Annotated in this window: 53 protein-coding genes and 1 pseudogene (2 of these 54 only partly in view); 24 read left to right on the forward strand and 30 right to left on the reverse strand. The window is 67.7% G+C overall.

Going from position 1 to position 57,330, the window contains the following annotated elements; translation table 11 throughout:
- Positions 1-288: the end of an NTP transferase domain-containing protein gene (locus ACYR7D_RS00545; protein ID WP_459547675.1), read on the forward strand. It extends 1,512 nt beyond the left edge of the window; 288 of the gene's 1,800 nt are visible here — the last part of the coding sequence; the start codon falls outside the window, past its left edge; it ends in the stop codon at positions 286-288.
- Positions 289-443: 155 nt separating this feature from the next.
- Entirely contained in the window at positions 444-716 is a 273-nt protein-coding gene (locus tag ACYR7D_RS00550; protein ID WP_459547676.1) for a DUF2283 domain-containing protein, read from the forward strand.
- 113 nt (positions 717-829) lie between these two features.
- On the opposite strand, the gene ACYR7D_RS00555 is transcribed toward ACYR7D_RS00550, so the two are convergent.
- Positions 830-1,483: a TetR/AcrR family transcriptional regulator gene (locus ACYR7D_RS00555; protein WP_459547677.1), complete on the reverse strand. Its 654-nt coding sequence runs from the start codon at positions 1,481-1,483 to the stop codon at positions 830-832.
- A gap of 126 nt (positions 1,484-1,609) precedes the next feature.
- Between ACYR7D_RS00555 and ACYR7D_RS00560 the strand changes: the two genes are divergently transcribed.
- From ACYR7D_RS00560 to ACYR7D_RS00570, 3 genes are all read left to right on the forward strand, one after another.
- Positions 1,610-2,632 (forward strand): Rieske 2Fe-2S domain-containing protein, encoded by a 1,023-nt coding sequence (locus ACYR7D_RS00560; RefSeq protein ID WP_459547678.1) that lies wholly within the window; start codon positions 1,610-1,612, stop codon positions 2,630-2,632.
- Positions 2,629-3,714, forward strand: a complete 1,086-nt coding sequence (locus ACYR7D_RS00565) for an NAD(P)H-dependent amine dehydrogenase family protein (RefSeq protein WP_459547679.1) — start codon at positions 2,629-2,631, stop codon at positions 3,712-3,714. The genes ACYR7D_RS00560 and ACYR7D_RS00565 overlap by 4 nt, the downstream gene beginning before the upstream one ends.
- Before the next feature lie 335 nt (positions 3,715-4,049).
- Positions 4,050-4,598, forward strand: coding sequence for an STAS domain-containing protein (locus ACYR7D_RS00570; protein WP_459547680.1), 549 nt, complete (start codon positions 4,050-4,052; stop codon positions 4,596-4,598).
- Between the two features lie 10 nt (positions 4,599-4,608).
- On the opposite strand, the gene narI is transcribed toward ACYR7D_RS00570, so the two are convergent.
- The 4 genes from narI to ACYR7D_RS00590 form a co-directional block, all read right to left on the reverse strand.
- On the reverse strand, positions 4,609-5,349 hold the full coding sequence (gene narI, locus ACYR7D_RS00575; protein ID WP_459547681.1) for a respiratory nitrate reductase subunit gamma: 741 nt from the start codon (positions 5,347-5,349) through the stop codon (positions 4,609-4,611).
- A gap of 195 nt (positions 5,350-5,544) precedes the next feature.
- Entirely contained in the window at positions 5,545-6,225 is a 681-nt protein-coding gene (narJ, locus tag ACYR7D_RS00580) for a nitrate reductase molybdenum cofactor assembly chaperone (protein ID WP_459547682.1), read from the reverse strand.
- A 28-nt stretch (positions 6,226-6,253) separates the two neighbouring features.
- Complete coding sequence (narH, locus tag ACYR7D_RS00585) at positions 6,254-8,044, reverse strand: nitrate reductase subunit beta (protein WP_459547683.1); 1,791 nt, start codon at positions 8,042-8,044, stop codon at positions 6,254-6,256.
- 44 nt (positions 8,045-8,088) lie between these two features.
- On the reverse strand, positions 8,089-11,823 hold the full coding sequence (locus ACYR7D_RS00590) for a nitrate reductase subunit alpha (protein ID WP_459549943.1): 3,735 nt from the start codon (positions 11,821-11,823) through the stop codon (positions 8,089-8,091).
- Positions 11,824-12,263: 440 nt separating this feature from the next.
- Between ACYR7D_RS00590 and ACYR7D_RS00595 the strand changes: the two genes are divergently transcribed.
- Positions 12,264-12,980: a chymotrypsin family serine protease gene (locus ACYR7D_RS00595; RefSeq protein WP_459547684.1), complete on the forward strand. Its 717-nt coding sequence runs from the start codon at positions 12,264-12,266 to the stop codon at positions 12,978-12,980.
- Positions 12,981-13,207: 227 nt separating this feature from the next.
- Here ACYR7D_RS00595 and ACYR7D_RS00600 read toward each other — a convergent pair whose 3' ends face one another.
- The 6 genes from ACYR7D_RS00600 to ACYR7D_RS00625 form a co-directional block, all read right to left on the reverse strand.
- On the reverse strand, positions 13,208-14,098 hold the full coding sequence (locus ACYR7D_RS00600; RefSeq protein ID WP_459547685.1) for a sirohydrochlorin chelatase: 891 nt from the start codon (positions 14,096-14,098) through the stop codon (positions 13,208-13,210).
- Positions 14,095-15,318, reverse strand: a complete 1,224-nt coding sequence (locus ACYR7D_RS00605; RefSeq protein ID WP_459547686.1) for a uroporphyrinogen-III synthase — start codon at positions 15,316-15,318, stop codon at positions 14,095-14,097. Before ACYR7D_RS00605 ends, ACYR7D_RS00600 begins: the two co-directional genes overlap by 4 nt.
- Positions 15,315-15,755: a nitrite reductase small subunit NirD gene (gene nirD, locus ACYR7D_RS00610; RefSeq protein WP_459547687.1), complete on the reverse strand. Its 441-nt coding sequence runs from the start codon at positions 15,753-15,755 to the stop codon at positions 15,315-15,317. Before nirD ends, ACYR7D_RS00605 begins: the two co-directional genes overlap by 4 nt.
- A 196-nt stretch (positions 15,756-15,951) precedes the next feature.
- Positions 15,952-18,480, reverse strand: coding sequence for a nitrite reductase large subunit NirB (gene nirB / locus ACYR7D_RS00615; protein ID WP_459547688.1), 2,529 nt, complete (start codon positions 18,478-18,480; stop codon positions 15,952-15,954).
- A 26-nt stretch (positions 18,481-18,506) separates the two neighbouring features.
- On the reverse strand, positions 18,507-19,976 hold the full coding sequence (locus tag ACYR7D_RS00620; protein WP_459549944.1) for a nitrate/nitrite transporter: 1,470 nt from the start codon (positions 19,974-19,976) through the stop codon (positions 18,507-18,509).
- A gap of 293 nt (positions 19,977-20,269) precedes the next feature.
- Positions 20,270-21,532, reverse strand: a complete 1,263-nt coding sequence (locus ACYR7D_RS00625) for an MFS transporter (RefSeq protein WP_459547689.1) — start codon at positions 21,530-21,532, stop codon at positions 20,270-20,272.
- 65 nt (positions 21,533-21,597) lie between these two features.
- Between ACYR7D_RS00625 and ACYR7D_RS00630 the strand changes: the two genes are divergently transcribed.
- Positions 21,598-22,260, forward strand: coding sequence for a FadR/GntR family transcriptional regulator (locus ACYR7D_RS00630; RefSeq protein ID WP_459547690.1), 663 nt, complete (start codon positions 21,598-21,600; stop codon positions 22,258-22,260).
- A gap of 70 nt (positions 22,261-22,330) precedes the next feature.
- Here the strand turns inward: ACYR7D_RS00630 and ACYR7D_RS00635 are convergent, their stop codons facing one another.
- The 3 genes from ACYR7D_RS00635 to ACYR7D_RS00645 form a co-directional block, all read right to left on the reverse strand.
- Positions 22,331-23,185 carry a TIGR02569 family protein gene (locus tag ACYR7D_RS00635; RefSeq protein WP_459547691.1) on the reverse strand — a complete coding sequence of 285 codons (855 nt, stop codon included), beginning with the start codon at positions 23,183-23,185 and terminating at the stop codon, positions 22,331-22,333.
- A 156-nt stretch (positions 23,186-23,341) separates the two neighbouring features.
- Positions 23,342-24,523, reverse strand: coding sequence for an adenylyltransferase/sulfurtransferase MoeZ (gene moeZ, locus ACYR7D_RS00640; protein WP_459547692.1), 1,182 nt, complete (start codon positions 24,521-24,523; stop codon positions 23,342-23,344).
- A gap of 151 nt (positions 24,524-24,674) precedes the next feature.
- On the reverse strand, positions 24,675-25,739 hold the full coding sequence (locus tag ACYR7D_RS00645; protein WP_459547693.1) for a DUF3152 domain-containing protein: 1,065 nt from the start codon (positions 25,737-25,739) through the stop codon (positions 24,675-24,677).
- 229 nt (positions 25,740-25,968) lie between these two features.
- On the opposite strand from ACYR7D_RS00645, the gene ACYR7D_RS00650 reads away from it, so the two are divergent.
- Complete coding sequence (locus tag ACYR7D_RS00650) at positions 25,969-26,625, forward strand: TetR/AcrR family transcriptional regulator (protein ID WP_459547694.1); 657 nt, start codon at positions 25,969-25,971, stop codon at positions 26,623-26,625.
- Between the two features lie 73 nt (positions 26,626-26,698).
- On the opposite strand, the gene ACYR7D_RS00655 is transcribed toward ACYR7D_RS00650, so the two are convergent.
- The 3 genes from ACYR7D_RS00655 to ACYR7D_RS00665 all read right to left on the reverse strand — a co-directional run bounded on the left by ACYR7D_RS00655 (position 26,699) and on the right by ACYR7D_RS00665 (position 28,928).
- Positions 26,699-26,926: a DUF3107 domain-containing protein gene (locus ACYR7D_RS00655; RefSeq protein WP_459547695.1), complete on the reverse strand. Its 228-nt coding sequence runs from the start codon at positions 26,924-26,926 to the stop codon at positions 26,699-26,701.
- 119 nt (positions 26,927-27,045) lie between these two features.
- Entirely contained in the window at positions 27,046-27,747 is a 702-nt protein-coding gene (locus ACYR7D_RS00660; protein WP_459547696.1) for a ferritin-like fold-containing protein, read from the reverse strand.
- Positions 27,748-27,788: 41 nt separating this feature from the next.
- Positions 27,789-28,928: an alpha/beta hydrolase gene (locus tag ACYR7D_RS00665; RefSeq protein ID WP_459547697.1), complete on the reverse strand. Its 1,140-nt coding sequence runs from the start codon at positions 28,926-28,928 to the stop codon at positions 27,789-27,791.
- 525 nt (positions 28,929-29,453) lie between these two features.
- Here ACYR7D_RS00665 and ACYR7D_RS00670 point away from each other — a divergent pair.
- The 5 genes from ACYR7D_RS00670 (at position 29,454) to ACYR7D_RS00690 (ending at position 34,488) form a co-directional block, all read left to right on the forward strand.
- Entirely contained in the window at positions 29,454-31,247 is a 1,794-nt protein-coding gene (locus ACYR7D_RS00670) for a DEAD/DEAH box helicase (protein ID WP_459549945.1), read from the forward strand.
- Positions 31,248-31,365: 118 nt separating this feature from the next.
- A complete protein-coding gene (locus ACYR7D_RS00675) occupies positions 31,366-32,643 on the forward strand; it encodes an Rv3212 family protein (protein ID WP_459547698.1) in 1,278 nt (425 codons plus the stop codon).
- A gap of 64 nt (positions 32,644-32,707) precedes the next feature.
- Positions 32,708-33,217, forward strand: coding sequence for a nitroreductase/quinone reductase family protein (locus tag ACYR7D_RS00680; protein ID WP_459547699.1), 510 nt, complete (start codon positions 32,708-32,710; stop codon positions 33,215-33,217).
- 112 nt (positions 33,218-33,329) lie between these two features.
- Positions 33,330-33,932: an acid phosphatase gene (locus ACYR7D_RS00685; RefSeq protein WP_459547700.1), complete on the forward strand. Its 603-nt coding sequence runs from the start codon at positions 33,330-33,332 to the stop codon at positions 33,930-33,932.
- Between the two features lie 58 nt (positions 33,933-33,990).
- The gene (locus ACYR7D_RS00690) at positions 33,991-34,488 is read left to right on the forward strand and encodes an N-acetyltransferase family protein (RefSeq protein WP_459547701.1); all 498 of its coding nucleotides are present in this window, start codon (positions 33,991-33,993) and stop codon (positions 34,486-34,488) included.
- Positions 34,489-34,515: 27 nt separating this feature from the next.
- Here the strand turns inward: ACYR7D_RS00690 and ACYR7D_RS00695 are convergent, their stop codons facing one another.
- A complete protein-coding gene (locus ACYR7D_RS00695) occupies positions 34,516-34,935 on the reverse strand; it encodes a hypothetical protein (protein ID WP_459547702.1) in 420 nt (139 codons plus the stop codon).
- 268 nt (positions 34,936-35,203) lie between these two features.
- Here ACYR7D_RS00695 and ACYR7D_RS00700 point away from each other — a divergent pair, with 268 nt between their 5' ends.
- The gene (locus ACYR7D_RS00700) at positions 35,204-36,151 is read left to right on the forward strand and encodes a diacylglycerol/lipid kinase family protein (protein ID WP_459547703.1); all 948 of its coding nucleotides are present in this window, start codon (positions 35,204-35,206) and stop codon (positions 36,149-36,151) included.
- Positions 36,152-36,404: 253 nt separating this feature from the next.
- A complete protein-coding gene (locus ACYR7D_RS00705) occupies positions 36,405-36,659 on the forward strand; it encodes a WhiB family transcriptional regulator (protein WP_459549946.1) in 255 nt (84 codons plus the stop codon).
- 214 nt (positions 36,660-36,873) lie between these two features.
- Here the strand turns inward: ACYR7D_RS00705 and ACYR7D_RS00710 are convergent, their stop codons facing one another.
- Positions 36,874-38,388: a sensor histidine kinase gene (locus ACYR7D_RS00710; protein WP_459547704.1), complete on the reverse strand. Its 1,515-nt coding sequence runs from the start codon at positions 38,386-38,388 to the stop codon at positions 36,874-36,876.
- A gap of 452 nt (positions 38,389-38,840) precedes the next feature.
- Positions 38,841-39,056, reverse strand: a complete 216-nt coding sequence (locus ACYR7D_RS00715; protein ID WP_459547705.1) for a biotin/lipoyl-binding carrier protein — start codon at positions 39,054-39,056, stop codon at positions 38,841-38,843.
- Between the two features lie 147 nt (positions 39,057-39,203).
- Between ACYR7D_RS00715 and ACYR7D_RS00720 the strand changes: the two genes are divergently transcribed.
- Positions 39,204-39,278 (forward strand): 50S ribosomal protein bL37, encoded by a 75-nt coding sequence (locus tag ACYR7D_RS00720; protein ID WP_022597109.1) that lies wholly within the window; start codon positions 39,204-39,206, stop codon positions 39,276-39,278.
- Between the two features lie 115 nt (positions 39,279-39,393).
- Here the strand turns inward: ACYR7D_RS00720 and rsrA are convergent, their stop codons facing one another.
- Together rsrA and ACYR7D_RS00730 are read right to left on the reverse strand one after the other, a co-directional pair.
- Positions 39,394-39,669 carry a mycothiol system anti-sigma-R factor gene (gene rsrA / locus ACYR7D_RS00725; protein ID WP_459549947.1) on the reverse strand — a complete coding sequence of 92 codons (276 nt, stop codon included), beginning with the start codon at positions 39,667-39,669 and terminating at the stop codon, positions 39,394-39,396.
- 20 nt (positions 39,670-39,689) lie between these two features.
- Positions 39,690-40,352, reverse strand: coding sequence for a sigma-70 family RNA polymerase sigma factor (locus tag ACYR7D_RS00730; protein ID WP_459549948.1), 663 nt, complete (start codon positions 40,350-40,352; stop codon positions 39,690-39,692).
- Positions 40,353-40,646: 294 nt separating this feature from the next.
- On the opposite strand from ACYR7D_RS00730, the gene ybaK reads away from it, so the two are divergent.
- Both ybaK and ACYR7D_RS00740 read left to right on the forward strand, forming a co-directional pair.
- Positions 40,647-41,138, forward strand: a complete 492-nt coding sequence (gene ybaK, locus ACYR7D_RS00735) for a Cys-tRNA(Pro) deacylase (protein WP_459547706.1) — start codon at positions 40,647-40,649, stop codon at positions 41,136-41,138.
- 133 nt (positions 41,139-41,271) lie between these two features.
- Positions 41,272-41,613: a hypothetical protein gene (locus ACYR7D_RS00740; protein WP_459547707.1), complete on the forward strand. Its 342-nt coding sequence runs from the start codon at positions 41,272-41,274 to the stop codon at positions 41,611-41,613.
- Positions 41,614-41,652: 39 nt separating this feature from the next.
- Here the strand turns inward: ACYR7D_RS00740 and ACYR7D_RS00745 are convergent, their stop codons facing one another.
- Complete coding sequence (locus ACYR7D_RS00745; RefSeq protein ID WP_459547708.1) at positions 41,653-42,492, reverse strand: SOS response-associated peptidase; 840 nt, start codon at positions 42,490-42,492, stop codon at positions 41,653-41,655.
- Between the two features lie 182 nt (positions 42,493-42,674).
- Here ACYR7D_RS00745 and ACYR7D_RS00750 point away from each other — a divergent pair, with 182 nt between their 5' ends.
- The 3 genes from ACYR7D_RS00750 to rsgA all read left to right on the forward strand — a co-directional run bounded on the left by ACYR7D_RS00750 (position 42,675) and on the right by rsgA (position 46,571).
- On the forward strand, positions 42,675-44,180 hold the full coding sequence (locus ACYR7D_RS00750; RefSeq protein WP_459547709.1) for an aldehyde dehydrogenase family protein: 1,506 nt from the start codon (positions 42,675-42,677) through the stop codon (positions 44,178-44,180).
- 82 nt (positions 44,181-44,262) lie between these two features.
- A complete protein-coding gene (aroA, locus tag ACYR7D_RS00755; RefSeq protein ID WP_459549949.1) occupies positions 44,263-45,573 on the forward strand; it encodes a 3-phosphoshikimate 1-carboxyvinyltransferase in 1,311 nt (436 codons plus the stop codon).
- Entirely contained in the window at positions 45,570-46,571 is a 1,002-nt protein-coding gene (gene rsgA / locus ACYR7D_RS00760; RefSeq protein WP_459549950.1) for a ribosome small subunit-dependent GTPase A, read from the forward strand. The genes aroA and rsgA overlap by 4 nt, the downstream gene beginning before the upstream one ends.
- Before the next feature lie 32 nt (positions 46,572-46,603).
- Here the strand turns inward: rsgA and ACYR7D_RS00765 are convergent.
- A pseudogene (locus tag ACYR7D_RS00765) lies at positions 46,604-46,946 on the reverse strand (TfoX/Sxy family protein).
- Positions 46,947-47,054: 108 nt separating this feature from the next.
- On the opposite strand from ACYR7D_RS00765, the gene ACYR7D_RS00770 reads away from it, so the two are divergent.
- Together ACYR7D_RS00770 and ACYR7D_RS00775 are read left to right on the forward strand one after the other, a co-directional pair.
- Positions 47,055-48,029, forward strand: a complete 975-nt coding sequence (locus tag ACYR7D_RS00770) for an SdpI family protein (protein ID WP_459547710.1) — start codon at positions 47,055-47,057, stop codon at positions 48,027-48,029.
- A gap of 4 nt (positions 48,030-48,033) precedes the next feature.
- Entirely contained in the window at positions 48,034-48,426 is a 393-nt protein-coding gene (locus ACYR7D_RS00775) for a GntR family transcriptional regulator (protein WP_459547711.1), read from the forward strand.
- 63 nt (positions 48,427-48,489) lie between these two features.
- Here ACYR7D_RS00775 and ACYR7D_RS00780 read toward each other — a convergent pair whose 3' ends face one another.
- From ACYR7D_RS00780 to ACYR7D_RS00800, 5 genes are all read right to left on the reverse strand, one after another.
- On the reverse strand, positions 48,490-49,827 hold the full coding sequence (locus tag ACYR7D_RS00780) for an LLM class flavin-dependent oxidoreductase (RefSeq protein WP_459547712.1): 1,338 nt from the start codon (positions 49,825-49,827) through the stop codon (positions 48,490-48,492).
- Between the two features lie 9 nt (positions 49,828-49,836).
- A complete protein-coding gene (locus tag ACYR7D_RS00785) occupies positions 49,837-50,721 on the reverse strand; it encodes an ABC transporter permease (RefSeq protein WP_459547713.1) in 885 nt (294 codons plus the stop codon).
- On the reverse strand, positions 50,714-51,544 hold the full coding sequence (locus ACYR7D_RS00790) for an ABC transporter ATP-binding protein (RefSeq protein WP_459547714.1): 831 nt from the start codon (positions 51,542-51,544) through the stop codon (positions 50,714-50,716). The genes ACYR7D_RS00785 and ACYR7D_RS00790 overlap by 8 nt, the downstream gene beginning before the upstream one ends.
- A complete protein-coding gene (locus tag ACYR7D_RS00795; protein WP_459547715.1) occupies positions 51,541-52,638 on the reverse strand; it encodes an ABC transporter substrate-binding protein in 1,098 nt (365 codons plus the stop codon). Before ACYR7D_RS00795 ends, ACYR7D_RS00790 begins: the two co-directional genes overlap by 4 nt.
- Positions 52,639-53,047: 409 nt before the next feature.
- Positions 53,048-53,491, reverse strand: coding sequence for a DUF302 domain-containing protein (locus ACYR7D_RS00800; protein WP_459547716.1), 444 nt, complete (start codon positions 53,489-53,491; stop codon positions 53,048-53,050).
- 512 nt (positions 53,492-54,003) lie between these two features.
- Between ACYR7D_RS00800 and ACYR7D_RS00805 the strand changes: the two genes are divergently transcribed.
- Positions 54,004-54,393 carry a DUF732 domain-containing protein gene (locus ACYR7D_RS00805; protein WP_459547717.1) on the forward strand — a complete coding sequence of 130 codons (390 nt, stop codon included), beginning with the start codon at positions 54,004-54,006 and terminating at the stop codon, positions 54,391-54,393.
- A gap of 84 nt (positions 54,394-54,477) precedes the next feature.
- On the opposite strand, the gene secA is transcribed toward ACYR7D_RS00805, so the two are convergent.
- Positions 54,478-57,330, reverse strand: partial view of a preprotein translocase subunit SecA gene (secA, locus tag ACYR7D_RS00810; RefSeq protein ID WP_459547718.1) — the 3' portion only. The gene runs 3 nt beyond the window's last position; only the last 2,853 of its 2,856 coding nucleotides appear in the window; its start codon lies off the right edge, out of view; it ends in the stop codon at positions 54,478-54,480.

A 57,330-nucleotide genomic window follows, 5' to 3' on the forward strand; every position in this document is an offset into this window, starting at 1 on the left:
GCCGTGGCCACCCTGCTGGCTCTGACGCCCGCGATCGTCGCGGGCCGTACCGGCGCGGCCCCGCCCCGGCCGATCCTCGGCCCGCTGCACAACGCGGGCGGGATCGCGGGCCAGGTGTCCCGTATCGTCCCGGCCCGCGCCGCCGGACCCCCGGCCGGTGGCTGGATCGGTGATAGCGCCGTCCGCACCGCCCATCTGGGCGGTCTCGTCGATCGGGACGGTGTGGTCGTCGTCCCGATCGACGCGCGCGACGGTGCGACAGTCGAGTTCATCCCGGTGCCACACTGACGTATGTCTTCACGGCCGCGCCTGCTACCGGATCCCGAGAGCGATCACCGTCCGGTTCGGTTGTCCCGCACAGGTTCCGACCGGGTATTCTCCTCACCGGGCCTGCGGTCTCCCGCCGAGGCTTTCATCTGCCACGTGACGACCCGGGGGGATCGATGACCGAGAAACCACACCATTCCTATGTCGAGAAGTTGACCTGGGACCGGCAGGCCAACGCCGCCTACCTCGCCCTCGTGGGCCAGGAGCCCGGACCTCGCCGCGTCGCGCGCACGCTGACCGTCGAGGACGAGAGCGGAGCCGTGGTGGCCGCGCTGGATTTCGCGGCCGACGGCACACTGCTCGGGGTGGAACTACTCGACGCCGCCACCCAGCTGCCCGATGCGATGAAAGCGGCGGCCACCGATATCACCGGCGCCGCCGGTTCCTGACCGGATTCCCGCTCCGCCATCTCCACAATGGCCGCGGCGCGGATCGGTCGACGGTACGAACGGTGCGCGGCCCGTGTCTCGGCGGCGGGACAGGTGGCGCGGGGACGGCGTTTCTAGTCTTCGAGGTAGGCCACGAGGGCATCGATGAGACCGGCCAGCGCGTCGTCGAGGTCGCCGTAGGTACCCAGGGTTCGTTCGGAGGTGATCCCGCGCATGGCCGCGGGGATGAGCGCGGCCGCCCGGCGGATCTTCACCGGATCGACGGCAAGGTCGGCGAAGGCCCGTTCGCAGGCTTTGTCCCAGTGGGGTTTCCACGAGGCGAGCTCGGCCGCGGTGAGTGGATAGTCGCGTTCGAGTTCGGCGTGCTCCCGGGGTAGTGCCGCACGCAGGGTTTCGATCGCCAGGGATTCCGGCCGGCGCAGCCCCGCGGCCATCGCGTGGATCATCGCGGACACCCGCTCGCGCAGAGTGCCGTCCGGTTTGATTCCGGCGGGCAGATCACCGCGTTTGTCGGCGGTATGGCGCAGGACGGCCGCCCACAGACCGTCGATATCGCCGAACTGGTATTTGATCACGCCCCAGGTCGCCCCGATAGCGCGGGCGATCCGGTTTCCGGAGACGGCCGCGGGGTCTCCGGTGGCCAGCGAGGCGATCGCCGCCTCGAGCATGCTCTCCCGGGAGGCGATACCGCGCTTGTTCGCGCGCCGCCCGCCTATCGCCACGTCCGCCACGAATGCCGATTGTAATGCCTTCGACCTGCGCCGCATACATTTCACAGACCCCTCTTGTATTCTTTCGCAGAGCCTTCTATGCTCAGGATGTCTCGTGGCGCGGATCACAATCACCGCACCACCACGCTGCCGCGCGCAGCCCTCGGACGCCGGAGGATCGAGATGGCAAAACCACCGCTGTCGATGGAACCGACAGGCTGGTTCCAGGTCGCCTGGTGCTCCGAAATCCGGATCGGCGCGGTACATCGGATGAAGTACTTCGGACGCGAAATGGTCGCGTGGCGATCGGCGACGGGCCGGATCGCGGTCTTCGACGCCTACTGCGAGCACCTCGGCGCCCATCTCGGGTACGGGGGCCGGGTCGAGGGCGAAACCATCGTGTGCCCGTTCCACGGCTGGGAATGGGACCGCGAGGGCCGCAACGTGTGCATCCCCTACGAAACCCACCCGAACAAAGGCCGGCGGATCCGCAGCTACCCCGTGGTCGAACGCAACGAAGCGGTCTGGATCTGGTTCGATCTCGACGGGCGGGCACCCTACTTCGACGTCCCGGATATCTTCCGCGATTTCGGCGACGGCAAGAGCGCCGCCGACTACTACCCACCCGTCCCCGCCGCGACGCTGTACCGGCCGGGGCTGGAACTGCACCCCCAGTACGTCATGGAGAACGGGGTCGATTTCGCGCATTTCGAGTTCGTCCACAAGACCCCGTTCGTCCCGGAATTCACCCGTCACGATTTCTCCGGTCCGGTGTCGCGCGTCGATTTCACCATCGCGTTCGACGCGGGGGCGACCGCAGACGATGCCGACAGCGGGGTCGAGTCGATCAACGCCGGGCTGGGCTGCTCGGTCACCAAGAGCTGGGGCATGGTCGACAACCGCACCATGCCGGCGGTGACTCCGGTGGACGAACGCACCTCCGATGTCCGCTTCACCGTATGGATCGGGCGTAAACCGGGTGAGCGCAGCGCGGAGATCACCGAATACGGAAGGGCAATGGCCGGTTACGTCATCGAACAGTTCGAAGCGGATATCCATATCTGGGCACACCAGCGGTACTCCGATCCGCCCGCCCTCTCCCGCAAGGAGTACCAGGGTTTCCGGGCGCTACGCGAATGGGCCGCCCAGTTCTACCCGGACGGCGGTGCATCCGCTGCCCGACCACAACCGAAAGGCCCGCAATGAGCTCCACGGACAAGATCCGGGTATTCCAGGTCGCCACCGGGAACCTCGGCACCGAGATGATCGGCCGGATCCGGGCCCACCCCGACCTCGAACTCGTCGGGCTGCACTGCTACACCCCCGACAAGATCGGACGTGACGCCGGCGAGATCGTCGGCATCGGGCCGATCGGGGTCACCGCCACCGGTTCGGTCGAACAGATCATCGCCGCCCGGCCCGATGTGCTGACATTCCACGGTGTCTTCCCCGACGAAGAGCTCTACGTGCAGGTTCTGGAGGCGGGAATCAACGTGGTCACCACAGCGGACTGGATCACCGGTTTCCACCGTGACACCCATCACCCGCATCCGTCCGGCCGGAAGGTCAGCGAGGTCATCCGGGCCGCGTGTGAGCGAGGCCACTCGACGTTCTACGGCACCGGTATGAACCCCGGCCTGTGCCAGATCCTCGGGATCGTGCACACCGCCGATGTGGCCGATATAGAGAACGTCACCGTCACCGAATCGGTCGACGTATCCTGCCACCACTCGGTGGATACCTGGCGGGCCGTCGGCTACGGCAGACCGGTGGACGATCCATCGATCCCGGATTCGCTCCACAAATACACCGCGGTCTTCGCCGACTCGGTGTATTTGATGGCCGACGCGTTCGATCTCGAACTGGACGAGGTACGGTTCGGCTACGAACTCGGCGCGTGTACCGAGGACATCGACCTCGGCTGGTATTTCCTGCCCAAGGGGTCGCTGGGCGCGAACTACATCAAGTACCAGGGCATGGTCGGCGGCGTAGCGCGCGTGGAAACGCACCTCGAATGGCAGATGACCCCCCACACCGATCCCGCGTGGGATATCGAGGGCTGCTACATCACCCGGATAACCGGTGATCCGAATGTCTACAGCAAGCATATGATCTTCCCGCGCAAGGGGGTGGATCTGTCCGACCCCGCGAGCTTCGCCTCCATCGGTATGACGGTGACCGGCCTGCCCGCGCTGAACTCGCTCGGGTCCGTCGTCGCGGCCCGACCGGGCATCATCACCAGCGCCGATCTCCCACTACGCGGTTTCGCCGGACGGTTCAAGAGCTGATGGGTACACTCGGGGACCAGGCCATCCGTCCCGGCCGTCCCGAGCGGACGCGCCGATCGCGACGGCCTCCTCGTCCCGCCGAGGAGCCGGAGAGCCGGATCTCGACACCACGTGGATCCGCGCCCGGCTCGTTCACGGGGTGTCGATCCGGCAGGGCGACGGGGTTCCGAAGCGAAGCGGAAGGCATCCGGAAAGCGAAATCTTTCCGGATGGCCGCAGTACGAGCCGCACCGGGTGGTTATCCTGGTACGGCACGAACTCAGGGCATTCCTTGACAACGCAGGGCCCCCTGAACACGATGCCACGGAGCATCTCGACCCAATTGCGGGTGCACTATGAATCCCAGTTCGAGCTCTTCTCGCCGATTCGCGAATACGCGCTACCGGTCCCCCGACGGCCAGCTGACCTTCCAGTCGCGGAAGCACGGGGACATCGTCGTCCTGGCGATGCGCGGTGAGGCGGACGCGTTCACGCTGCCACTGTGGCGCCGGCAGATACGGGAAGCCGCCGGCGAGGCGGCGGCGACGGGTGGTGCGCTGCTCATCGACACCACCCGGCTCGATTTCCTGTCCCTCGGTACGCTGGCCGCCCTGGCCGAGGACGCGGACGCCTGGCTTCGCGACGGTGTCGTGATCTGCCTGGTGACCTGGGACTCCCGCGTCCCACGCTTCGCGGGCGCCGATACGCGGACCGAACGTCTGCTCGTCCACTCGACGGTGTCGGCCGGGCTGACCGCGCTCCAACGGTCCGCACGGCCCCCGTCTCCCGCCACCCGGCCGGGCCCGTACGAGATGGCGGGAGTACTGGAGGCCCGCCGGCCCGATCTCCGGCGCCGCCGGGCCGGTGACACCCACGACGACACTGTCGGCGCATCGGTTCGCTGATCGCGAACCGTCAACCCCAGCGATCCGGGGTCACCGGGGCATCCCACGCGCGGGCATAGCGGCGTTTGTCCGGGCCGGCGAATTCCTTGCTGCGGTACACCACGTACGGTCGCACCACATACCCGATCGGCGCCGAGAACATGTGCACCAGACGGGTATACGGCCACACCGCGACCAGCGCCAGGACGAACAACCCGTGGGCCTGGAAGGTCCACGGGGTGCTGACCATGAGTTCCGGTTGCGGGCTCGATGTGAACAGGCTGCGGAACCACGGGGATACGGTTTCCCGATAGTTGTAGGTACCCCAGAGCAGGTTGCTGCCCACCGTGTTCAGCATGCCGGTGAGCAATGCGCCGCCGAGCAGGAAGTACATGAATCTGTCGTTGGCGGTGGTCGCCTTGCGGACCGCCGGTACGGTGAACCGGCGATAGAGCAGGATGCCGATACCGGTGAGGACCATGAGCCCGGCCACGGTACCCGCACTCACCGCGACCAGGTGATACATATGCTCGTCGACACCCACCGCGGCGGTCCACGATTCGGGGATGAGTACGCCCAGTACATGACCGAAGAACACTCCGAGCATGCCGAAGTGGAACAGCGGACTGCCCATCCGCAGCAGACGTGATTCATAGATCTGCGAGGACCGGGTGGTCCAGCCGAACTGGTCGGTGCGGTAGCGCCAGATATGGCCGAGCACAAAGGAGGTGAAGGCCACATAGGGCAGGGTGAGCCACAGCGCAGTAGTCATAGAGTTTTCCTCGAAGCAGATGCATGCGATCCACGAGGACCGCGACGTCGACGCGGGTGGCGCCTCATGAAGTCCTCCACCGAGCAGATCCACCCGATCCGCGAAGGCGAAGGACCGCGGTATCGCCTCATCGAGCCCCCTCCGCGAACAGATCCATACCGTCCGCGGACGCCGCGGCGAAGGCGAAGGACCGCATCATCGGCGGGTCTCCGCCCGGCCCGGCATCGTCGGGTCCATGGCGAACGGCTCCAGCCCGACCTCCTCCTCGGGCGGTCCCTGGGCGGCGAGTTCGGCGATCCGCCGCCGGTCCGCGGTGGTCGGCGGAGCGAGGGTGGCCACCACGGCGGCCAGTACCCCGGCGTACGGGGAACCACTGTCCGTCAGTGACAACCGCAGCAGTTCCAGTACCGGCACGTGTTCACCCAGGAGCCGCTCCCCGCCGACGGGGTCGACCGTGGCCGCGAACTCCAGCAGTACCGGGAGGTGATCGGGGAGTTCGCTCTCGCCGAGTTCCACGCCGGCGTGCCGGTAGGCGTGTTTGAACCGCAGCAGCGCCATCCCTCGTTTACGGGTGTCACCGTAGGCGTAGAAGGTCAGGTGCAGGCTGGCGCGACGCCGCATATCGAAGGTTTCCACATAGCGGGCGGCCAGTTCCAGGGGCGGGGTGGCCCGCAGATGGTCGCAGAACTCCGCCAGGGGGACGCGTACCGGCTCCGGCAGTTCGCGTACGGCCGCCGTCAACTGGTCCAGCACGGCCAGAGTGGCGGGGCCGGGGTAGTCGAGCAGCAGGGCGGCGGTCCGCCAGACGAGCCGGCGCTGCCGTTCGCTCATCGCGAGCGCGGGTTCCGGGCGGCGACGCAGTTTCAGTAGGGCCATCGGCTGCTCCGTTCCCGATTCCCGCGGATCATCGCCGGACCTCCGACGGCTCCGGGGTCGTGCGACCGGCGGGGCGCGCGGCGGACCCGCCGGCTCCGTTACCGTTGTTCCCGTCCCCGGGACGGTCGCCGGCCGTTTCCCTGTCCGACGTGTATCCGTTCGCCGCGCGGCCGTTGGTGCCGTGACCGTTGCTCTGTCGAGGGGCGGGCTCGCCCGGATCGCGACCGCCGGCCGGGACGAGCCCCTCGGTGCTCTTCCCATCCCAGTTGAGCAGATTGATCCGCCCCGCCTTCTCCTCCGGAGCGGCGCTGTTGGAATCGGTGAGGTGGAACTTTTCCACCATCTGGTCGAAGGCCGTCATCCCCGGACCGCCGTCGTTGTCCAGGCTGCACCCGGTCGCCAGCGAATCCAGTTCGTGTGCCCGCGCGCCCGCGCCGGTCGGAATCACGTAGCGGTGCTCGTATTTCGCGATGGCCAGCAGCCGGTACATGGCCTCGATCTCCTCCGGCTCCAGCCGCACCGAGGGTGCGATCGCCGGATCGGGTTCCTGGCCGAGGTTGATCGACCGCATGAACGCGCGCATACCGGCCAGCCGCTGCAGCGCCGCCCGCACCGGCCCCACGTCACCGGCGGTGAACAGTTCGGCGAGGTACTCCACCGGGATCCGCAGCGCGTCGATCGCGCCGAAGAGATTGGCGTGATCCTCACCGTCGTGCCCGGTCTCGGTGAGCACGTCCACCACCGGCGACAGTGGCGGTACGTACCAGACCATCGGCATGGTCCGGTACTCCGGATGCAACGGCAGCGCGATCTGATAGTCGACGATGAGCTTGTAGACCGGCGAATCCTGCGCGGCTTGAATCCATTCCGGTGAAATCCCCGCACGTTCGGCTTCGGCCACCACCCGCGGATCGTGCGGGTTCAGGAAGACACCGAGCTGGGCGGGATAGAGATCCTTGTCGTCGGTGACCGACGCCGCCGCGAGCACCGCGTCGGCGTCGTAGAGCATGACGCCGATATAGCGCAGCCGCCCCACGCAGGTCTCCGAGCACACCGTGGGGATGCCGACTTCCACCCGCGGATAGCAGAAGGTGCATTTCTCCGCTTTACCGGTTTTGTGATTGAAATAGATCTTCTTATAGGGACAGCCGGTCACGCACTGCCGCCAGCCTCGGCATTTGTCCTGGTCCACCAGGACGATTCCGTCCTCGGACCGTTTGTAGATCGCTCCGGACGGGCAGGACGCCGCACACGACGGATTCAGGCAGTGCTCGCAGATCCGCGGCAGGTAGAACATGAAGGTCTCTTCGAATTCGAGCTTCACCTGCTCGGAAACGCGAGCCAGCAGCGGGTCCTTCGCCACCTGGTCCGGACCGGAACCCAGATCGTCGTCCCAGTTCGCGCCCCAGGTGACCGCGGTGTCGGCACCGGTGATCAGCGATTTCGGGCGAGCCACCGGGGTGGTGTCGATGGCCGGCGAGGACAACAGATTGTCGTATTCGTAGCTCCAGGGCTCGTAATAGTCCTCGATGGTCGGCAGATCGGGGTTGGCGAAAATATTCAGCAGCCGCTTCCAGCGCGAGCCGGATTTCAGGGTGAGACGGCCCCGTTTGTCGAGCGTCCAGCCGCCCTTCCACTTCTCCTGGTCCTGGTACTGCCGCGGGTAGCCCTGGCCGGGCCGGGTCTCCACATTGTTGAACCAGACGTATTCGGTACCGCCGCGGTTGGTCCAGGCCTGTTTGCAGGTGACCGAGCAGGTGTGGCAGCCGATGCACTTGTCCAGATTCATCACCATGGCCAGTTGCGCCATCACTCGCATATCAGTCCTCCGGTTTCACGGGTAGCTCGTGGCAGCAGCGCATATCAGTACTCCACCTGCTGGCTGCGGCGGCGGATCGTGGTGACCTCGTCGCGCTGGTTACCGGTCGGGCCGTGGTAGTTCAGCGCGAACGACTGCTGGGCGTATCCACCGATGAGATGCGAGGGTTTGATCATGATGCGGGTCAGCGCATTGTGGATACCGCCGCGTTTACCCCGGCCGGCGAAGGCCCCGTCCGCGGCCGGAGTCCCCTCGATACGCGGTACGTCCACGGCGCGGTCCTGCGCGTGGTACATGAACACGGTGCCCTCCGGCATCCGGTGCGAAACGATCGCGCGGGCCACCACCACACCGTTGCGGTTGATCGCCTCGATCCATTCGTTGTCGGCCACCCCGATCTTCGCGGCGTCCTTCTCCGACATCCAGATGGTCTGCCCGCCGCGCGAAAGCGTCAGCATATGCAGGTTGTCCTGGTAGGCGGAGTGGATGGACCACTTGGAGTGCGGGGTCAGATAGCGGACGGTCACCCCCCGGTCGCTCACCTCGCCGACCGCGGGCTCGGCGAACAGCGCCGTCATATCCAGCGGGGGCCGGAAGGTCGGCAACTGTTCCCCGAGTTCGATCATCCAGTCGTGGTCGAGATAGAAATGCTGCCTGCCGGTGAGGGTGTGCCAGGGTTTGAGGCGTTCGGTGTTGATGGTGAACGGCGAATAGCGGCGTCCGCCGGTTTCGCTACCCGACCATTCCGGTGAGGTGATCACCGGCACCGGTCGCGCCTGGGTATCGGCGAAGGTGATCCGTTTGCCCTCGTGTTCGGCGGCCAGATCGGCCAGTTCGGTACCCGTGCGCCGCTCCAGGGCGTGGAAACCCTCCACCGCGAGACGGCCGTTGGTGGTACCGGACAGCGCCAGAACGGCTTCGGCCGCATAACTGTCCTTCGCCAGCGACGGCCGGCCGCGCGCCACCCCGGAGACGACGGTTCCGTTCACTCCCGCGAGATACTCCACCTCCTCGCCGGGATGGGTGGTGACGCCCTTGACGGTGAGCCCGAGGGTATCGACCAGAGGGCCCAGCGCGGCCATCTTCTCCGCCACCTTCGGATAATCCCGTTCGACCACCACCAGCCTCGGCATGGTCTTACCCGGGATCGGCTCGCATTCCCCCGCCTTCCAGTCCAGCACCCGGCCGCCCGCCTGGGCCATGGCATCCGGCGAATCGTGCTGCAGCGGCACCGCCACGATGTCCTTGCGCACCCCCAGATGCTTTTCGGCGAGCCAGGAGAAACCGCGCGCGATCCGGTGGAACGCCTCGAAATCGGTTTTCGCCTCCCACGGTGGCGAGATCGCCGGGGTGAAGGCATGCACGAACGGGTGCATATCCGTCGAGGAGAGATCGTATTTCTCGTACCAGGTAGCGGCCGGCAGCACGATATCGGAGAACAGGGTGGTACTGGTCATCCGGAAATCCAGGGACAACAGCAGATCCAGTTTTCCGGTGGCGGCCTCGTCGCGCCAGACCAGTTCTTCGGGGCGCACTCCGGTGGTATCGGCGGTCTGCAGATTGGAATCCGCGCCGAGCAGATGCCGATGGAAGTACTCGTTGCCCTTACCCGAGGACCCCAGCAGATTGGCCCGCCACACCGTGAGGACCCGGGGGAAGTTCTCCGGGGCGTCCGGGTCTTCGCAGGCGAAACGCAGCGCACCGGATTTCAGCCCGTCCACCACATGGTCGGCGGCCGGGCGTCCGGCGGCTTCGGCCTCGTCGGCCAGGTCCAGAGGATTGCGGTCGAAGGTGGGATACGACGGCATCCAGCCCAGCCGGGTGGCCAGCGCGATATTGTCGGCGGCCGTACGGCCCGCGAACTTTCCGGTACCCAGCGGAGAGGCGAAGGCATCGGCGGTGAACGGATCGTAGCGCCACTGGTCGTTGGTCAGATACCAGAAGACGGTGCCCTGCATCTGCCGGGGCGGACGCTGCCAGTCCAGACCGAAGGCGAGGGTGGACCACCCGGTCACCGGACGGCATTTCTCCTGGCCCACATAGTGGGCCCAGCCGCCACCGTTGACGCCCTGGCAGCCGGTGAGCAGGGTCAGGGTGAAGAAGGACCGGTAGATCTGGTCGGAGTGGAACCAGTGGTTGGTACCGGCGCCCATCAGGATCATGGAGCGGCCGCCGGAACGTTCGGCGTTATCGGCGAATTCGCGGGCGATACGCCGGGCCTGAGCGGCCGGCACACCGGTGACGGCCTCCTGCCAGGCGGGAGTGTAAGGCGCGGTGGCATCGTCGTAGCCGCTGGGCCAGGTGCCCGGCAGGCCGGGACGGCCCACACCGTACTGCGCGAGCAGCAGATCGAATACCGTGGTGACCCGCTCACCCGCGACCACCGTGGTCGGCACACCGCGTGTCAGCGTTTCGGGAACGTCGGTATCGAACCGGGGGAACTGTACGGCCGCAGCATCGTCGGTGCGGCCGTACAGCGTCAGGAGCGGCTCCACGCCGCCGAGGTCCAGGTTCCACCGCCCCGTACCGTTCTCGCCGAAGCGGTCTCCCAGCGATCCGTTCGGTACCACCGGTGTGCCCGCGGAATCCAGGATCACGGTCCGGAACTCGGCTCCCTCTTCGGTAGCGCCCAGATCCGTTGCGGTGAGGAATTTCCCCGGTACCACCACCCCGTCCGCACGTTCCTCCAGGGTGATGAGGAACGGCAGATCGGTGTATTTGCGTACATAGTCGAGGAAGCGCGGGGTGGTGCGGTCGACGAAGAACTCCCGCAGCACCACATGTCCCATGGCCATGGCCAGCGCGGCATCGGTGCCCGGACGCGCCGCGACCCATTCGTCGGCGAATTTGGTGTTGTCCGCGTAGTCCGGGGACACCACCACGACCTTCTGGCCGCGGTATCGGGCCTCGGTCATGTAGTGGGCGTCCGGGGTGCGGGTCACCGGGACATTGGAACCCCACATGATCAGGTATCCGGCGTCGAACCAGTCCGCCGATTCCGGGACATCGGTCTGATCACCGAACACCTGCGGTGAAGCCACCGGCAGGTCGGCGTACCAGTCGTAGAATGACAGCATCGAACCGCCCAGCAACGAGATGAACCGGGCCCCGATCGCATGGCTGACCATGGACATCGCCGGGATCGGGGAGAATCCCGCGATACGGTCGGGGCCGTAGTGCTTGATGGTGTGGACATGCGCCGCCGCGGCGATTTCGGCCGCCTCCCACCATTCGGCACGGACGAATCCGCCCTTACCACGGGCCGCCTTGTACGTACGGGAACGCTCGGGATCGGACACGATATCGCCCCAGGCCAGCACGGGGTCCTTCAGCCGCTGCTTGGCCTCCCGGTACATCTCCAGCAGAGCGGAGCGCACATACGGATACCGCACCCGGGCCGGCGAATAGGTGTACCAGGAGAAGGAGGCACCCCGCGGGCAGCCGCGCGGTTCGTACTCGGGTTTGTCCGAGCCGACCGAGGGATAGTCGGTCTGCTGCGATTCCCAGGTGATGACACCGTCTTTGACGTAGATCTTCCAGGAACACGACCCCGTGCAGTTCACTCCGTGGGTGGACCGCACCACCTTGTCGTGCGACCAGCGGTCCCGGTAGAAATCGTCGGCTCCACGCCCGCCCACCTTGTGCACGGTGCGGTTGTCCGCGGACACCTCGCCGCGCTGAAAGTACTTGCCCAGCCGGAGCAGCGTGTCACCGGCGGACGGATCCGTGGACTGCCGACCCGAATCGACCGGGCCCGAATTACGTGGAACAACCACGATGCCCCCTTTTCTGCAAGCGGTGAGATCGGGCTGATGTTCCGACTGTAAGGACGCGGCCGGACCTGGCCAAACGGCATTCTCACATCGAAAACGGCAGGTCGGTGAGCTGTGAGGTGAGCGCAATCTGGCGGTCACGACGACGGCGCGGCCACCGCCGCCACCGGGAAGTCCCACCTGGGAAAACAGGGGCAACCCGCTGCCCCCGCGCCCGTGGCCGGGGCCCATCGGGGGAATCGGTGAATTTTCGGAAATAGCCGCTTCTCCGGCGGTTTACATTTGTTTACAAACCTCCACAAGCCGGTTCACGGCGGAATTCGGCCCGGCCACCCACCACACTTCCACTGATTGGGAATACCTCGTCGGCATCGCCATGAGCCATCGTCTACGCTGCTGCCCGATCCGACCGCGTCGGCGGTCGCTCGAGCAGGTTCGAGGTACGCATGTTCAGCGTTTTCCGGCGGGGGCGTCTTCTGGTATCCACCGCTCTGGTCGTGGTGGCGGCGGCCGCCGGTGCGGCGCTGCTCCCCGCCCCGGTCGCCGAGGCGGCCCCCACGGTCACGGTGTATCCGGGTATGGAAATCCGGCACTCCACCATCACCGACGGAAAAGCGGTGACCAACCGCTGCACGGTCGGGCTCACCGGATCCATCGGGCAGGCACAGTACGCGGTGACCGCCGGCCACTGCTACCAACCCGGTATCGTCACCGACGTCCAGGGAAACCCGGTCGGCTGGTTCGAATTCCACCGCCCGGACGAGGGCCTGAAATTCGGTTTCGCACTCGTCCGGTTGTACGACGGAATCGGCGTCGCCGCCTCCATGGGCCGTTTCGGCCTGTCCACGGTCGATATGAAACCTCAGATCGGTCAGGAGATCTGCAAGCTGGGCGCGACCACCGGCTGGAGCTGCGGCACGATCACCGAGATCACCGACGAATGGCTCTACGCCACCAACGCGCTGGGCGCGGAAGCCGGTGATTCCGGAGCGGTGGTGTACCGCCAGACATCCGACGGCCACGCCGCTTTCGTCGGCATCCTGGTGGCCTACGACAACGCACAGGGCCGCAGCGCGGTCGTGGAGCCGGCCGCCTGGCTGTTCGATCAGATCGACCGCTACGGACCCACCCGGGAGGAACCGTTCGTCTGGTACCGGGTCTGAGCCGCTCGAACCCCCGGCGCCCCTGCGAGCAGCCGGACAGACGCAGATCATCCTGCCGGTGGACCCGGGCGTGAGTGCTGTGCCGGGAACGGACTACGGCCGGTAGCTACGGGGCGCACGGCGCGTATCCCGGAGCGCGCAGCGCCGGAGGCGCTGGTCACCGACGTTCCGTACTCCGATGGGACCCGAGCACCGCAAGGTGGCGGGTATCCGCGCCTCCGGTCCCGTCAGCGCACCCGGGATGCGGCCCCGGCCGCGGACAGGTAACGGTCGGCGATCAACCGGACCACCGCCGGGTGGACACCGATCGGATCGGCGACCCCGGTGGCACCCGCCTGGTGCAGGCGTTCGTGGAACAGGCCGTGCGCCAGCAGATACGAGGCGACGAACACCCGCTCCCGGCCCTCGGCCCGCAGCCGCGCCACCACCTCGGGGACGCGCGGAGCGCCGGTCGCGACGTAGGCGGTACGCACCGGGGTCGCGAGCTGCGCGGTGAGCATACCGGCGGCCCGGCGTACATCGGCGCGGGCCCGCGGATCCGAGGAGCCCGCGGCGGCGAAGACGATCGCGTCCCCGGGCCGCCACCCGGCCGCGCGCAGGCGGACGGCCATGATGCGCGCCAGCGCGGGATCCGGGCCCATCGCCGGAGTCACGGTCACCGCCGGATGCCCGCTGTCGGCAACTTCCCGCGGCACATCCTGGTAGACGTGGTAACCGGAAGCCAGGAACGCCGGAACCACCACGGCCGGCGCCGTTTCCGAGGCGCCCGCCGGAGCGGCGGCGACGAGATCGCGCAGGACTTCGGCGGGGGCGGGACCCAGTACATCGACGAACGCGGTGCGCACCACCGGAGCACCCGCCGCGCCACCGGCCGGGACGAAAGAATCCGGCGCACAACCGCACAGCGCGTACCCGGAGGTACCGAGCGAGAACGCCGCCCGGCGATCCCGCCCGCCGGGCCTCGCCGCGGCGGTATGCGCGCACCGGAACCCCGGTGCGGGTGGCCGGTTCGTTCGCCGTTCCAGCTCACGCCCCACCGCCTCGGCGAGCGCGGCGATCATCTCGACGCCCCGGCCGCTGCGGGTGCCGTGCGCCACCAATACCAGCGGAGGCGTCATCCGGACACCACCGTGCGTACGTAACGGAGGTTACGCGCCGGGACCGCCGACAGCGGCGCGGTGGGCTCACCAGCCGTGTCGTTGCAGTCGGCGGGGTCCATGGCCAGCCGGTACCCGCGTTTCACCACGGTCTGAATCGCTTTGGGGGTGCCCAACCCGGCTCGCAGCCGCGCGATGGCGGTTTCCACCGCGTGGGTGTCGTCTCCCCCACCCGGCAGGGTCGCCAGCAGATCCTCCCGCGAAACCACCCGTCCGGGGTGCCGGGCCAGCGACCGCATCAGCGCCATCGGGGCGGGAGCCAGCTGTTTCACCGTACCGTCGACCACGACACACGCCCCGCGAACACTGATGGTGTGGCCGGCGGCATTGATACGGCCGGCCCGCCGCGGCAGCTCCTCGGCGACATGCCGCGCCAGTGCGCCCAGCCGCGCCCGGCCGGGCATCGTGGTCGGCACACCGAGTTCCTCCAGTGGCGCCGCGGTGATCGGCCCGACACAGGCCGCCGGTACCCGGCCGCGCAGCGCGTGCAGCACACTCTCGAGTACGCCGGTCTCCTTGGCGCGCATGAGCATCGAGGCCACCGCCGGAGCGCTGGTGAAGGTGACGCAGTCGAGGGCGGAGCCGACGATGGATTCGATCAGATGGTCCATCGGCCCGCGATCGGCGGGCGGTTCCCACCGGTACACCGGAACCGGCACCACATCGGCGCCGGCGCAGCGCAGTACCTCGCAGAAGTCGGGGATCGGTTCCCATTCGGTGGTGGCGCCGTGCAACTGCACCGCGATCCGCACTCCTTCGACACCCTCGGCCAGCAGATGGTCCAGCACTTCGGCCGACGATTCGGAAGCCGGAGACCATTCCTCGCGCAGTTCGGCCGCCCGGATGGCGCCCTTGGCCTTGGGACCGCGAGCCAGCATCCGAGTACCGGCCAGCGTGGTGCGCAGCTGTTCGGCCAGGCCCCAGCCCTCCGCGGCCTCCACCCAGCCGCGGAACCCGATCCCGGTGGTGGCCACGGTGATGCGCGGGGGGTCGGCGACCAGCTCGCGGGTCACCCGTTCGAGTTCGGTGTCGTCGGACAGCGGGATGATCCGGATCGCCGGCGCGGATACGACCGTCGCGCCGCGCCGGGTGAGCAGGGTGGCGAATTCCTCGGCCCGGCGAGCGGCGGTGATCCCGACCGTGAAACCGGCCAGCGAGGTGTTCGTCTCCGGAAGCGTCATGCGATACGGCCGTTCGTGGTCACGCCGGCGGCTGCGGGGACCGCCGGCGCCCCAGAGGCCACGGGGGTCACGGGGTTGTCGGAGATCGAGACCAGACCGTCGTCCACGCGCACGGCGTACACCGGCAGCGTCATCGAATCGTCGTCCAGGCACCGGCCGTCTATCAGTGAGAACGCCTGCTTCAGCAACGGTGAGGCGACCACGGGCTCGCCGCCGCGGTCGCCGACGATACCGCGTGACATCACCGCCGCCCGGCCGAAGGGGTCGATATTGCCGACCGCGTACAGCGTGCCCTCGGGCAGGAGGAACAGCGCCGCCTGGTGTCCGCGGGGCAGCAGTACCGCTACACCACGGCCGGGGATCAGATAATCGAGCCGGCACGCCGGGGTCCACCCGGTGGTGGCCGTGGCCACGTTCAGGGTATCGATCACAGTCATAGAGCCTCCTTCGAAGCTGGTACCCACGGCCCGGGGAGACCGCAGCCGAGGCGGAGGTACCGCATCACTCATTGGTACCGGCGTCCTGTTTCCTGATGGTTAAGCCGTCATTTCCCACTCGTAGCGGGCGCCGGCACCACTTCGGGCATGCCGGGCGGGCTGCACCCACACGGCCTGCCCGGCACGCCCTCCGTGGTCACGCCGCACTCCCGCCTCCGGGCATGCCGGGCAGGCCGAGCAGCACAGGGACCTTGCGTTCGCCACTGTCGTCGAAGGCGATGGTGGGGTCGGCCTCGGCAGGGGCGTTGACGAAGGAGACGAAACGGGAGAGCTTGTCCTCGTCGTCGAGAACCGCGGCCCATTCGTCGCGGTAGCCGGCCACATGGGCGGCCATGGCCGCTTCCAGGTCGGCGGCGATACCGAGGCTGTCCTCGCAGACCACCTCGCGGATGTGGTCGATACCGAGGTCCTCCTGCCACGGCGCGGTGCGCTGCAGCCGGTCCGCGGTGCGGATGTAGAACATCAGGTAACGGTCGATGTAGGAGATCAGGGTTTCGTCGTCGAGATCACCCGCGAGCAGGACCGCGTGTTTGGGGGTGAGGCCGCCGTTGCCGCCGACATAGAGGTTCCAGCCGTTCTCGGTGGCGATGACGCCCACATCCTTACCCCGGGCCTCCGCGCATTCGCGGGCGCAACCGGATACCGCCAGCTTCAGCTTGTGCGGGGAGCGCAGGCCGCGGTAGCGCTTCTCCAGCAGGACCGCCATCCCGACCGAATCCTGCTGCCCGTAGCGGCACCAGGTGGAACCGACGCAGCTCTTGACCGTGCGCAGCGCCTTACCATAAGCGTGCCCGGATTCCATCCCGGCGTCCACCAGGCGTTTCCAGATGAGCGGCAACTGTTCGACGCGGGCGCCGAACAGATCGATCCGCTGCCCGCCGGTGATCTTGGTGTAGAGACCGAACTCCTTGGCGACCTCACCGATGACGATCAGCTGCTCGGGTGTGACCTCGCCCCCGGGCATCCGCGGCACCACCGAGTAGGTGCCGTTCTTCTGCATATTGGCCAGGAAGTGGTCGTTGGTGTCCTGTAGCGCGGCCTGCTCACCCTCCAGGATGTGTTCGCTGGAGGTGGAGGCGAGGATCGAGGCGACCGTCGGTTTGCAGATATCGCAGCCGGCGCCCTTACCGTGCCGGGCGATGAGCTCGGAGAAGGTGCGGATACCGGTGGCCTGCACCACTTGGAAGAGCTCGGCGCGCGATTGCTCGAAATGCTCGCACAGCGCCTTGGACATCGCCACACCGGACTGTTCGAGCACCTTCTTGATCATCGGTACACAGCCGCCGCAGGAAGTGCCCGCCTTGGTGCAGGCCTTGATGGCCGGGATATCGCAGGCGCCGTCGGCGATGGCGCCGCAGATCGCGCCCTTGCTCACATCGTTGCAGGAGCAGATCTGGGCCTCGTCCGGTAGCGCGTCGGCGCCCAGCTCCGCCCCGGCCGGGGAGATCAGCGCGGCGGGCTCGGCGGGCAGCGGCCGGCCCACCAGCGGGCGCAACGCGGCGTACTGGGTGGCGTCGCCGACCAGGATGCCGCCGAGCAGGGTCTGCGCGTCGTCGGAGATGACGAGTTTCGCGTAGGTACCGCGGGCTGCGTCGTGCAGCACCACCGACAGCGCGCCCTCGGTGGTTCCGTGGGCGTCGCCGAAACTCGCCACATCCACACCGAGCAGCTTCAGCTTGGTCGACATATCCGCGCCCGGGAACTCACCGGCGCCGCCGAGCAGCCGGTCGGCCACGATCTCGGCCGTCGTGTACCCCGGCGCGACCAGCCCATAGCAGACCCCCTCGATGGCCGCGCATTCGCCGATCGCGTAGATGCGCGGATCCGAAGTGGCCAGTCCGAGGTCGGTGATCACCCCGCCGCGCGGCCCCACCTCGAGACCGGCCGCCCGCGCGATTTCGTCGCGCGGGCGGACTCCCGCGGAGAACACCACCAGCGCGGCGTCGATCACGGTGCCGTCGGAGAGACTGATCTTCAGCCTGTCCGCCGGATCCGCCACCGCGGACCGCTCGATCCCCTCCGTGCCGACACCCGTGTGCACCTGCAGACCCAGCTCGGTGACCAGCTTCGCCAGAATGGCGCCGCCGCCCTCGTCGACCTGGGCCGGCATCAGGCGATCGTTGTACTCCACCACATGCGGGGTGAGCCCGAGCAGGCGCAGCGCGTTGGCCGCCTCCAGGCCGAGCAGTCCCCCGCCCACCACCACACCGTGCGCACCCGGCCCGGCGGCCGCGGCCGCGGCCCTGATGCCGTCCAGATCGTCGATGGTGCGGTAGACGAAGCATTCCGGATGTTCGTGCCCCGGCACGGGAGGTACGAACGGATAGGAACCGGTCGCCAGCACGAGGGCGTCGTAGTCGAGCACCTCACCGGCGGTCGTGGTCACCTTCCGGGCGTCTTTGTCGACGGATTCGGCGCGCTGGCCCAGACGCAGGTCCACCAGCTCGTCGCCGGCGTACTCGTTACCGGGCAGCGCCAGCGCGGCCGGGTCCCAGGCGCCTACATAAGAGGACAGGCCCACTCGGTCGTAGGCGGGCAATTTCTCCTCGCCGAGCACGACGACCTGCCACTGCCCCGCCTCGTCCCGAGAGCGGAGGGCCTCGACGAACCGGTGACCGACCATGCCGTGACCGGCGACGACGACTGTTCTGCGCTGTGCGTTCATGGTGTTCTCCGTGGGGGGATCCGGGGTCAGGCCGACGACCGGGCGGACCGGGCTGCGGTGGGCTGGGCTGAAGTACTGGGGTCTGCTTCGGCGCGGCGGACCAGCGCCTCGGCCGCGGTCACGACCTCACGGTCGGGTATCGGGCCGCTGGGACGGCGCAGGAATACCGACCAGGTGACGAGGGCGCAGGCGATGTAGAAGACCATGAACACCCAGAAGGCGGTGGTCGCGGATTGGGTCGAGGCGTAGGAGGAACGCAGGACCAGGTTGATGCCCACGCCACCCAGTGCGCCGATGGCACCGACGAAACCGATCAGGGCGCCCGAGGTGTTCTGTGCCCAGGCGGCGCGCTCGGCCGGAGCCGCGTCCAGGCTGCGGGCCCGGGCCTCGAATATCGACGGGATGATCTTGGTGACCGACCCGTTGCCGAGACCGGACAGCACGAACAGCGCCACGAAGCCGGCCACCAGCACCCCCAGCACCGGGCCGGAGAAACCCGTACTCGAGCCGTCGGCGATCGTCGAGGCGACGGCGACCACCACGGCGGCGACCATCATGGCCGCGAAAGTGAACAGGGTGACCCGGCTACCACCGATCCGATCGGCGAGTTTGCCGCCGTAGGGGCGGGCCAGCGAGCCGAGCAGCGGCCCGAGGAAAGCGATCTGCGCGGCGTGCAGCGTGGCCTCGGTCACGGTGTCCCCGCCGGCCACGAAGCTGATCTGCAGGATCTGGCCGAAGGCGAAGCTGTACCCGATGAAGGAACCGAAGGTGCCGATGTAGAGGAACGAAACCGCCCAGGACTGCGGCACTTTCAGCGCGGTGAGCATGAAGGACAGATCGGCCTTCTGGTTCGGCAGGTTGTCCATGAACAGGGCGGCGCCGAGCCCGGCGAGCACGATCAGCACCAGGTAGGCCGCGCAGATGACCGAGGCGTATTCGTTACCCAGAGTGGCGATGATCAGCAGACCGAACAACTGGATGACGGGGACGCCGATATTGCCGCCGCCCGCGTTCATCCCCAGCGCCCAGCCCTTGAGCCGCTGCGGGTAGAAGGCGTTGATATTGGTCATGGAGGAGGCGAAATTGCCGCCGCCCAGGCCCGCGAACGCCGCGACCACCAGGAATGTGGTGTACGAGGTGCCCGGCTGGTTGACGAAGTACAGCGTGAGCAGTGTCGGCACCAGCAGGGCCACGGCGCTGAACACGGTCCAGTTGCGGCCGCCGAACCGGGCCGTCGCGACCGTGTACGGAATGCGCAGAATCGCCCCGACGAGGGTCGGTACCGCGACGAGAAAGAATTTGCCCGCCGCGTCTATCCCATAGGTCTCGGCCGGCATGAACAGCACCATCACCGACCAGATGGACCAGATGGAGAATCCGATGTGCTCGGCGACGACCGACCAGATCAGGTTTCGTGTGGCGATCTTCTTACCGCCGGCCGCCCAGGCGGCGGTGTCCTCGGCGTCCCAGTGCTCCAGCTTCGGCCGCCGGCGCAAGGCCGTGACCGTGTTCCGCCGGCTTTCGGTCTGCGTGCTCAAAAGGGCCTCCCAACGTGGTTCGACCCCACGGTAGGAAACGGGTATTGCCGCAATGCTGCCCAAAATGACCGTCGAATCAACGGTTTCTCACGCGGTTCGGCTCGCCCAGGTGAGAAGGCCGCAGTTGTTAACTGGATATGACGTCACTATTTCCGCGCGTCACGAAATGCCCATTTTCCGAGGTATACGCGGTGAGGACGCGCGAAGCGGACGACCGCGTCCTTCCCGGCGTCACCGCGGCACCGGGAAGGTCAGCGGCGGACGACCGTATCCTCGAGCATGCGCGGTTTACAGGCCTGCCAGGCTCCCGTGAGCAGCACCAGTACGGCGACGCACAGCATGGCGAACGGAGCCGTCCAACCGCCGGTCGCGGTGTGCAGCATGCCGAACAGCACCGGTCCGGCACAGGCCAGCGCATAACCGACCCCCTGGGTGAAGCCGGAAAGGGCCGCCGAGCCGGCGGGGGTCCGGGTCCGCAGGTTGATGAGGGTGAGGGTCAGCGGGAAAGTGCTGGGACCCAGGCCGAGCACGATCACCCACAGCACGGGCGCGCTCATCGGTGCGTAGAGCAGGCCCGCGAAGGATACGAAGAAGCACACCGCGCAACCCACGACCACGGGATAGGGGTTCGTGAGCCGCGCCGCCACTGTCGGCGCGGTCAGCGCCGCCACCAAGCCGACGAGCGCGAACAGCGCGACCATCGAGCCACCGAAGGCGGCATCGGCCCCGGCGTCGGCGAAGATCGTCGGCAGCCAGGTGAACACCGAGTATGTCGTCAGGGAGGTCATACCGAACGTGGCTCCCATGCCCCAGGCCAGCGGTGAGCGCCACACCTGCACCGCCGGGCCGGGTGCCCCGCCGGGCAGCCCCTCGGCGCGGGCGAGGTCGTGCCCGCGCCGGGAACGCAGCACACCGATCCAGGGTATGGCGGCGGCGAAGCCGAGGAGCGCCCATACACCCAGGGAGACCCGCCAGCCGTACGCCTCGGCGAGCGGCACCGCGATCAGCGCGGGCACCACCGTACCGATCTGCACCATGGTGATGTAGAGCGCGCTCACCGTGGCCAGCCGGTCCGGGAAGTACCGTTTCACCAGCGGGGGGACCACGATATTGCCGATGCCCATACCGCCGAGGGCCAGTGCGGAGAAGAGCAGGAGTTCGATGGTCCCCGAGACCAGTACCCGGATCGACATACCGGCGCCCGCGGCCGCCATCGCGACCAGCACCGTGCGCTCCAATCCGAGGGCACGGACCAGCAGCGGGGCCAGCAGACCCGTCACCGAGAACATCAGTGTCGGAATCATCCCGAATACGCCGACGACGGCGGTGGAGTAGCCGATCTGTGCGCCGATGTCCTCGGCGAGCGGTGTGAAGGCGGTGACCGCGACCCGGAGCGTGAGCGCGGACACGATGATCGCCGCGAGTACCAGCAGCCGGCCCTCGATCAGTCGGCGGTGTTGCTGCTCGGCGGAAATTTCGGCCGTTTCCGGGATCTCGGGTAACGCAGCAGTCACTGAGAAATCATAGGATGACCCAATGATTTGGACAAGGGATATGTGACGGGCGGTACGCTGTTGCGGTGCAAAGCGTTAGACGCACCAGTCTCATCGCCCAGGTCACCGAGCAACTCAGAGAAGATATCCGTTCCGGCCGATGGCCGATCGGAACTCGGATCCCGACCGAACCCGAATTGGCCGAGCTCACCGGCACCGGCCGGAACACGCTACGGGAAGCGGTGCAGGCACTGGTACACGCCGGCATGCTGGAGCGACGGCAGGGCTCCGGCACCTATGTCATCGCCACCTCCGAGGTCGGCGGAACCCTGAGCAAATATCTCGCCGAAGCCGAGGAACGCGATGTCCTCGAGTTACGCCACGGATTGGAGTCCACCGCCGCCGCGCTCGCCGCCCGCCGCCGCGACGAAACCGATATCGCCACCCTGCACCGGCTGCTCGACGAGCGCAATCGCCTCTGGCGCACGAACCGGGCCGCGGCCATCGACGCCGATGTCCAGTTCCACCGCGCCATCGTGGCGGCCAGCCGCAACGCGATCTACCTGGAATTCTACGATTCCGTGCTCGGCGTCATCGAATCCGCGACCCGTTCGCGCACCGACCGGATCGACAGCTGGTACGCCGCCGAACACCGCGATCTGGTGCAGGCGATCACCGACGGGGACGCCGAACGCGCGGCCAAGACCACCCGGTGTTTCCTCGACACCTTACTGGCCGACTACCACTGATCCTCCGGCCGTGTCGCGCCGGCCCTCCCGGTAGCGCCCGGGATCACCCTCACCCGACGGCTGCGCACCGTCACAGCAGAAAACGCACCATATCCGCGGTACGCACGAGGCCGGGCAGCGCTTCGGGCGTCGATCGCGGATGCAGCACATGTACGGCCAGCCGGAACATCACCGCGCGCAACAGCATCTGCGGCCATTCCGCAAGATCGGCCCAGCGCTCCAGCAGCCCGTCGTCGGCGCCACCCCAGGAGAGCGCGTCCACCACGACCACCCCCGCCGCCCAGGCCGGTGGGCGCCAGTACGGGGTGATATCGGTGAGCGACGGGGTCTGCGTACCCGCGAACAGCACCGTACCGAACAGGTCACCGTGCACCAGCTGCGGCGGGGTGCGCACCGGTTTACGCAGCGTGGCCAGCTGCCCGAGCAGATCGATACTGTGCCGGCCGTCCGGAGAATTCTCCACCACCGCTCCCGCGGCCCGCAGCGTACGCAAGGGCACGGTCTCCCAGGCCGCCCGATCCGCGGCCGCGAAAACATCCACGTCCAGCCACGACGTCATCGGCGGCTGGGCGAGGAAACGGGGCCGCTCCAGGGTGGCGGTGGCCTTGTGCAGCCGTAACGACACCGAGACCACTTCGTCGTGCCGGGGTTCGGGAGCGCCGGGCATATACGTGTCACACCGCCAGCCGGACACCACGTAACGTCCGTCGGTGGCCCGCACCGGACGGGCCAGACGCAGGCCGTCCACCCGCAGATTCTCACGAACCTTCGCCGACCATGCCGCCCGGGCATGATCGGCGACAGGGCTGAGCACCACATCACCGAGGCGCCAGCCGCCCTCCCAGTCACCGAGCGTGACCGGGCTCATCTCGCGCAGGCCGAAAGTGGCCCGCACATGCTCCGGGGGTTCGACAGTGGTGGTCACGGCCGTACCGTACTCCCGGAGCCGGGCCCGGACCGGGTGCCACACCGTGGTGTGGCCGGGCCGCGACACGCCGTTACGGCGGCGCGCCGGAGGCCGTGCCCCGGCGCTCGAGCACAGGCCGACGGGCCGCGGCGGCCCCGATCACGGCTACGGATATCAGTACACCGGCAGCGAAGGATCCACCTGTTTCGCCCACGCGATGACCCCGCCCTGCAGATGGGTGGCATCGGCGAAACCAGCCCGTTTCAGCGCGGCCAGCGCCTCCGCCGACCGCACCCCCGTCTTGCAGTGCAGCACGATCTTGCGGTTCTGTGGCAGTTCGGCCAGCGCCTCACCGGACAGGATGCGCTCCTTCGGAACCAGGGTCGCGCCCTCGATGTGCACGATGTCCCATTCCACGGGTTCGCGCACATCGATCAGTTCCACATCACCGGCGTCCAGCAGCTCCTTCAGCTCGCGCGCCGTCACGGTGGAACCGGCCGCGGCGGCCTGCCCCTCCTCCGAGACCACACCGCAGAACTCCTCGTAGTCGATCAACTCGGTGATCGGCTGACGCGCGGGATCACGGCGCAGCTTGATGGTCCGGTAGCTCATATCGAGTGCGTCGTACACCATGAGCCGGCCGAGCAGCGGATCGCCGATACCGGTGATGAGCTTGATGGCCTCGGTGACCATGACCGAACCGATGGAGGCGCACAGTACGCCCAGGACACCGCCCTCCGCGCAGGAGGGAACCATTCCCGGCGGCGGCGCCTCGGGGTAGAGATCGCGGTAGTTGATCCCACGGCCGTTCGGCGCGTCCTCCCAGAACACCGAGATCTGGCCCTCGAAGCGGTAGATCGAGCCCCACACGTACGGCTTCCCGGCGAGGACCGCGGCATCGTTGACCAGGTAGCGGGTGGCGAAATTATCGGTGCCGTCGAGAATCAGATCGTATTCGCGGAAGAGTTCCACCGCGTTCTCCGGCTCCAGGCGAACCTTGTGCAGCCGCACATCGATCCCGGAATTGATCTCCAGAATGGAATCGCGGGCGCTGTCGGCCTTGGCGCGGCCGATATCGGATTCACCGTGGATGACCTGCCGCTGCAGATTCGAGGCATCCACCTCGTCGAACTCCACGATGCCCAGGGTGCCGACCCCGGCCGCGGCCAGGTACAACAGAGCCGGAGAGCCCAGCCCACCGGCGCCGATCACCAGCACCTTCGCGTTCTTCAGCCGTTTCTGCCCGTCCATCCCGAGGTCCGGAATGATCAGGTGACGACTGTAACGGGCGACCTCGTCCCTGGTCAGCTCGGCGGCAGGCTCCACAAGTGGGGGCAGGGACTGCGGTGATGACACGTCCTGTACTCCTCGTATCGAATAAGCCGGTTGTGGTGGCGCGAATGCCGTCGGCGACCGAGCGGTGTTCGAGCGCCCCGGCGTCGGTTCCGGATACAACGCCGGTACGGAGAGCATTCTTCCCCGGCCCCGGGAGCGCATCGCGTCCGGCTCAGCCACGTGGGTAGGGCCAGGGGTTGAAGCGGCAGGTCCTGCCGTCCATCGGCACCACTCCGAACGGATCCAGGGCAGCGATCTCGTTGTTGGCGGTCCCGAATGTCTGCTGCATCATCACCGGCGCCAGCCCCCCTTCGCTCTCACACGGCTGATGCGCGTGGTAACCGATCGCGTGCCCGACCTCATGGTTGACCAGATACTGCCGGTAGGAGCCGATATCGCCCTCGAAGGCAGGCGCCCCGCGCACCCAGCGTGCCTCCGACAGCACCACCCGGGCGTCATCGGAGTCGTAGCAGGACGAATCGATGGGGATCTCGAAACCACACACCCGGCGGGTGGTCCCACGAGCGGTGAGCGAGATCCGGAAATCCGGTTCGCCGCCGTCTACTCGCTGGAAGGCGAACTTGGGGTCGTGCACCCAGCTCTTCGGGTTGCCGAGGGTGGAATCCACCATCCGGGCCACCGCTTCGTCACCGCCGTACTCCCGGGTGTCGATACCGTTCTCGACTTCCACGGTGTAGGTGAAGGTCTGCTGCTCACCCACACCGACCCGAGGGGAGCCACCACGGACTATCCGCCAGGTTCCCTTACCGGTTTCGGTGAATTTCCCGCCCGCGGGCAGCGCCCCCACCGGCAGATCGTCCGGGAAGCGACCGTCCCCCGGCGGGGCGCCGATGATGCCGGCGCTGGCCGGTGGCGGCCCCAGGGCACCCAGTTCCGGATCCGCGGGATCGGCGGGAGATCCGGATCCGGCCCGGACCGCGTCGACGACCACGACGACGGTGAGCACCACCAGTACCGGCAGTGCGTACACCCGCCACCCGTATCGGGCAGCGAAACACCGCAACCGAGCGCGCTTACCGGCCCCGCCGCCGGAATCCGTGGGCGCGACACCGGCCGGGTCCCAGCTCGCGCGCAACGGACGCCGGGTGCGGTCCGGGAATGGAACAGCGGATTCGTCGGCCACCGGCGCCGCCTCCGCGGCGACCACGCGGTCCGGTTCTCGGGGGCGGTGCGCGCTGCGCCCGCCGCCGGAGGGATTGTCCGGTCGGTCGGTCACACCTTTCAGACTCTCATAAGCGCCCGGCACCGGGGACGACGGTGGGGGCCGTCGGCACCGCGAACGCGGCCGTCCGGGCCGCTCCTACGGTTTTTCCCGCCGAACGCTCACATATCGGCCGGATATCGGGTTCACCGACCCGGGTCAACAGAAACACCGGAAGCGAGTATGGTGCTCGAATGACCCGGTACACACCCCTTTGCCGGGGAAACGACTGGGAGATCCGAATATGACCGACCTCGTGGACCGGATGACGTCCCGCCCCTCGTCCGGCACCACCCCCAAACGTGGCACCCGGCTTCCACGTGACGAACGGCGTCAGCAGCTACTGGCCGCGGCCAGTGAGATCTTCGTGCTCCGCGGCTACCACGCCGCCGGAATGGACGAGATCTCCCAATGCGCGGGCGTCAGCAAACCGGTGCTGTACCAGCACTTCACCAGTAAACTCGAGCTGTACCTGGCCGTACTGCAGAACTACGTCGACATGCTGGTCTCCAGTGTGCGCCAGGCCCTGCGCTCCACCACCGACAACAAACAGCGGGTCCGCGCGGCCGTCGCCGCCTACTACGATTTCGTCGACAACGAGATGCAGGGTTTCCGCCTCGTCTTCGAATCCGACCTCACCAACGAGCCCCAGGTGCAGCGCCGGGTCGAACAGGCCACCGAAGCCTGCGTGGACGCCGTATACGATCTGGTCGCCCACGACTCCGGTCTCGACCCGTACCGGGCCCGTATCCTCGCCGTCGGCCTGGTCGGTGCCAGCCAGTTCACCGCGCGGTATTGGCTCGAGGCCGATCGTCCCATCCCGAAGGACGAGGCCGTGGACACCACGGTAGCGCTGGCCTGGGGCGGTCTGAAGCACATCCCCCTGCATCCGATCGCCTGACCCGCGCACCCTACACACAAGGAAGCCCCCGCCCGAATCGGCCAACCCGGGCAGGGGCTTCACTCGTGCGGGCTCAGACCGCCGCGAAACCCACTCGGCCGCCGGTTACCGCACCGATCTCCACGTACGCCACCTTGCCGGCCTGGATCAGGTACTTCCGGCCCTTCTCGTCGGCCAGCGCGAGCACTCCGCTGGTGGCGCTCAGTGCCTCGGACACGAGAGCCTCGACCTCGTCCGGGCTCTGCGAGCTGGAGATGACGAGCTCACGCGGGCTATCCGAAATACCGATCTTGACCTCCACGGCCAACCTCCGAACCTAGAGTCCTGTGCTGTCCTGGCCAGGTTAGTCGAGCGGGAAAGCGCTCGGTACGCGACAGGGTGCGCTCTGAGCGAACTCCGCGGTTGCGGGTGGGAACACACTCAGAGGCCGAGTACCGCCATTCGTTCGGCGTGGGCGGTTTGCATGCGGTCGAACAAAGCGGCGATCCCGTTCAGATCGCCCGTGGCCGCCAGCACCAGTTCGGTCAGTTCATCGCGCTGGGCCATCACGTACTGGGCCTGGGTGATCGCCTCGCCCAGCAACCGCCGGCCCCAGAGGGTGAGGCGGTCACGCTCGGAGCGGCTGGTCCGGACCGCGCGGCGTACTTCGTCGACCACGAATTCCGAATGGCCGGTATCGGCGAGTACATCCCGCACCACGGCCGCGACATCCGGGCTCAGGGCTCCGGCGATCTCGCGGTAGAAATCTGCGGCGATACCGTCGCCCACATGGAATTTCACCATCGATTCGAGCCAGGTGGACGGGTCGGTGGAGCGGTGGTAGTCGTCCAGCGCGCGGGTGAAAGGCGCCATCGCCGCGTAGATATCGGTGCCGCGGCCGGTGAGGGCCTGCTCCAGTCGCTCGAAGTGCGCGAGTTCGGCCGCCGCCATCCGGGCCACCGCGACCTTGCCGTGCAGGCTCGGGGACAGCGCGGCCTCCTCGGTCAGCCGGTAGAACGCGGATATCTCGCCGTAGGCGAGCACCGCGAACAGGTCGGTGACACCGGGGTGGTCGGCGGGAATCGGCGAAGACGGCGTAGCGCTCGGTGTGACCCCCAGCGCGACGGGTGACTGTGCTCCCATGGAACTCCAGCGTAGTACGCCGCCCGTGGAGACCGGCCGGGTCACGGCCGTGTGGTGAGGAATTTGTCGAGATAGGTCCAGGTCGTCTCGCGGGCGGTGGCGCCGGTGAGGATTCCCAGATGCCCACCGGGCGCGGTCTCGTAGTGGATATCCCGGGCGCCGGTGAGCGTGGCCAGCCCGTGTTCGACGGCCCGGGCGGGGGTGATGACATCGGCCGGTCCGCCCACCAGCAGTACCGGGGCGGTGATATCGGCGAGCCGAATGGGTCCGCGGCCGAAATCCACCACTCCGCGGCCGATTTCGTTACGCAGTATCAGCCGGTTCCACAACTGCTGGTACATCCGGCCCGGGTAGCCGGGCATATCGGCCATGAACCGGTCGATGGCCTCCATCCGGGCCAGCGATTCGGTGCGGGCGAGGTTGTTGGCGATGAACCAGGGACGTTTGATTTCACGATCCCATGCGGTGAGGCGGTAGCCGAGGCGGGTGAGCGGTGCGGGCACCCCACCCATCGCTCGCATGGCCGCACCCACGGCGGCGCCGGTACCGGTGACCCGGGCAGCGGCGGCGAGTTGCGGGGTCAGCGGCATCGCGTTGTAGTCCAGCGGCGAGCCGATCGCGGTCACGGACCGGACGGGCAGACCGGCGTCGGCGGCGGTGGTCAGCAGTGCCATCGTGCCGCCCAGCGACCAGCCGACCAGGTCGACCAGCGGTTCCCCGCCGGCAGCGGCCCGGTCGGCGGCGGTGCGGTCGATCGCCTCGGGCAGGATGTCGTACACCCAGTCGTCGAAGCCCATGCGGCGGTCGGCGTAGGTGATTTCGCCGTAGTCGATCACGTAGGGGGCGCGGTCGGTTTCCAGGAGGAATTCCGCCAGGCTCTGTCCGGGCCGCAGGTCGAAGCAGCTGGCCGGGGCCGCGAGTGGCGGCACCATCAGGACCGCCGCCGCGGACGGCGCGGCGCCACCGGCCACGGGGGCCGGTTCGAAACGCCGCAGTTGACGGTGCGGTTCGTCCCACAGCACCGAGGCCGGAGTCGGCCGGCGTCCTTCCACTCCGTCGCCGAAAGTCAGGGCCCAGACATTGCGCGCGGCTCGTTCGACGGTCCGGGACAGCTCGCCGCTGGTGTCCATCGCGCGCACAGCGCGATCGGCCAGGGCGATACCTCGGTCTGCGATACTCACGGCACGAATCTCTCATACTCCGGTACGGGGGTACCAGCTACCGGAAAGGCCGAACGTGCCGGATGTGCGCCGAATCACCTTTCCCACCGACCCGTTTCCGCGGACACGCGGGAAAGTCACCGCCCCGGGCGGAATACCCTGCCGGACAGGTGTGCTCGGCGGCGCCGGGCGGAAACCGGGCCGCGTTCGGCGGACTCGTTCCGGCGCGTTTCGGAGGGCGGAACAATAGCACGCTACAATCGCAACGGACAACGGAAGAATTCGGCCGATCCGTAAGAACCGGCAGCACCGAAAGTCGCGTACCCCGGGTACGCGAGGCGGTGGCCAGAGAATTCTCCGCTGTCCACGGAAAATGTGCGCGCACCAGATCCGCGTCACCGATGCGCTGCGCCGATGTCCGAGCTTCGCTGTCCCGCACCGGGGCACTGCCGACATCCGGCGGCGGCCCGGGTGAATATCGCAGGGCGGATCCGTGGTCGTCGTGGACCGGCCGGTCCGCCCCACGCCTCGTGCGCGTGTAGCGCGATAACGAGGGAAGGCACGAACCTGAGCAAGATCACTGTTGAACCGGAACCAGGTCTGGCGGATACGCTGCTGACAGCCGAGCTGGACTCGGCGCACACCGCGCCGACTTTCGCCGAATTGGGCGTTCGCGAGGAAATCGTGCGCGCGCTCGGCGAGATCGGGATCGAACGTACTTTCGCAATTCAGGAACTGACCCTGCCGTTGGCGTTGGGCGGCGAGGACCTCATCGGTCAGGCCCGCACCGGAATGGGGAAGACCTTCGGGTTCGGGGTTCCGCTGCTCCATCGGATCAGCACCGCCGAATCCGGCACCTCCCCGCTCGACGGCACCCCCCGCGCACTGGTCATCGTGCCGACGCGGGAACTGTGCCTGCAGGTCACCCAGGACCTGGAGAACGCGGCGAAATATCTGTCCGGCCGGCAGGGGCCACTGCGGGTGGCCGCGATCTACGGCGGCCGCCCCTACGAAGCGCAGATCGAGGCGTTGCGCACCGGTGTGGATGTCGTGGTGGGAACCCCCGGCCGGCTGCTGGACCTCGCCGCTCAGCAGCATCTGATCCTCGGCAAGATCGGCGTACTGGTCCTGGACGAGGCCGATGAAATGCTCGATCTGGGCTTTCTGCCCGATATCGAACGCATTCTCGGAATGGTGCCCGACAAACGGCAGACGATGCTGTTCTCCGCGACCATGCCGGGCCCGATCATCACCCTGGCCCGCACATTCCTCACCCGCCCCACCCATATCCGGGCCGAGGAACCGCATGATTCGGCGGTACACGACCGCACCGCGCAATTCGTCTACCGGGCACACGCGCTGGACAAGAGCGAATTGATCGCACGGGTACTGCAGGCCGAGGGCCGCGGCGCCACCATGATCTTCACCCGCACCAAACGTACCGCGCAGAAGGTCGCCGACGATTTGGCCGAACGCGGTTTCGCGGTGGGCGCGGTACACGGTGATCTCGGTCAGATCGCCCGTGAGAAAGCGCTCGCGAAATTCCGGAAGGGCACGATCGATGTCCTGGTCGCCACCGATGTCGCCGCCCGCGGTATCGATATCGATGATGTGACCCACGTCGTCAACTACCAGTGCCCCGAGGACGAGAAGACCTATGTGCACCGTATCGGCCGTACCGGCCGTGCCGGACGCACCGGTGTCGCGGTCACGCTGATCGACTGGGACGAGCTCGCGCGCTGGACGGCCATCGACGCCGCGCTCGGGCTGGGGATTCCCGATCCGGTGGAAACGTATTCGCGGTCGCCACATCTGTTCACCGATCTGGGCATCCCCGAAGGTGTCACCGGCACCGTCGGCGCCCGGAAACCGCAGCGCGACCCGGATGCCGTGGTGGTGGAACGTCCCGAACGGGCGCCGCGCAAACGCAACCGCAAACGCACCCGCGGCGGAAAGCCGATCGAACCGGATACGACCACGACCGAAAACGACACGGACGCCGCCGCCACCGTGGCCGAGGCCGAGGACGAAGCCGCCGGCTCCGGCCACGACACCGGTGAGGAGCCCGGCCGGAGCACGCGCCGGCGCCGGCGGCGTCGCCGCGCGGTCGAGGACGAGACCGCGCGACCGGACGAAGCAGCCACCGAAGGTCCCGCAGCCGAAACCGCCGCACGTTCCGCGGCGGAGTCCACCGAGGCCCCCGGCCCAGACAACACGGACAAACCCGCCCGTCGGCGGCGGCGGCGCAAGCCGGCCGCGAAATCCGGTGAAGAGGCCGGCACGGCCGAAGGTGCCACCCCGGACGCGGGTGCGAATTCGAGCGAGCCGGCTCAGGACTGACCCCGCGCGGTTCCCAGCGCCGGCGATGTCCGCACCGCCGGCGCTGGACCGACCGGGCCGGGGTACAGCGGCCCAGCACCGTCGGGCGGGCCCACCACCATCCGTTACTCTCGCCTACGTGCTCGCACCCGAGCGGCGAACGCGCGCCGATATCGTCACCGCAGCCGCGATCGCCGTCTTCGTAGTGATCGCGGTGATCGTGTCCTGGGCCACCAGCGATGTGGCGGGCACCGAGTCCATCGTCGCCGACCAGCCGGCCCGGGTGCCGCGCAACGCCACGAAACTTCCCACCGAACTGCGCGAAGTGTGGCGCGCCGCCGATACGGCGGCAGCTCGCGCGCTCACCTCCGAGGGCGTGGCGGTCACCGCGGCGGACGGTACGGTCACCGGCCGGGATCCGGGTACCGGCGAGCAGCGGTGGCGCTACACCCGTGATATCCCGCTGTGCGGGGTCGAGGCACAGTTCGGCATGGTGGTCGCGGTCTACCGCACCGAACGCGGCTGCAGTGAGACCACCATGTTGTCGGGCGCCGACGGGCGGCGCCGGACCGCCCGCAGCAGCTATATGGACGATCGTGTCCGTCTGTCGGTGGACGGCACCTATGTGGTGGCACAGGGCCCCGAACGACTGGAGGTGTGGCGTTCGGATCTGGTGCGCACCCTCGAATACGGCTACGTGGACGCCCGGGAGAACTGGAAGACCCAGCCGCGGCGAGGCTGCGCCCTCCAGTCGGCCGCCTCCAGCCCGTCCCGGCTGGTGGTGCTCGAACGGTGCCCGGACGAGCCGGCGAACCGCCTCAGCGTCCTGGCTCCGGCCCCCAAGGACGACAACGTTCCCGAAGAGTACGGTTCCCGGATCCTGGAGGGCCCCGGCGCAGATTCTCCCGAAGCCCGGGTGATCGCGGTATCGGACAACCGCATCGCGGTGTACCAGCCCGGCGCCGAGTCCTCGGCGCCCCGGCTGACGATTTTCGATGCCAAGGGCAAACCACTCGTGGTGCAGGAACTTTCGGCGCCACTGGCGGAGACCACCACGACCACCCGTACCGCCTCGGCTTTCCTGATCTTCACGGGTAACAGTGTCATCGCCTTGCAGGCCAGCACTTTCGAACCGATGTGGACCGCCGCCGACGCACTCGGCGCGCCGGTACCGATGGCCGGGAAGCTCCTGATGCCGGTAGCGGGCGCCCTCGCCGCGCTCGATCCGGCAACCGGCTCCGAGATCACCCGTATCCCGGTGGCCCGGCCCGATTACGGTGGCGGGCCGATCTCACTCGGCGTCCTCGGCAATACGGTCCTCGAACAACGCGACGGCCGGCTGGTCGCTCTCGCCGACCCCGACGCCCCCGACTCCACTCCCGGTGACGCGGCACGGCCGGCCAAACCGCTGCGATGAGTGGTGTCGCGCAATACTCTGCGGCACAGCGTTTTCTGTCGGTACTCCGCGGCACACTGTCGGCATGACCGAAGCCCAGCACACCGCCGCCCCGGTATCCGAGGCCGGATCCACTCGCTACGCCGACCCCGACGCCCCGTGGAATCAGTCCACCGAGCAGGATCCGGCCGTCTGGAACAGTGAGGTGATCCGGGAATTCCGGGCCAACGGCGGCCGGGTGGGCGGCGCCTATGCCGGGGCGACACTGCTCCTGCTCACCACGACGGGGGCGAAAACCGGTAAGCGGCACGTGGTTCCGCTGGGTGCGCTGTACCGCGGCGACACCCTGTACGTCAGTTCGTTCCTCGAAGACAGCTATCCGGCCTGGTACCACAATGTGAAGGCCGATCCGGCGGTGATCGTGGAACTCGGCGATCATATCCACCACGGCACGGCACGGGTGCTCACCGGCGCGGCCTACGACGAGTTCGCGGCCTGGGCGCTGGCGAACAATCCGCTCCTCGCCGATTTCCAGGCGACCACCGAGCGGCCCATCCCCCTGGTGGTTCTCACCCTGGCCGGAAGCCGGGACTGATCGGATTCCCCGGCCGGTCATCGCACGGTCGCGAGCCGGCCACCGGCATATCCGGGACCATCGCCCACCCGGCCGCCCGGTGCGGTACCCGCGACCGGGCATGATGGACCGTATGCCCGGTCCCGACGATGCCCGCGTGGTACTGGTCCGCCATGGTGAGACCAGCTGGTCTGTACAGCACCGGCACACCGGCCGCACCGATCTCCCCCTCACCGCCGCCGGCGCCGAGCAGGCCACAGCGGCCGGTCGAGTACTGGCCGGGCTCGGCCTCCGCGACCCCCTAGTCTACGTGAGCCCCCGCATCCGCGCTCGGCGCACGGCCGAACTGGCCGGGCTCGCCGATACCACGGTGGAGCCCGACCTGGCCGAATGGGATTACGGTGACTACGAAGGCCGCACCACCCCGGAGATCCGTGCCCACGACCCCGGCTGGACCGTCTGGACCGGTGCGATCCCCGGCGGCGAGACCGCCGCCGACATCCGTGACCGCGCCGATCGCGTGCTGGGTACCGCCACCGCCGCACTCGGGGCCCGCGATGCGATCTTGGTGGGGCACGGCCATTTCTCCCGCGCTCTCATCGCCCGCTGGCTCGGTTTCGAAGTCCGGGAGGGTCGCCGTTTCGCCCTCGGCACAGCTGCCGTCAGCGTGCTCGGCTACGAACACGGGGAGCCCACACTCCGGGCCCACAATCTAGGGCCCGCCTCCCCGGAGTGAACACCGCCCGCCACCCGAATCCCGATCCTTTCGGACGCTATCGAGGAGCCGTACCGCTATGACCCCCGTCCCGGTCGTCCGCCGCGCCACCCCCGACGACGTACCCGCCCTGGTCGATCTGGTCTACGACCTCGCCGAATACGAGAAGTCACGCGATCTGTGCACACTCACCACCGACCAGTTGCACACGGCACTGTTCGGCCCGGACCCCGCCGTCTTCGCCCACGTAGGGCTCGTCGACGGCGTGATCGCCGGCTGCGCCATCTGGTTCCTTAACTTCTCCACCTGGGACGGCGTCCACGGGATCTACCTCGAGGATCTGTACGTCACCCCCCAGGCGCGCGGCGCCGGGCTCGGCCGGGCGCTGCTGGCCGCGCTCGCGCAGGAGGCACGCACCCATGGTTACACCAGGGTGAGCTGGTCGGTACTCACCTGGAACACGCCGTCCATCGGCTTCTACGAGTCCCTCGGCGCCGAAGCCCAGGACGACTGGATCGGTTACCGCCTCACCGGGAAAGCCCTCACCGCGCTCGCCGATACCGCCGTGAACACGTGAACCGGGGCACCGGCACGGGGCGCCACCTCATTCGTCGGATATACCCCCGTACTCATGTGCCGCCCAGCGTGATGTCGCGGGCGCGAACAGCAACCCCAGCGCCCCCAACGCCACAATGCCCAGCGCCGTGCCGAGCAACGGCTGCCCTGAACCGAACAGCAGGGACCACACCACCGGCAGCAACAACAGCTGCGTGATCACCGCGATGGCCCGCCCCCACCGCTGCCCCAGCAGCAGCCCGATCCCCGACGCCAACACCGCACCACCGAGAATCCCGAACCACATGGCCGTACCGTAGCCACTGATCGCATCCTCCCGATGCCCCAGCAGGGCCCGCACGACCAGTACCGCAGCGACGGTCACCGCGACCGCACCCTCCAGGGCCACCAGCCCGCCCGCCCCGCGAACGGTCCCGGGCACACCACCGACGTCTTTTCGCTCGACCACCCGGCCAGCTTAGGGGCTGTGTTCATGTGCGGCGCCTGCGGCGCCGCGGGTTCGGGGCCCCCTTGTGTCTCGGGTCTTCACTCCCGCCGGTCGGTCGCTGCGCTCCCTCCCTCTGGTCGCTCCAGAGCCGAGACGGGCCCCGAACCACGAACGCGGACCATCCGGAAAAACGGAAATCACGGGTACACCCCCGAGACATACGGGGCCCGAACCCGCGCGCCGAAGGCGTGCCGATAAACACCACCCCGCGTTCCATTAAAGTGCGAAGGTGCGGACGTTGTTGATCGTTAACCCGAATGCGACCTCTACCACGGCGGCCACCCGCGACCTTCTCGCGCACGCCTTGGAGAGCCGGACCCAGCTCACGGTCGCGCATACACAACATCGGGGCCACGCCGCCGAACTGGCTCAGTGGGCGGCGACCAACGAGATGGATCTCATCGTGGTGCACGGTGGGGACGGGACGGTCAACGAGACGATCAACGGATTCGTCCCGCTACCCCAGGTCGACGACGGCCAGGCCTGGCGGCCCCGGCTCGGCATCATTCCGGGGGGTTCGGCCAATGTGTTCGCGCGTTCGCTCGATATCGAACCCGATCCGGTGGCGGCCACCAATCAGTTGATCGACCTGCTCAAAGCCGGTGATCCGGATCGCCGGATCGGGTTGGGTGTCACCGACGACCGCTGGTTCTGCTTCAGCGCGGGTGTGGGGCTCGACGCCGATGTGTGCGCGTCGATCGACGCCAGCCGCGCCAAGGGGCATACCGCTACCCCGGCCCGCTATGTGCGTACCACGGTGGGGCAGTTCTTCCGCACCAGGCGGGCCCGGCCGGAGGTCACCGTGCATGTGCCCGGTCACGAACCCGTTTCCGGTGTTCATTACGCATTCGTGACGAACACGAGTCCGTGGACCTATCTGAACACCATTCCGGTCCGTACCAATCCGGGCACCAGGTTCGAAACCGGCCTCGGAGTGTTCGCCGTGCGAACCATGGCATTACTGCCTACACTGCGCCTGGCGACGCAACTGTTGTCACCACACGCCGAGCCGAAGTCGCGGAAATTGTTTCGTGACGACGATGTTCCGTCGGTTCGTATCACCAGCGCGGGCCCCATAGGCCTGCAAATCGACGGTGACTTCATCGGTGAACGCGACGTGGTGGATTTCACCGCTGTGCCGGATGTCCTCGATGTAGTCGCGCCGCGACCGGTTTGAAGCAACTCGTATGGGAAATACACCCCGATGGGCTGCAGAAACCGGCACGGGCGAGTACAAAGGACTGCGGCAGGTCTCCTAGCGGGACCTTCAGTGCGTGAGCTTCCCCACGGTGCATCGGATACCTATTGACATCTACGGTGTTCGTGAAAGCATTCACAAGCAACCGTGCGGAAACATTCAGTACGCACAAGTGAACGACCCACCAACCGAACGGCGCCCCAATGTGGCGCCCTACAAAGGAGCAGAAGGAATGGACTGGCGCCATAAGGCCATCTGTCGCGATGAGGACCCCGAACTGTTTTTCCCGGTGGGTAACAGCGGTCCCGCGCTCGCGCAGATTGCCGATGCCAAGCTGGTCTGCGCTCGCTGCCCCGTTACCGCCGAATGCCTGTCCTGGGCCCTGAGCTCCGGGCAGGACGCCGGTGTATGGGGCGGTATGAGTGAAGACGAGCGGCGTGCGCTCAAGCGCCGCAATGCGCGCACCCGCACTCGCACGGCCGTCTAGCAGCGCGGGAAGCGATCACCGGACCTTTCAGCCCGGCCCGGGGAGTCGCGGAATGCCCGGCACCAGTAATTCTGGTGCCGGGCTGAGTTTTTTTCGGGCCCTACCGTCCAGCTCCGCCAATATCCCGGATCATTCCTCGAAAAATTATCGGCGTGTTCCCCGACACACTCGACCGCACTCGGGCATAATCCAATCAGCGATTTTCCGCCGGGTATCAGCGCGCCGCGCGACGCCCCAGCGGAACCCGCAGCACCGCGTCGGTGCCGATATCGGCGCCGGGATGCAGCCCGATCGAACCACCCAGTTCCGCGGTCACCAAGGTGCGCACGATCTGCAGGCCGAGACTATCCGAAGTTTCGAGGCGGAATCCCTCGGGCAACCCGCGACCGTCATCACTGATGATCACATCCAGCCAGCGAGCCGAACGTTCGGCACGAATTGTCACGGTACCGTTCTGACCGCCGTCGAAGGCGTGCTCGATAGCGTTCTGGACGAGCTCGGTCAGCACCATCACCAGAGGGGTCGCCCGCTCGGCGGAGAACACACCGAGCGATCCCGAACGCCGCACGGTAATCCGGGCCGTATGCACGGTCGCGACATCGGCCATGATCGGCAGCAACCGATCCACCACCTCGTCCAGATCGACTTCCTCGTCGACCGACATGGACAGCATCTCGTGCACCGAAGCGATCGAGGTGACCCGGCGTACCGATTCGGTGAGCGCCACCCGCGCCTCCTCGTTCTCGGTACGCCGGGCCTGCAACCGCAGCAGTGCCGCCACGGTCTGCAAATTGTTCTTGACCCGGTGATGGATCTCCCGGATCGTGGCGTCCTTGCTGAGCAGCGCCCGGTCGCGGCGCTTGACCTCGGTCACATCGCGAACGAGCACCGCGGCCCCCGCCAGCTCCCCGTGCGGGCGCAGCACCAGTGTGCGCAGCAGCACCGTGGCGCCCCGCGCCTCCACCTCCATCCGCCGGCCGGTGCGTCCGGCGAGCGCGGCCTGGATATCGCCCACCACCTCCTGCGCGTCGAACGGATCGGTGATCAGCGAACGCGTGGTCGTGGCCAGATCCTGCCCCGCGAGATCCGCCTGCAAACCCATCCGGTGATACGCCGACAACGCATTCGGGCTGGCATAGGTCACGATGCCCTCGGTATCGAGCCGGATGAACCCGTCCCCGGCGCGTGGACTGGAATGAGTCGCCGCACGGTCCTCGGGGGTCGGGAACGTCCCGTCGGCGATCATCTGGCACAGATCATCGGCACAGGCCACGTATGCGATCTCCAAGCTGCTGCGTACCCGCGACCGCTGCCGATCGGTATCACGGCTCAACACCGCGATCACATCCGCACCGCAGCGGACCGGAATCGCCTCCCGGATCGCATGCACCGGGTACGGGTGATAAACGCCCTGCGCCTCCCCCTCGGTATCGGTACGGACGATCTCTCCGCGGGTCAGCGCCTCGAACACCTGAGAATGCTCCGACTGCCGGGCCACCGACCCCACCAGATCCTGTTGGTGAACGGTCGGCGCGGTGGTCGGCCGGCACTGCGCCACACAGACGATATCGGCGCCGTCATCGATCGGGCCGGCCCCCACCCACAACAGCAGATCGGCGAACGACAGATCCGCGAGCAACTGCCAATCACCGACCACCCGCTGCAGATGATCCACCGCCACCCCGGGGAGATCGGTGTGCTCGGCCAGCAGATCACTCAGTGTCGACATACGCCGAGTTTATTGGCGGCTGTGTTTATCGGCGGCGCCTGCGGCGTCGTGCTTCAGCCCGCGGGACTCGCGCCTGCGGCGCATGCGTTTCGCGGGCTGAAGCACAACGCGGGCTCGACCCTTCGTGGGCCTGGCAAGCCTCGGCGCTGTGCGGTTACCTCAGATGCGGGCCACCGGTTCCCGAGACTCGGCCTCCCGAAAGAAAACCGCAGGTAACAAGCTCGCACCCCCCTCGCATACCTTCCCGGGCCTGTCGCACCCTCCGGGCGCCGAGCCTGTGTTTTCGCTTTACCGAATGGCCACGTTCCTGGTGCGGGGCCCGTCTCGGGTCTGGAGCGACCAGAGGGAGGGAGCGCAGCGACCGACCGGCGGGAGTGAAGACCCGAGACACAAGGGGGCCCCGAACCCACCCCGCCGAAGGCGGGGCAAATGAACACAGCCGCGCCGATGAATCAAGCTATGACGGCGATGAGGTCGCCCTGTTGCAGAACCTGGCCGGGGGTGACGGCGATGGACGTGACTTCGCCGCCGGTCTCGGCGAGCACCGGAATCTCCATTTTCATCGATTCGAGCAGCACCAGCGTCTGGTCGGTCTCGACCTGTTGCCCGACCGCGACCTCGACGGTGAGGACCGTGGAGACCATTTCCGCCCGTACTTCTTCCGCCATGACACCCCGTTCCCTAGGTTCGTTCCGGCACCGAGGCACCCGGCCCGCTGTACCGCCGTCGGTACAGCCAATCACACGTGGAACAATGGCCGGGATCAACATGCACTCCCCGCATTCGCGGGAAATGTCCCCAGGAGGGAGCTACCGATGGGTAAGCGTGGCCGCAAGAAGCGCAGCCGTAAAGGAAACGCCGCCAATCACGGCAAACGGCCCAACGCCTGAGCCGGCCGGCTGAGGCTTCGGCCCCAGACCACGAGCGGCCTGCACTTCGTATCGAAGTGCAGGCCGCTCGGCGTTCGGGGGCCGGGGCCGGATCAGCGCCCCGATGGGGTGTTCTTCAGGCTCGTCCGGGGTCGGCGGAGATGTCCTCGGCGGTACAGCTGCCCGACCGGTGCAGCTCGGCCGCCAGCCGTTCACGTAGCGAATCGGGAGCCTTGTCGCCGCCGCATTTACGGTGGAGCAGGCTCTTGACCTTCTCTTCGATGCCGTACGCCTCGATGCACGGGGAGCAGTTGTCCATATGGTGCTGGAGCCGTTCCCGGGTGCGGTCGTCGCATTCGCCGTCGAGCATGAGCCAGACATCGGCCAGTACCGCCGTGCAGTCGAGCTCCATATCGGGGTCGCGCTCGGTGTTCACTGCTTGACCTCCTGGCGCTCCGCCGCGGCGGTGTCGGCGTCTCGGGACGCGGTGCGGTGGAACCCTCGTTCGCGCGCCACGTCGGCGAGCAGACCCTTCAACTGTTTCCGGCCGCGATGCAGCCGTGACATCACCGTACCGATGGGGGTGCCCATGATGTCGGCGATTTCCTTGTACGGGAAACCTTCGACGTCGGCGTAGTAGACGGCCATCCGGAATTCCTCGGGCAACTCGACGAGAGCGGCCTTGATGTCGTCGTCCGGGAGGGCGTCCAGGGCCTCGACCTCGGCCGAGCGCAGCCCGGTCGAACTGTGCTCCGCGGTGGCGGCGAGCTGCCAATCGGTGATCTCGTCGGTCGGGTACTGCGCGGGCTGTCGCTGTTTCTTCCGGTACGAGTTGATATAGGTGTTGGTGAGGATCCGGTAGAGCCAGGCCCGGAGGTTGGTGCCTTCTTTGAAGGATTTGAAACCGGCGTAGGCCTTGACGTAGGTCTCCTGCACCAGGTCCTCGGCGTCGGCGGGGTTACGCGTCATCCGCAGCGCGGCGCCGTACAGCTGGTCCAGCATGGGTAGCGCGTCCCGCTCGAACCGCCGGGCCAGTTCGGCGTCGGTCTCCGGCTGCCCGGTAGGCCGCTCACCGGCGCCGGATGCGGTCGCCACGTCGTCCTCGCTCACACGTGTCCCTTCGATCGGCTTACCAGCCAAATCTACCGGCAGTGTGAAGTCCTCGAAGAACCGCGTGCGCACCGGAGCCGGATCGTGGTGGACCGGGCGTTGTTCGACAAGAACTGGCACCGTCACTCCTTCACTCTCGCGCGGGCCGCATCCGGGGACCGCAATCCGCCCGATGCGCTGTATCTGCCGCATACAACTCACCCGGGGTACGAAGTGTTCCCCGACCACGAGAAAGCCACCGGCGGGCCGGGGCCGCGGTCTGCCGGTAGGGTCACGACCATGGCAGCAGGCGCCACACCGGCGATCCGGGCACTGGTCACGGCCGGGGTCGCGCATACCGTGCACAGCTACGACCACGACCCGCGTAGCGACTCCTATGGCGGCGAAGCGGTGGAGGTGCTCGCCGCGCGGCTCGGCGTGGCGCCGCGGCAGATCTTCAAAACGCTGGTCCTGGAGCTGTCCACGGGCGGGCTGGCGGTCGCGGTGCTGCCGGTGCCGGAGACTCTGTCGCTCAAAGCGGCGGCCGCGGCGCTGGGCGTGCCGAAGGCCACCATGGCCGACCGGGTGAAGGCCGAACGGGGCACCGGCTACGTATCGGGCGGTATTTCGCCGTTGGGGCAGCGTAAACGCCATCCGACGGTCCTGGATGCCTCGGCGTCGGCCTGGGACCGGATCCTCTGCAGCGCCGGGCGGCGCGGCCTCGAGATCGAACTCGGCCCCGCTGATCTGGCCCGGCTGAGCGGCGCGGTCACCGCCGCGGTCACCGCCTGAGCGGACCGCCGCCCGCGGCCGCAGCGGATCCGGGCGACGCTCCGCGTGCCGGACGGGAATTCACCAGGTCGCGGCGTTTCGTATGCGTTACTGGGGAGACGTCCGACCGACCGATCCGAGGATGTGATGCGATATGTCCCCGCGCGAACCCTTGCGCACCGTGTTCTTCGCAGTATCCGCGGCCGTGGCGCTGACCGCCGGTCCAGCGCTGCTGACGGCGCCGGCGGTCCATGCCGCACCGCCGGCCGAGTACCCGCTCAGCGGCGAAGAAGACGATGAAGGCGATGGAGGCGATGGAGGGGGGAGAAGCCAGGACAGCGAGCACACGCTGGAGAACGGCCTGGCCGAGCACGGCGAACGCGCCGAACGCGCCGGCGGCGGCATCGTCACAGAGGTCATCGATCTCAGTGCCGACATCCTCAAATGCGGCCTGAGCATCGCCACCGAGGAGATCGACTGTCCGCTCGGCGACTGATCGGTGGCCGCCCACCCGGGGCGGCCCACCGCCCGGGGTTCACAGCAGGGTGGCCTGCTCGGCCGCCCTGTCCGGGGGTGCCAGCAGTTCCGGACCGTTGTTCTTCACGCTGTTCACCAGCGGGGAAACCGGCCGGGCCGCGATCTGCGCGACCCATGCCTCGCTCGGGGATTCCAGCAGCTCCGCCGGGGCGGGATGGTCGGGATCCAGCCAGGCCGCCCAGTGTTCCTCCGGCATGGGCAGGGGCATGCGGTCGTGGATACGGGTGAGATCGCCGATCGCGTCGGTGGTGAGGATGGTGCACGACAGCAGTGGCTCGGGGTCGTCGAGGGAACGGTCTCGCCATACCGACCACAGACCGGCCATGTACAGCCGTGAGCCGTCGGCGCGCGACATGAAATACGGGTGTTTGGCCACCTTGGGCCTACGGCCTTTCCCCGAATCCGCCGCAGCGGGCTCGACCAGCCATTCGTACCAGCCGTCCATCGGCACCAGACAGCGCCGGTATTTCACGGCATCCCGGAACGAGGGCAGGTTCGCCGCCCTGTCCGCCCGGGCATTGAACAGGGGTTTACCCTTCACCGGCACGCCGGGTTCGGCGGCCTTGGTCCAGTGGGGGATCAGCCCCCAGCGCATGCGCCGGATCCGGCGGCGCGGGGTGTCGCCGGGCCGCTCGTGCGCATGCCGGTCGACCACCGTGAGGATCTGCGTCGTGGGGGCGACGTTGTAGTTCACTCCCGGCCGGCGATCCGCCGGTTCGGTGCTCGTATGCCCGGCGGGGGGCGCGCCCGGATCCGCGGCGAGACCGGTTTCGTCGATCGCGTCCAATTCCGCCGCGAGCCGCCCCGGGTCCGTGGTCGTGGCATATCGTCCGCACATATTCCGATACTCGCACCGGATACCGACAGATGCAGACAATTCCGGTCCGCTCGGCGACAATGGAGCCAAGAGTGGGTGACGTGTTGAGAAATATGTCTTAGCATTCTCTCAACGAGGACGAGGCGGTTACGGCTGCCCGTTCGCGCGCGCAGCTACCGCCCTACTTCCGCAGAGGAGCTCCTGTGACAACCACCGAAAACGCCACCGAGAAGGAAACGGTGCTCACCTCGGTCGATCCCGCTACGGGCGCGACGCTGGCCACCTACCCGATCGCCGACGAGAAAGCGGTCGCCGACGCCGTCACCAAAGCCCGCGCCGCCGCACCTGTATGGGCAGACCTGGGCTTCGACGGCCGTAAGCGGGCCCTCCTGCGCTGGTCGAGCAAACTGGTCGCCAAAGCCGACGAATTCACCGAGCTCATCCACGCCGAGAACGGCAAACCTCTCGACGACGCCTTCCTCGAGCTGATGCTGGCCCTCGAGCACATCTCCTGGTCGGCCAAACACGCCAAGAAGCTGCTGTCCCCGCAGAAGGTGCCCTCGGGCCCGCTGATGGCGAATTTCGCGGCACGTATCGAATACCGCCCGCTCGGTGTCATCGGGGTCATCGGCCCGTGGAACTACCCTGTCTACACCCCCAACGGTTCCATCGCCTACGCGCTGGCCGCCGGCAACACCGTGGTGTTCAAACCGTCGGAATTCTCCACCGGTATCGGCAATTTCCTCGCCGAGGCGTTCTCCGAGGCCAACCCGGAACTGCCCGAGGGCGTGTTCATCGCGATCAACGGTTACGGCGCCACCGGTGCCGCGCTGGTGAAGGCCGGAGTGGACAAGGTCGCGTTCACCGGATCGGCCCGTACCGGCCGCAAGATCATGGCCGCCGCCGCCGACACCCTCACCCCCGTCCTGCTGGAATGCGGTGGTAAGGACCCGGTCATCGTGGCCGCGGACGCCGACGTCAAGGCCGCGGCCGACGCTGTCGCCTGGGGCGCCACCTCCAACAGCGGCCAGACCTGCGCCGGGGTCGAGCGGGTCTACGTGGACAAGTCGGTCAAAGAGGAATTCCTCGCCGAACTGACCCGCATCCTCAAAGACGTCAAACCCGGTTCGGACAAAGACGCCAGCTACGGCCCGATGACCATGCCGAGCCAGATCGATATCGTCAAAAAGCATATCGAGGCGGCCATCTCCAGCGGTGGCAAGGCTCTGCTGGGTGGACCCGAATCGATCAAGGGCCCCTTCATCGAACCGGTCGTCCTCGTGGATGCCGACGAGAACTCCGCGGCCGTCAAGGAGGAGACCTTCGGCCCCACCGTCACCGTCACCACGGTGAACGATATCGACGAGGCGATCGAGCTGGCCAACAACACCACCTTCGGCCTGGCCTCGGCGGTGTACTCGAAGAAACAGGGCCTCGAGATCGCCCGCCGGCTGAAGGTCGGCGCGACCTCGGTCAACTCGGTGCTCGGCTTCGCCGCCATCCCCGGCCTGCCCTTCGGCGGTAGCGCCGACTCCGGTATCGGCCGCATCCACGGTGAGCCCGGTCTGCGCGAATTCGTGCGGCCGCATTCGATCGCGGTGCAGCGGTTCGCGATTCCGGGAATGGCGCTGATGAGCTACCGCCGCACCCAGGCGAACATGAAGATGCTGCGCAAGATGGTGCCGCTGCTGCACGGCCGGAACAAGTGACCGCCTCCCGGTCCGTATGAGAACGCGATCGGTGGTGCTCGGCGACACACTTACGAGCACCACCGACGCGCATGTCACCCCGATGCGCGAAGATGGTCGAGTGAGTTTCTGGCCAGCGCCCCATGTCGACGCCCCCGTGCAGGCGACAGTCACCCTGCCCGGCTCCAAATCGATCACGAACAGAGCGCTGGTCCTCGCCGCGCTCGCCGACGGTCCCTCGACCATCACCGGGGCGCTGCGCAGCCGCGATACCGCACTGATGATCGCGGCCCTGCGCGCTCTCGGCACCCAGATCATCGGTGACGCCGATACCCTCACCGTCACCCCCGGTCCGCTGCGTGGCGGCCGGGTCGACTGCGGGCTGGCCGGTACCGTGATGCGGTTCGTTCCTCCCGTGGCCACCCTCGCCGTGGGCGACAGCGCCTTCGACGGCGATATCGCCGCGCGGGTCCGCCCCCTGCGCACCATTCTCGACGCCCTGCGCGGGCTCGGCGCCGATATCTCCGGCGATGCCCTGCCGTTCACCGTGCACGGCACCGGGTCGCTGCGCGGCGGTGTCATCACTATCGATGCCTCGGGCTCGTCCCAGTTCGTCTCCGGCCTGCTGTTGTCGGGTGCACGCTTCGACGAGGGCGTGGTGGTGCGGCATTCCGGTAGCGCGCTGCCGTCCATGCCGCATATCGAGATGACGGTCGAGATGCTGCGCCGGGCCGATGTCGCGGTCGAGGCGCCGTCCGACAGTCGCGGCGAACAGACCTGGACCGTGGCTCCCGGGCCGATCCGCGCGGTCGACTGGACCGTGGAACCGGACCTGTCCAATGCCACGCCGTTCCTGGCCGCCGCGGCGGTCACCGGCGGAAAAGTGAGCATCCCGCACTGGCCCCGGCTGACCTCCCAGGCCGGCGATGTCATTCGCGAGATCCTGGTGCGCATGGGCGCGGAGGCGGGTTTCTACGACGGCGCGCTCACCGTGACCGGCCCGGATCGGCTGGCCGGTATCGATATCGATCTGCACGATGTGGGCGAGCTGACGCCCACGGTGGCCGCCCTCGCGGCGCTGGCGGACTCCGGCTCCCGGTTGCGCGGTATCGCGCATCTGCGCGGCCACGAAACCGATCGCCTGGCCGCACTGTCCACCGAGATCAACCGTCTCGGTGGACAGGTGACCGAAACCGAGGACGGGTTGGAGATCACCCCGGCCCCGCTGCGCGGCGGCCGCTGGCACTCCTACGCCGACCACCGGATGGCCACGGCCGGGGCGATCCTGGGCCTGGCCGTCCCGGGGGTGGAGATCGAGGATATCGGCACCACCGCCAAGACCCTGCCCGATTTCGTCGACCTCTGGGAATCGATGCTCCACCCGGAGAAGGCCGAACCGGGAGCGGCTCGCTGAGCCGGCGCGGTCGTTCCACCGCCTCCTACGACGAGACCGATGTGCGGGTACGTCCGGGGCGGAGTTCGCGGCCGCGTACCAAGACCCGCCCGCAGCATCGGGACGCGCAACCGGCGATGGTGGTCTCGGTGGACCGCGGACGCTGGGGTTGTGTACTCGACGGCGATCCGGCCCGCCCGCTGGTGGCGATGCGCGCCCGGGAGCTGGGCCGCACCCCGATCGTGGTCGGCGATCGGGTCGAGGTGGTCGGGGATCTCTCCGGCCGCCCGGATACCCTCGCGCGGATAGTCCGGGTGGCCGAGCGCACCACCGTACTGCGGCGTACCGCCGACGACACCGACCCGTTCGAACGTGTGGTGGTGGGCAATGCCGAACAGCTGTTCATCGTGGTGGCGCTGGCCGATCCGCCACCGCGTACGGGGTTCGTGGAACGCGCCATGGTCGCCGCCTATGCCGGGGGGCTCGAACCGGTCCTCTGCCTGACCAAGCACGATCTGGCCGCGGATTCCGAATTCGCCGCGGATTTCGCCGATCTCGACCTCACCATCGTCTACGCCGGGATCGACGACCCGCTCGATACGGCCCTGGAACTGCTCGGCGGACGGCTCACCTGTTTCCTGGGTCATTCCGGTGTGGGGAAGTCGACCCTGGTCAATCGGCTGGTTCCCGAAGCCGAACGGGCGGTGGGTGAGGTGTCCGGGGTGGGAAAAGGGAAGCACACCTCCACCCAGTCGGTCGCGCTGGCGCTGCCCGGGGGTGGGTGGGTCATCGATACGCCGGGGGTACGGTCGTTCGGTCTGGCCCATATCACTCCCGACGATGTCATCGCGGCTTTCACCGACCTCTCCGAGGCAACCGAGGACTGTCCGCGGGGGTGCACGCATCTGGGACCGCCCGCGGACCCGGAATGCGCGCTCGACGAGCTACCGGACAGAGCTCGCCGGGTCGCCGCCATCCGCCGGTTGCTGATCGCGTTGAACTCCAACGATCCCTGGTGAGCCGGGCAGCGCCGCGCGCCGCGCGGGCCGGCTCACCGTTTCCGCTTCGGTGGTAGTGACCGGGCGAATTCCGCGCCACGGCCCACCCCATCTCGCCAACTCCGGGTCGGTTGCCACCGCGCCGGCGGTGATCCGGAGCCATCCGTCGAGTTCCCGGCCCCGCATCACCATCGGCCGCACCGAGATGTCGTCCACCAGTACGGCGGCCGATGCGGGCGCCATCCGGATCATCAGCCCACCCTGTCCGCTGACCGCGAGGCCCATGTTCCCGCCGAACAGGAAAGCCGGCCCGCCGAACATCGCGCGCTCGGAGATATCCGCTCCGCTACCCAGCACGTTCCGTACGCGATCGGCCAACTCTTCGTCGTATGCCATGGAATCAGTGTGCGCGCCCGGCCCGACAGGTAGCTGTCGGTACCACACCGGTAATTGTCCGATAATTGAATCCATTGTTATGATCCAAACATAATAATGGAGGTGCCCATGACGAATCCGAGCGCCATCCGGCTCGCTCTCCTCGCCGGATTACCGCCCGTGCTGTCCGCCGTCCCCAATATCGTGCTGCTGGCAGCCGCCGCCGACCGGCTGCCCGATCCCCTCGCCACACACTTCGGGGCCTACGGTGCCGACGGATTCACCGGCCGGGTCACGATCATGGTCGTCTCCGCCGCACTCGGTATCGGCGTGGCGGTACTGTTCGCCGCCATCCTGGTGGCGGGCGTCCGGAGCGGTAAACCGCCCCGCACACCGGATTCCCCCTTCGATCAGATCCGGTTCCTGGTCGCCACCGCCTGGGGAGTGGGCGGTTTCCTCGGCACCCTCACGCTCGGCGCTACCATCGCCAACCTCGACGCCGTGGATGTCACGCGGGTGACCCTGCCCGTGTCGGCGTTCGTGGCCGCCGTCGCCATCGGAATACTGTTCGCGGCGGCGGGTTGGCTCATCGCACCGGACACCCCGGTCGCCGAAGCGGCGCGGTCGTCGGCCCGGCCTCTCGCCCTCGGCCCTACGGAACGAGTGAGCTGGTCCCGGCGCGTTTCCTCCCCGTGGATGTTGTCGGCCGGGGTGGTCACGCTGCTCCTGGGTGTGGGGAGCGGTTTCGTGCTCCACCCCCTGATGGGAGTGCTCCTGGCGCTCACGGGAGTGCTGCTGGCCCATCTCTCCTCGATCCGCGTGGTGGTGGACCAGCGGGGCCTCACCGTGGGGACGGGGCCGTTCGGCCGGCCGATGTGGCGGCTGCGTCCCGAGGACATCACCGAGGTCTTTGCCGAGAACATCTCCCCCATCCACTACGGCGGCTACGGGATCCGGGTGATCCCGGGAGCCACGGCTGTGCTGTTACGCGGCGGCCCCGGAATCGTGGTGACCCGCCGCTCGGGCCGGCGGTTCGCGGTCGCGGTGGGCGACGCCGAAACCGGGGCGAGCGTTCTCGCCGGCATTGCCGAGCGAGCAGCCTGAGTCCGTGCTGATCCGAGTCGATGCGGCGCGGCCCGAACCGCTGGCCGATCAGATCGCCGCCTGTGTACGCCGGGCCATCGCCGACGGCAGCGCACCCGCGGGCCGGCGCCTGCCCGGAGCCCGCGAACTCGCCGCTTCGCTCGACGTCAGCATCCACACCGTGCTCGCGGGGTATCAGCGGTTGCGCGACGAGGGCCTGATCGAACTGCGCCGCGGCCGGGGCGCCACGGTTCGCGCCGACGCCCCCGACGGCCGGGCCGAGGTCATCGACCTGGCCCGCCGACTCGTCGCCGCCGCCCGGCGTATCGATCTCGACGAGGACGAACTGCTGGCCCTCGTCCGCACGGTCGCCGCTCACCGACCCGAAACCCCCGCACCGGCGGACACGGCACGGTGACCCGCGGCGGACACGGTCACCCTCCGGTTCGGCACGCGGATCGGAGCCGGTGGGAGCCGTCCGCTACGCGCTCACCTCGGCGGCCTCCCGGGCGTACCGGCTCAGGTGGCGGCCGAGCCCGTAGTGTCCCCGCAATGTGGTTTCGGTGTAGTCGGTACGGAACAGCCCGCGTGACTGCAGGATGGGGACGACCTGGTCGACGAAATCGCTGAGCCCGCCCGGGAGATACGGGGGCATCACATTGAACCCGTCGGCGGCGCCCGCTTCGAACCAGGCCTGCAGATCGTCGGCGATCTGCTCGGGTGTCCCCGCGATGGTGCGATGCCCGCGACCGCCACCGAGTTCGGCGATCAACCGGCGCACGGTGAGCGACTGCCGCTCGGCCAGATCCTTCACCAGCTGATAGCGACTCTTGTTGCCCTGGATCTGCTCGATCGGAGGCAACGGGGGCAGGGGCGCGTCCAGCGCATGCTCGGTGAGATCGATCCCGAGCATGGTGGAGAGCTGCCGTAGCGAGTACGCCAGCGAGATCAGCTCGGTGAACTCCTGTTCCAGCTGTTTCGCGGCCTGCTCGGTCTCGGCGATGAACGGCACGATCCCGGGCAGGATCAGTACCTCGTGCGGACTGCGTCCGTACGCGGCGGCCCGCGATTTCACCTCACGATAGAACGCCTGCCCGTCCGGTACGGACCGCTGCGCGGTGAAGATCGCCTCGGCGTAATGACCCGCGAAATCCTTACCGTCGGCCGAGGAACCGGCCTGTACGAGCAGCGGCCGCCCCTGCGCGGAACGAGGCACATTGAGCGGGCCGCGGACCGTGAACCGTTCACCCCGGTGACCGACGGTATGCACCTTGGCCGGGTCGGCGAAGATACCGGCTTCCGCGTCGAGGACAACGGCATCGTCCTCCCATGAATCCCAAAGCGCGGTCGCCACCTCGACGAACTCCGCGGCTCGGCGATATCGGCCGGCGTGATCGGGAACCTCGTCGTAACCGAAATTGGCCGCCTCGTCCACACCGCCGGAGGTGACGATATTCCACCCCGCCCGGCCACCGCTGATCTGGTCGAGCGAGGCGAATGCGCGGGCCAGGGTGTAGGGCTCGTTGTATCCGGTGGAGGCCGTGGCGATGAGGCCGATCCGCTCGGTGACCACCGCCATAGCCGACAGCAGGGTGATCGGCTCGAAAACCGCCTGCGTATTGTGCTCGATCCGCGGGCCCACCGCGAGACCGTCGGCGAAGAACACCGAATCGAGTTTGCCGCGTTCGGCGATCCGCGCGAGTTCCTGGAAATGTTGGACGCGCAGCACGTTACGGGCATCGGTACGGGGATGCCGCCAGGCCGCCTCGTGGTGGCCGACGCCCATCAGGAACGCGTTGAGATGGATTTGCGGAGACATGATGCCTATCTAGAGAGCGACCCGCCAGCGCGAGAGCCGGCGTTCGGTGAATACGAGCAGTGCGTTGAAGACCAGCCCCACCAGCGCGATGGCGATGATGCCCGCATACATATCGGGAATCTGGAAGTTGAGCTGAGCGGCGGTGATCAGATAGCCGAGCCCGGCCTTGGCGCCGACCATCTCCGCCGCGATGAGCACCAGAATCGAGGAGGCCGCGGCCATCCGCAGACCGGTGAAGATGGTCGGCACCGCCGCCGGCAGCACCACCTTGGACACGATGGCGATCTGCGAGAAGCCCAGCGAACGCGCGGACTTGATCAGCAGCGGGTCCACCGTCCGCACCCCGGAGATGGTGTTCAGCAGGATCGGGAACGCGCACGCGTAGATCACCAGAGCGACCTTCGACGTCTCACCGATCCCCAGGATCAGGATGAACACCGGCAGCAGAGCCAGCGCGGCGGTGTTGCGGAACAGTTCGAGTACCGGGTTCAGGAAGTCGGCGACCGGGCGGTACCAGGCGATGGCCACACCCAGCGGTACCGCGAACGCGACCGCGACGACGAAACCGGTGAGCGCCCGGGACAGACTGGTCGAGACGTGCTCCCACAGCTGACCGTTGCCGACCAGCGTGAAAAAGGTCTCGGCCACTGTCGTGAACGGAGGCAGGAAGACCTTGTCCACGAGCCCGGCACGGGGAGCGATCTCCCAGAGCGCGAGGAACAGCAGAATGGCGACCGACGGTTTCACGATCCGCCAGGCGAGCCCGGCCAGCCGCCGTCCCGAACGCCGGACCGCGCCGGCTCCCGCGGCCGCCGGGCGGGCGGTCGACGCGGGTGGGGGCTCGGTGGTGCGCGGTACGCTGTCGAGGGTGCCGGTGGCGAGAGCGCTAGACATGCTGAACCTCTTCGGTCGTCGAGACATCGGCGAGTTCGAGCGAACGGGCACGTTCGACCTCGTCGTGCAGCAGGGACCAGATCCGGTGCCGGAGAGCGCGGAAACTCTCCCCGGACCGGATGTCCTCGGCGGTGCGGTCGATATCGATATCCACCACCGTTTTGACCCGGCCGGGCCGGGAGGTGAGTACGGCGACGCGCTGTCCCAGGTAGATCGCCTCATCGATACCGTGGGTGATGAACAGGATCGTCTTGCCGGTGCGCTCCCAGATGCGCAGCAGCTCGTCCTGTAGCGATTCCCGCGTCTGCGCGTCGAGCGCGGCGAACGGCTCGTCCATCAGCAGTACCTCCGGGTCGTAGGCGAGGCTGCGCGCGATCGCGACCCGCTGCTTCATCCCGCCGGAGAGTTCGTGCGGATAGCGGTCGGCGAACCCGGTCAGACCGACGAGCTCGAGATAGTGCTCGGCCCGTTCCCGGCGTTCGGCCCGGGACACACCCTTGGCCTCGAGCCCGAACTCGATATTGCGGCGGGCGGTGCGCCACGGCAGCAGTGCGTACTGCTGGAAGACGATCCCGCGGTCGAGACCCGGCCCGGTGATCGGTTCGCCGTCCAGCAGGATCCGGCCGGAGGTGGGCGAGCCGAGACCCCCGAGCAGATCGAGCAGCGTGGATTTACCGCAACCACTGGGGCCGACGAGCGCCAGGAATTCTCCGGCGGCCAGGTCGAGAGTGATGTCCTCGATGGCGACGAGTTCGCTCTTCTGCCCCCGGACGGGGAATTTCTTGGTCACCCCTGCCAGGCGGAGTTTGGGTGTGCCGCTCATTTCTCACCAGCCAATGCTTGTCCGTCGGGGCCGCTCTCGGCGGGATAGGTGCCGTTGGCGTACGGGTTGTACTCGTTCGTGTAGAGGTCGCGGGCCGCCAGCGCACCTTCTTCGAGTTCGCCGTTACGCACCAACCAGTCGATCCACGTCTGTATCTCGCGTTCGGCGATCACGGCACCGGGCACCGGGATACCCGTGCTGCGCCAGTACTCGATCGCCCGATCGCTCTCGGTGCGGCCGCGTGCGTGGATGATGTCGAGGAAGCGGGCGACCACCTCCGCACGCGGCCGGGTCTGCGTCCAACGGATGGCGCGCGCCGTCCCCTGGACGAAATCCCGGACCGCCTCGGGGTTGGCGGCGATGAAATCGTCCCGCATCACATAGGTGCCGTAGCTGAACGCACCGAACAGGTCCCGATCGGTGAACAGCGCGCGGATACCGCCGCGTTCGAGCGCCACTTCACGCTGGATACTGTTGAGAGTGGCGACATCGATCCGGCCCTCGCGTAAGGCCTGTTCGGTGTTCACCGGCGGGACAACGGTCAACTGCACGGTCTCGATCTCCTCCGGAGTGAGCCCCTGCTGGGCGAGCCATTCCCGGGTGAGGAATTCGTGATGCGCACCGAGGGTGTTCATCCCGACCTTCTTGCCGATGAGGTCACGTGCCGAGCGAATCGGGCTGTCCTCGAGGACGTAGTAGCCGGTGTAGTCGCCCGCGTCCGCGCCGTACGAACTCAGCACCGAGGTGATGGGGGCACCCGCCGCGTTGAGTTTGACCACCGCGCCGTTGAACGCGGAACCGAACTCGACCTGCCCGGTGGCGGCGGACTGGATGTCCTGCGGCCCGCTGGTGGTATCGCCCACCCACTCCAGCTGGATTTTCTCGAAATAGCCGAGATCGGCGGCGAGTTCGTGGAAGCCCACATCGCCGGACCAGCCCTGGTAGCGCAGAACGGCCCTCCCGTCCGCGGTCTCGGCCACCCTGCCGTTCGCCCCGCAGGCACACAGCAGCATCACGAGGGCGACGAGCGCCGCGACGCAGGCGACGGCGCGCGGCCGTCGACGGCTGTGGTGGAGGTCCGGGCATGGTGACATGGGTTCTGTCCCTTGTGCTGTGGGGATGCTGCCCGGTTATGGTGTCGCCTCGGACAGTGAATTCGAACCGTTTACCTCGAGACGAATCGAAACCTGCCGCACGGCGGCGGCACCCAGCGATATCGGCCGGAGTCGATGCCACGGGCTCGGCGTACCCCGCATCGCGACCGGTCGCCGATTCCGGTTTCACCGCCGGCGATCGGATCCCGGGCTCTTCTTACCGCCGGCCGCGCTGGTGACCGTATTCCGCGCGCTGCGGTATGCCACGTCGCCGGCCGCTCCCGGGAGCGGCTACGACGGCTTCACGACCGCCGGCCGCCCCGGAATGCTCCGGTACATGTTCTTCACGTTCGCCGACCGGGCTCGGTTGCGGAAACGTCCGGCGGCATTGCTGATCGTGCCGCCGCGTTCACCGGCTCAGCGAGTCGATGGCGGTCCGGAGTTTGGTCGCGGCCTCGGCGGCGATGGGTTCCAGGCGGGGGTCGTCGGTGACCTGCACCATTACTTGCGGGTTCATGGCTTCGACGACGATATCTTCGGAATCGCGTGCCCGGCGGACGACGACATTGCAGGGTAGTAGCAGTCCGATCTGCCGATCCACGTCTACCGCGCGGTGGGCCAGCGGAGGGTTGCAGGCACCGAGGATCCGGTAGTCCTCCATCTCGTGGCCGAGTTTGGCTTTCAATGTCGCTCGCATATCGATTTCGGTGAGCACACCGAAACCCTGCGCGGCCAGCGCCTGCCGAGTCCGTTCGACGGCGTCCTCGAAATCGGCGGTGAGTGTGGTGGACAATCCCGGACCGGTGGTGTTGCTCATGACGAGACAGACCTCCTTGTCGATGGGTTCGATCATTGTGGTCACTCGAGCGGGTGCACACACGCGACAGCGCGGAACGAGAGATCCGGCCGCGCCGTGCGCACGTGGCCGGTCGAGTGCGCCGCAGGGCAGCAGGCCGCCCCCACCAGCGTAGTCGGCCGCACCTCCCGCGAGCCGGACAGCGCCGACGATGCGATCGCCGAGACGCCACCGGTGCGCCGGGCCCATCGGCGCACCCATGGCACTGCCCCGCCGGGTGGGCGGGCCGGCCCGGCCGCCCGGCAACTCCCGGCCGACCACCCTGCCCGCAGGAATCATCGGGTTACCAGCCGTATATCGGTATCTGCCAGCGGAATTGGTGGCATGTTCGAGAATTGTCGGTCTTTCGGCAACCGATCGGGGCGGCCTACGCTAATATCCGGCGCGCACCGATGTTATCCGTCCGAGACGGTGCCGAGACGTCCGCGCGACCGTCCGGCTCGGACATCGTGTTCCACCCGGTGCGTTCGGCCATTCCATCCCGCACTTCATCGGACACAGAAGGAACGATGTTCAAAATTCTGGCCATCGGCGCGGTGGCGACCGCGCTCGTCTTCGGCAGCGCCTCCGGCGCCTTCGCACAACCCCATTCCAGCACCGGCCGCCCCGGTTCGCCGGGCGTGCCGACCCCCTCCGGCAAGGACGATTCCGTCGCGCAGCTGCCCTTCCACGACCGGGAGTTCCTCCGGGCCAGCGCATTCGACGACGAAACCCGGCCGGTCCAGGATGCCGCCATCGCACTCGCGCACGCACAGTGCGTATTTCTCGACAAGGCCGGTAACTCCTCGACGAACCGCACCTACCTCGCGGAGGAAGCACGGCCGTTCGTCGAATACCCCTACCTGTTCCTGAAAGCGGCGATCGAATCGTACTGCCCGTGGCACGCCCCCGTACGCTGACCGGCCACGGATCCACACGATCCGGAACCGCCCGGAACGCCGGCGGCGCCTCTCCGAGCCGGAGAGGCGCCGCCGGTTCCGTGGTCAGTGCTTACGACGGGTCTTGGGCCCCTTACCCTGCTTCGTCTGCGCCCGGGCCGCCTCACGGCGTTCCCGGCGAGTACCCTGCGGCAGGCCCCGGTCGCCGTATTCCTGCGCCTCGCTGTGCACCGCGGCGCGACCGCCCTCGTCCGGGCCCGAGTAGCTCAGGCCCCGCGGGCCCGAGTGATCGATACCGCGAGCCCGCAGCGCCGGCGGCGCACCGTTGAGGATGGGGAGCTTCTCGGTGGGGTACTGGCTCTCCGGCAGCGGCTGCGCGCCGGCGAGCGCGCCGACCGGCGAGCGCAGGCCCGGATCGACCTGGGTACCCACGGGCTGCGGCTGCTGGACCTCCACCTGGACGTTGAACAGGATGCCGACGGCATCCTCCTTCAGCCCCTCCAGCATATTGGCGAACATATCGAAACCCTCGCGCTGGTATTCCACCAGCGGATCGCGCTGGGCCATGGCGCGCAGGCCGATACCTTCCTTCAGGTAGTCCATCTCGTAGAGATGCTCACGCCATTTGCGATCCAATACCGAGAGCAGCACCTGACGCTCCAGCGTGCGCATACTGCCCTCCCCGGCCAGACCGTCGATCTCGGCCTCCCGCTGCGCGTAGGCGGCGTGGGCATCCTCGAGCAGCGTCTCCAGCAGATCCTCGCGGGTGAGCTCACCGGCCTCACCGATCTCGGTCTCACCGGCGACGTCCCGCGGGTCCAGGCTCACCGGATAGAGGGTCTTCAGCGCACCCCACAGCTTGTCCAGATCCCAGTCCTCCACGTAGCCCTCGGCGGTGGCGCCGTTCACGTACGCGGTGATCACATCGGTGATCATGCTCTGGACCTGGCCCTCCATATCCTCGCCGCGCAGGATCCGGTTGCGCTCGCGGTAGATGACGGTGCGCTGCTGGTTCATCACCTCGTCGTACTTGAGTACGTTCTTGCGGATCTCGAAGTTCTGCTGCTCGACCTGGGTCTGCGCGCTCTTGATGGCCTTGGAGACCATCTTCGCCTCGATCGGCACATCGTCGGGCAGGTTCAGCCGGGTCATGATCGACTCCAGCGCGGCCCCGTTGAACCGCCGCATCAGCTCGTCACCGAGGGAGAGATAGAACCGGGACTCCCCCGGATCGCCCTGGCGGCCGGAACGGCCACGCAGCTGGTTGTCGATACGGCGGGAATCGTGCCGTTCGGTGCCCAGCACGTACAGACCGCCGGCCTCACGCACCGCCTCGGCGTCCGCGGCGACCTGCTTCTTCACCTTCTCCAGCGCGTGGAACCAGTTGGCCTGGTATTCCTCGGGGGTCTCGACCGGGTCCAGACCCTGCTGGCGCAGCAGGGTGTCGGTGATGATGTCGGGGTTACCGCCGAGCACGATATCGGTACCGCGGCCGGCCATATTGGTCGCGACGGTCACCGCACCGGGCCGGCCCGCCTCCGCGATGATCTGCGCTTCCTTCTCGTGGAACTTCGCGTTGAGCACATTGTGCGGGACGCCCCGCTTGGTGAGCTGCTTGGACAGATATTCCGAGCGGTCCACGCTGGTGGTACCGATCAGCACCGGCTGTCCCGCCTCGTGCCGCTCCACCACATCGTCGACCACCGCGTTGAACTTGGCTTCCTCGGTCTTGTAGATGAGGTCGGCCGAGTCGATGCGGATCGGTGGTTTGTTCGTCGGGATCGGGATGACGCCCAGATTGTAGATCTGGTGCAGCTCGGCCGCCTCGGTCTCGGCGGTACCGGTCATCCCGGACAACTTGTCGTAGAGACGGAAGTAGTTCTGCAGCGTGATGGTGGCCAGGGTCTGGTTCTCCGGCTGGATCTCGACCCCTTCCTTGGCCTCGATCGCCTGGTGCATACCCTCGTTGTACCGGCGGCCGACCAGGATACGACCGGTGAACTCGTCGACGATGATCACCTCGCCGTCACGGACGATGTAGTCCTTGTCCCGGGTGTAGAGCTCCTTGGCCTTGACGGCGTTGTTCAGATAGCTCACCAGCGGCGAGTTGGCGGCCTCGTAGAGATTGTCGATACCGAGCTGGTCCTCGACGAATTCCACGCCCGCCTCGTGGACGCCGATGGTGCGCTTCTTGATATCGACCTCGTAGTGCAGGTCCTTTTTCAGCAACGGCGCGATTCGGGCGAATTCCGCATACCACTTGCTGGAGGCGTCGGCGGGACCGGAGATGATGAGCGGGGTACGGGCTTCGTCGATGAGAATCGAGTCGACCTCGTCCACCACGGCGAAATTGTGGCCACGCTGGACCAGATCGTCCAGCGAATGGGTCATATTGTCGCGCAGATAGTCGAAGCCGAATTCGTTGTTGGTGCCGTAGGTGATATCGGCGCCGTACGCGGCACGCCGCTGCGCGGGCGTCATCCCGGCCAGGATCGCCCCCACCTCCAGACCGAGGAAGCGGTGCACCCGGCCCATCCATTCGGAGTCGCGTTTGGCCAGGTAGTCGTTGGTGGTGACGATATGCACGCCGTCACCGCTGATCGCGTTCAGGTAAGCGGGCAGCACCGAGGTCAGGGTTTTACCCTCACCGGTCTTCATTTCCGCGATATTGCCCAGATGCAGGGCGGCGCCGCCCATGATCTGCACCTTGTAGTGCTTCTGCTGCAGGACCCGCCACGATGCTTCCCGAGCCACCGCGAACGCCTCGAGCAGCAGGTCGTCGAGGGTTTCCCCGTCGGCGTAGCGTTCCCGGAACTCATCGGTCCTGGACCGCAGTTCGGCATCGGTGAGGTGCTCGTAGTCGCCCTCGAGCCTGATCACCTCGTCGGCCAGATGGGAGAGGCGCTTGACCATGCGACCCTCACCAAAACGTAGCAACCTCGTCAGTGTCAGCGCAGG

This window comes from Nocardia sp. X0981 (assembly GCF_977089955.1).

What these genes read in the sequence shown, in the direction of transcription:
- ACYR7D_RS00605 (WP_459547686.1), bottom strand. Translation starts at nt 15,318, where the DNA reads ATGACGCTTCCGGAGACGAACACCTCGCTGGCCGGTTTCACGGTCGGG.
- ACYR7D_RS00600 (WP_459547685.1), bottom strand. Translation starts at nt 14,098, where the DNA reads ATGACGCCTCCGCTGGTATTGGTGGCGCACGGCACCCGCAGCGGCCGG.
- ACYR7D_RS00715 (WP_459547705.1), bottom strand. Translation starts at nt 39,056, where the DNA reads ATGGCGGAAGAAGTACGGGCGGAAATGGTCTCCACGGTCCTCACCGTC.
- ACYR7D_RS00650 (WP_459547694.1), top strand. Translation starts at nt 25,969, where the DNA reads ATGACCGACCTCGTGGACCGGATGACGTCCCGCCCCTCGTCCGGCACC.
- ACYR7D_RS00710 (WP_459547704.1), bottom strand. Translation starts at nt 38,388, where the DNA reads ATGTCGACACTGAGTGATCTGCTGGCCGAGCACACCGATCTCCCCGGG.
- ACYR7D_RS00795 (WP_459547715.1), bottom strand. Translation starts at nt 52,638, where the DNA reads ATGTCACCATGCCCGGACCTCCACCACAGCCGTCGACGGCCGCGCGCC.
- ACYR7D_RS00785 (WP_459547713.1), bottom strand. Translation starts at nt 50,721, where the DNA reads ATGTCTAGCGCTCTCGCCACCGGCACCCTCGACAGCGTACCGCGCACC.
- ACYR7D_RS00770 (WP_459547710.1), top strand. Translation starts at nt 47,055, where the DNA reads ATGACGAATCCGAGCGCCATCCGGCTCGCTCTCCTCGCCGGATTACCG.
- ACYR7D_RS00740 (WP_459547707.1), top strand. Translation starts at nt 41,272, where the DNA reads ATGTCCCCGCGCGAACCCTTGCGCACCGTGTTCTTCGCAGTATCCGCG.
- narH (WP_459547683.1), bottom strand. Translation starts at nt 8,044, where the DNA reads ATGCGAGTGATGGCGCAACTGGCCATGGTGATGAATCTGGACAAGTGC.
- ACYR7D_RS00550 (WP_459547676.1), top strand. Translation starts at nt 444, where the DNA reads ATGACCGAGAAACCACACCATTCCTATGTCGAGAAGTTGACCTGGGAC.
- ACYR7D_RS00790 (WP_459547714.1), bottom strand. Translation starts at nt 51,544, where the DNA reads ATGAGCGGCACACCCAAACTCCGCCTGGCAGGGGTGACCAAGAAATTC.
- ACYR7D_RS00680 (WP_459547699.1), top strand. Translation starts at nt 32,708, where the DNA reads ATGACCGAAGCCCAGCACACCGCCGCCCCGGTATCCGAGGCCGGATCC.
- rsrA (WP_459549947.1), bottom strand. Translation starts at nt 39,669, where the DNA reads ATGGAGCTCGACTGCACGGCGGTACTGGCCGATGTCTGGCTCATGCTC.
- ACYR7D_RS00780 (WP_459547712.1), bottom strand. Translation starts at nt 49,827, where the DNA reads ATGTCTCCGCAAATCCATCTCAACGCGTTCCTGATGGGCGTCGGCCAC.
- ACYR7D_RS00745 (WP_459547708.1), bottom strand. Translation starts at nt 42,492, where the DNA reads ATGTGCGGACGATATGCCACGACCACGGACCCGGGGCGGCTCGCGGCG.
- ACYR7D_RS00660 (WP_459547696.1), bottom strand. Translation starts at nt 27,747, where the DNA reads ATGGGAGCACAGTCACCCGTCGCGCTGGGGGTCACACCGAGCGCTACG.
- aroA (WP_459549949.1), top strand. Translation starts at nt 44,263, where the DNA reads ATGCGCGAAGATGGTCGAGTGAGTTTCTGGCCAGCGCCCCATGTCGAC.
- nirB (WP_459547688.1), bottom strand. Translation starts at nt 18,480, where the DNA reads ATGAACGCACAGCGCAGAACAGTCGTCGTCGCCGGTCACGGCATGGTC.
- ACYR7D_RS00565 (WP_459547679.1), top strand. Translation starts at nt 2,629, where the DNA reads ATGAGCTCCACGGACAAGATCCGGGTATTCCAGGTCGCCACCGGGAAC.
- ACYR7D_RS00595 (WP_459547684.1), top strand. Translation starts at nt 12,264, where the DNA reads ATGTTCAGCGTTTTCCGGCGGGGGCGTCTTCTGGTATCCACCGCTCTG.
- ybaK (WP_459547706.1), top strand. Translation starts at nt 40,647, where the DNA reads ATGGCAGCAGGCGCCACACCGGCGATCCGGGCACTGGTCACGGCCGGG.
- ACYR7D_RS00690 (WP_459547701.1), top strand. Translation starts at nt 33,991, where the DNA reads ATGACCCCCGTCCCGGTCGTCCGCCGCGCCACCCCCGACGACGTACCC.
- ACYR7D_RS00685 (WP_459547700.1), top strand. Translation starts at nt 33,330, where the DNA reads ATGCCCGGTCCCGACGATGCCCGCGTGGTACTGGTCCGCCATGGTGAG.
- ACYR7D_RS00805 (WP_459547717.1), top strand. Translation starts at nt 54,004, where the DNA reads ATGTTCAAAATTCTGGCCATCGGCGCGGTGGCGACCGCGCTCGTCTTC.
- ACYR7D_RS00705 (WP_459549946.1), top strand. Translation starts at nt 36,405, where the DNA reads ATGGACTGGCGCCATAAGGCCATCTGTCGCGATGAGGACCCCGAACTG.
- ACYR7D_RS00570 (WP_459547680.1), top strand. Translation starts at nt 4,050, where the DNA reads ATGAATCCCAGTTCGAGCTCTTCTCGCCGATTCGCGAATACGCGCTAC.
- ACYR7D_RS00560 (WP_459547678.1), top strand. Translation starts at nt 1,610, where the DNA reads ATGGCAAAACCACCGCTGTCGATGGAACCGACAGGCTGGTTCCAGGTC.
- ACYR7D_RS00800 (WP_459547716.1), bottom strand. Translation starts at nt 53,491, where the DNA reads ATGATCGAACCCATCGACAAGGAGGTCTGTCTCGTCATGAGCAACACC.
- narJ (WP_459547682.1), bottom strand. Translation starts at nt 6,225, where the DNA reads ATGGCCCTACTGAAACTGCGTCGCCGCCCGGAACCCGCGCTCGCGATG.
- narI (WP_459547681.1), bottom strand. Translation starts at nt 5,349, where the DNA reads ATGACTACTGCGCTGTGGCTCACCCTGCCCTATGTGGCCTTCACCTCC.
- nirD (WP_459547687.1), bottom strand. Translation starts at nt 15,755, where the DNA reads ATGACTGTGATCGATACCCTGAACGTGGCCACGGCCACCACCGGGTGG.
- ACYR7D_RS00555 (WP_459547677.1), bottom strand. Translation starts at nt 1,483, where the DNA reads ATGCGGCGCAGGTCGAAGGCATTACAATCGGCATTCGTGGCGGACGTG.